62 protein-coding genes, 1 tRNA gene and 1 other annotated feature (1 of these 64 cut by a window edge) are annotated in these 56,611 nt (G+C 43.9%); of the genes, 34 read left to right on the top strand and 29 right to left on the bottom strand.

The window, feature by feature from the left end; genetic code table 11:
• A protein-coding gene (gene asnB, locus CHH53_RS12285) for an asparagine synthase (glutamine-hydrolyzing) (protein WP_095216427.1) crosses the window boundary here: on the top strand, positions 1 to 1,003 show its 3' portion. Its footprint begins 845 nt before the window's first position; 1,003 of the gene's 1,848 nt are visible here — the last part of the coding sequence; its start codon lies beyond the left edge, outside the window; it ends in the stop codon at positions 1,001 to 1,003.
• 150 nt (positions 1,004 to 1,153) lie between these two features.
• Entirely contained in the window at positions 1,154 to 2,002 is an 849-nt protein-coding gene (locus CHH53_RS12280) for a YitT family protein (protein WP_095216426.1), read from the top strand.
• Between the two features lie 32 nt (positions 2,003 to 2,034).
• On the opposite strand, the gene CHH53_RS12275 is transcribed toward CHH53_RS12280, so the two are convergent.
• From CHH53_RS12275 to CHH53_RS12270, 4 genes are all read right to left on the bottom strand, one after another.
• Positions 2,035 to 2,298: a NifU N-terminal domain-containing protein gene (locus tag CHH53_RS12275; RefSeq protein WP_093726897.1), complete on the bottom strand. Its 264-nt coding sequence runs from the start codon at positions 2,296 to 2,298 to the stop codon at positions 2,035 to 2,037.
• A gap of 226 nt (positions 2,299 to 2,524) precedes the next feature.
• Entirely contained in the window at positions 2,525 to 2,692 is a 168-nt protein-coding gene (locus CHH53_RS17170) for a DUF3813 family protein (protein ID WP_143594500.1), read from the bottom strand.
• 1 nt (position 2,693) lies between these two features.
• Positions 2,694 to 2,837: a hypothetical protein gene (locus tag CHH53_RS17505; RefSeq protein ID WP_198946047.1), complete on the bottom strand. Its 144-nt coding sequence runs from the start codon at positions 2,835 to 2,837 to the stop codon at positions 2,694 to 2,696.
• Between the two features lie 106 nt (positions 2,838 to 2,943).
• Entirely contained in the window at positions 2,944 to 3,771 is an 828-nt protein-coding gene (locus CHH53_RS12270; RefSeq protein ID WP_095216425.1) for a Cof-type HAD-IIB family hydrolase, read from the bottom strand.
• A 155-nt stretch (positions 3,772 to 3,926) separates the two neighbouring features.
• Between CHH53_RS12270 and CHH53_RS12265 the strand changes: the two genes are divergently transcribed.
• From CHH53_RS12265 to CHH53_RS12255, 3 genes are all read left to right on the top strand, one after another.
• Positions 3,927 to 4,691 (top strand): prolyl oligopeptidase family serine peptidase, encoded by a 765-nt coding sequence (locus tag CHH53_RS12265; RefSeq protein ID WP_095216424.1) that lies wholly within the window; start codon positions 3,927 to 3,929, stop codon positions 4,689 to 4,691.
• A gap of 81 nt (positions 4,692 to 4,772) precedes the next feature.
• Positions 4,773 to 5,084: a metal-sulfur cluster assembly factor gene (locus CHH53_RS12260; RefSeq protein ID WP_095216423.1), complete on the top strand. Its 312-nt coding sequence runs from the start codon at positions 4,773 to 4,775 to the stop codon at positions 5,082 to 5,084.
• Between the two features lie 91 nt (positions 5,085 to 5,175).
• Positions 5,176 to 5,493, top strand: coding sequence for a hypothetical protein (locus CHH53_RS12255; protein ID WP_233135089.1), 318 nt, complete (start codon positions 5,176 to 5,178; stop codon positions 5,491 to 5,493).
• A 29-nt stretch (positions 5,494 to 5,522) separates the two neighbouring features.
• Here the strand turns inward: CHH53_RS12255 and CHH53_RS12250 are convergent, their stop codons facing one another.
• Positions 5,523 to 5,702: a DUF2929 family protein gene (locus CHH53_RS12250; RefSeq protein WP_143594499.1), complete on the bottom strand. Its 180-nt coding sequence runs from the start codon at positions 5,700 to 5,702 to the stop codon at positions 5,523 to 5,525.
• A gap of 108 nt (positions 5,703 to 5,810) precedes the next feature.
• Between CHH53_RS12250 and CHH53_RS12245 the strand changes: the two genes are divergently transcribed.
• Positions 5,811 to 6,404: a hypothetical protein gene (locus tag CHH53_RS12245; protein ID WP_095216421.1), complete on the top strand. Its 594-nt coding sequence runs from the start codon at positions 5,811 to 5,813 to the stop codon at positions 6,402 to 6,404.
• A gap of 17 nt (positions 6,405 to 6,421) precedes the next feature.
• Here CHH53_RS12245 and CHH53_RS12240 read toward each other — a convergent pair whose 3' ends face one another.
• A complete protein-coding gene (locus tag CHH53_RS12240) occupies positions 6,422 to 6,631 on the bottom strand; it encodes a hypothetical protein (RefSeq protein ID WP_095216420.1) in 210 nt (69 codons plus the stop codon).
• A gap of 228 nt (positions 6,632 to 6,859) precedes the next feature.
• Here CHH53_RS12240 and fabF point away from each other — a divergent pair, with 228 nt between their 5' ends.
• Positions 6,860 to 8,098: a beta-ketoacyl-ACP synthase II gene (fabF, locus tag CHH53_RS12235; protein WP_095216419.1), complete on the top strand. Its 1,239-nt coding sequence runs from the start codon at positions 6,860 to 6,862 to the stop codon at positions 8,096 to 8,098.
• 197 nt (positions 8,099 to 8,295) lie between these two features.
• Complete coding sequence (locus CHH53_RS12230) at positions 8,296 to 9,048, top strand: YjbA family protein (protein ID WP_095216418.1); 753 nt, start codon at positions 8,296 to 8,298, stop codon at positions 9,046 to 9,048.
• A gap of 34 nt (positions 9,049 to 9,082) precedes the next feature.
• Here CHH53_RS12230 and trpS read toward each other — a convergent pair whose 3' ends face one another.
• The gene (gene trpS, locus CHH53_RS12225; RefSeq protein ID WP_095216417.1) at positions 9,083 to 10,069 is read right to left on the bottom strand and encodes a tryptophan--tRNA ligase; all 987 of its coding nucleotides are present in this window, start codon (positions 10,067 to 10,069) and stop codon (positions 9,083 to 9,085) included.
• Between the two features lie 53 nt (positions 10,070 to 10,122).
• Positions 10,123 to 10,327, bottom strand: a binding site (T-box leader).
• Between the two features lie 50 nt (positions 10,328 to 10,377).
• The gene (locus tag CHH53_RS12220; RefSeq protein WP_095216416.1) at positions 10,378 to 10,737 is read right to left on the bottom strand and encodes a DUF3899 domain-containing protein; all 360 of its coding nucleotides are present in this window, start codon (positions 10,735 to 10,737) and stop codon (positions 10,378 to 10,380) included.
• Positions 10,738 to 11,060: 323 nt separating this feature from the next.
• On the opposite strand from CHH53_RS12220, the gene CHH53_RS12215 reads away from it, so the two are divergent.
• From CHH53_RS12215 to pepF, 11 genes are all read left to right on the top strand, one after another.
• On the top strand, positions 11,061 to 12,764 hold the full coding sequence (locus CHH53_RS12215) for a peptide ABC transporter substrate-binding protein (protein WP_095216415.1): 1,704 nt from the start codon (positions 11,061 to 11,063) through the stop codon (positions 12,762 to 12,764).
• A 136-nt stretch (positions 12,765 to 12,900) separates the two neighbouring features.
• Positions 12,901 to 13,833: an oligopeptide ABC transporter permease gene (gene opp3b / locus CHH53_RS12210; RefSeq protein WP_095216414.1), complete on the top strand. Its 933-nt coding sequence runs from the start codon at positions 12,901 to 12,903 to the stop codon at positions 13,831 to 13,833.
• A gap of 4 nt (positions 13,834 to 13,837) precedes the next feature.
• The gene (gene opp3C / locus CHH53_RS12205; RefSeq protein WP_095216413.1) at positions 13,838 to 15,001 is read left to right on the top strand and encodes an oligopeptide ABC transporter permease; all 1,164 of its coding nucleotides are present in this window, start codon (positions 13,838 to 13,840) and stop codon (positions 14,999 to 15,001) included.
• 18 nt (positions 15,002 to 15,019) lie between these two features.
• Entirely contained in the window at positions 15,020 to 16,072 is a 1,053-nt protein-coding gene (locus CHH53_RS12200) for an ABC transporter ATP-binding protein (RefSeq protein ID WP_095216412.1), read from the top strand.
• Positions 16,072 to 17,016 (top strand): ABC transporter ATP-binding protein, encoded by a 945-nt coding sequence (locus CHH53_RS12195; protein WP_095216411.1) that lies wholly within the window; start codon positions 16,072 to 16,074, stop codon positions 17,014 to 17,016. The genes CHH53_RS12200 and CHH53_RS12195 overlap by 1 nt, the downstream gene beginning before the upstream one ends.
• A 181-nt stretch (positions 17,017 to 17,197) precedes the next feature.
• On the top strand, positions 17,198 to 18,397 hold the full coding sequence (locus CHH53_RS12190; RefSeq protein ID WP_233135083.1) for a putative glycoside hydrolase: 1,200 nt from the start codon (positions 17,198 to 17,200) through the stop codon (positions 18,395 to 18,397).
• Between the two features lie 95 nt (positions 18,398 to 18,492).
• Positions 18,493 to 19,083: a GNAT family N-acetyltransferase gene (locus tag CHH53_RS12185; RefSeq protein WP_095216410.1), complete on the top strand. Its 591-nt coding sequence runs from the start codon at positions 18,493 to 18,495 to the stop codon at positions 19,081 to 19,083.
• Positions 19,084 to 19,309: 226 nt separating this feature from the next.
• Complete coding sequence (spxA, locus tag CHH53_RS12180; RefSeq protein WP_093726917.1) at positions 19,310 to 19,705, top strand: transcriptional regulator SpxA; 396 nt, start codon at positions 19,310 to 19,312, stop codon at positions 19,703 to 19,705.
• Between the two features lie 277 nt (positions 19,706 to 19,982).
• Positions 19,983 to 20,654: an adaptor protein MecA gene (gene mecA / locus CHH53_RS12175; protein WP_095216409.1), complete on the top strand. Its 672-nt coding sequence runs from the start codon at positions 19,983 to 19,985 to the stop codon at positions 20,652 to 20,654.
• Positions 20,655 to 20,762: 108 nt separating this feature from the next.
• Positions 20,763 to 21,878, top strand: a complete 1,116-nt coding sequence (locus tag CHH53_RS12170) for a competence protein CoiA (protein ID WP_158221555.1) — start codon at positions 20,763 to 20,765, stop codon at positions 21,876 to 21,878.
• Positions 21,879 to 22,010: 132 nt separating this feature from the next.
• Positions 22,011 to 23,828: an oligoendopeptidase F gene (gene pepF / locus CHH53_RS12165; RefSeq protein WP_095216407.1), complete on the top strand. Its 1,818-nt coding sequence runs from the start codon at positions 22,011 to 22,013 to the stop codon at positions 23,826 to 23,828.
• An 810-nt stretch (positions 23,829 to 24,638) separates the two neighbouring features.
• Here pepF and CHH53_RS12155 read toward each other — a convergent pair.
• From CHH53_RS12155 to CHH53_RS12145, 3 genes are all read right to left on the bottom strand, one after another.
• Entirely contained in the window at positions 24,639 to 25,517 is an 879-nt protein-coding gene (locus CHH53_RS12155) for a ClpXP adapter SpxH family protein (protein ID WP_095216405.1), read from the bottom strand.
• Entirely contained in the window at positions 25,514 to 25,915 is a 402-nt protein-coding gene (locus CHH53_RS12150; protein ID WP_198946046.1) for a globin domain-containing protein, read from the bottom strand. Before CHH53_RS12150 ends, CHH53_RS12155 begins: the two co-directional genes overlap by 4 nt.
• Before the next feature lie 99 nt (positions 25,916 to 26,014).
• On the bottom strand, positions 26,015 to 26,593 hold the full coding sequence (locus CHH53_RS12145) for a CYTH domain-containing protein (protein ID WP_095216403.1): 579 nt from the start codon (positions 26,591 to 26,593) through the stop codon (positions 26,015 to 26,017).
• A gap of 131 nt (positions 26,594 to 26,724) precedes the next feature.
• On the opposite strand from CHH53_RS12145, the gene yjbM reads away from it, so the two are divergent.
• Genes yjbM through CHH53_RS12130 form a run of 3 tightly spaced genes read left to right on the top strand, consistent with a single transcriptional unit; the run spans position 26,725 to position 29,035 of the window.
• Entirely contained in the window at positions 26,725 to 27,354 is a 630-nt protein-coding gene (gene yjbM / locus CHH53_RS12140) for a GTP diphosphokinase (RefSeq protein ID WP_095216402.1), read from the top strand.
• Positions 27,355 to 27,368: 14 nt separating this feature from the next.
• Positions 27,369 to 28,166 (top strand): NAD kinase, encoded by a 798-nt coding sequence (locus CHH53_RS12135; protein WP_095216401.1) that lies wholly within the window; start codon positions 27,369 to 27,371, stop codon positions 28,164 to 28,166.
• A gap of 5 nt (positions 28,167 to 28,171) precedes the next feature.
• Positions 28,172 to 29,035, top strand: a complete 864-nt coding sequence (locus tag CHH53_RS12130; RefSeq protein ID WP_095216400.1) for an RluA family pseudouridine synthase — start codon at positions 28,172 to 28,174, stop codon at positions 29,033 to 29,035.
• On the opposite strand, the gene prpE is transcribed toward CHH53_RS12130, so the two are convergent.
• Both prpE and CHH53_RS12120 read right to left on the bottom strand, forming a co-directional pair.
• Positions 29,024 to 29,761, bottom strand: a complete 738-nt coding sequence (gene prpE, locus CHH53_RS12125) for a bis(5'-nucleosyl)-tetraphosphatase PrpE (RefSeq protein WP_095216399.1) — start codon at positions 29,759 to 29,761, stop codon at positions 29,024 to 29,026. The genes CHH53_RS12130 and prpE overlap by 12 nt on opposite strands.
• A gap of 60 nt (positions 29,762 to 29,821) precedes the next feature.
• Positions 29,822 to 31,000: an FtsW/RodA/SpoVE family cell cycle protein gene (locus tag CHH53_RS12120; RefSeq protein WP_095216398.1), complete on the bottom strand. Its 1,179-nt coding sequence runs from the start codon at positions 30,998 to 31,000 to the stop codon at positions 29,822 to 29,824.
• A 230-nt stretch (positions 31,001 to 31,230) separates the two neighbouring features.
• Here CHH53_RS12120 and mgtE point away from each other — a divergent pair, with 230 nt between their 5' ends.
• The 3 genes from mgtE to CHH53_RS12105 all read left to right on the top strand — a co-directional run bounded on the left by mgtE (position 31,231) and on the right by CHH53_RS12105 (position 34,980).
• Positions 31,231 to 32,598, top strand: coding sequence for a magnesium transporter (gene mgtE / locus CHH53_RS12115; protein WP_095216397.1), 1,368 nt, complete (start codon positions 31,231 to 31,233; stop codon positions 32,596 to 32,598).
• 18 nt (positions 32,599 to 32,616) lie between these two features.
• The gene (locus tag CHH53_RS12110) at positions 32,617 to 34,452 is read left to right on the top strand and encodes a monovalent cation:proton antiporter family protein (RefSeq protein ID WP_095216396.1); all 1,836 of its coding nucleotides are present in this window, start codon (positions 32,617 to 32,619) and stop codon (positions 34,450 to 34,452) included.
• Between the two features lie 99 nt (positions 34,453 to 34,551).
• Positions 34,552 to 34,980 carry a CotO family spore coat protein gene (locus CHH53_RS12105; RefSeq protein ID WP_095216395.1) on the top strand — a complete coding sequence of 143 codons (429 nt, stop codon included), beginning with the start codon at positions 34,552 to 34,554 and terminating at the stop codon, positions 34,978 to 34,980.
• A 43-nt stretch (positions 34,981 to 35,023) separates the two neighbouring features.
• Here the strand turns inward: CHH53_RS12105 and CHH53_RS12100 are convergent, their stop codons facing one another.
• Positions 35,024 to 35,521 (bottom strand): CotY/CotZ family spore coat protein, encoded by a 498-nt coding sequence (locus CHH53_RS12100; RefSeq protein WP_095216394.1) that lies wholly within the window; start codon positions 35,519 to 35,521, stop codon positions 35,024 to 35,026.
• Between the two features lie 215 nt (positions 35,522 to 35,736).
• On the opposite strand from CHH53_RS12100, the gene CHH53_RS12095 reads away from it, so the two are divergent.
• Together CHH53_RS12095 and CHH53_RS12090 are read left to right on the top strand one after the other, a co-directional pair.
• A complete protein-coding gene (locus tag CHH53_RS12095; RefSeq protein ID WP_095216393.1) occupies positions 35,737 to 35,982 on the top strand; it encodes a hypothetical protein in 246 nt (81 codons plus the stop codon).
• Positions 35,983 to 36,072: 90 nt separating this feature from the next.
• Positions 36,073 to 36,351, top strand: a complete 279-nt coding sequence (locus tag CHH53_RS12090) for a hypothetical protein (RefSeq protein WP_095216392.1) — start codon at positions 36,073 to 36,075, stop codon at positions 36,349 to 36,351.
• 1 nt (position 36,352) lies between these two features.
• Here CHH53_RS12090 and CHH53_RS12085 read toward each other — a convergent pair whose 3' ends face one another.
• The 8 genes from CHH53_RS12085 to CHH53_RS12050 form a co-directional block, all read right to left on the bottom strand.
• The gene (locus tag CHH53_RS12085; RefSeq protein WP_233135080.1) at positions 36,353 to 37,033 is read right to left on the bottom strand and encodes a DUF421 domain-containing protein; all 681 of its coding nucleotides are present in this window, start codon (positions 37,031 to 37,033) and stop codon (positions 36,353 to 36,355) included.
• Positions 37,034 to 37,113: 80 nt separating this feature from the next.
• Positions 37,114 to 37,536 carry a GNAT family N-acetyltransferase gene (locus tag CHH53_RS12080; protein WP_095216391.1) on the bottom strand — a complete coding sequence of 141 codons (423 nt, stop codon included), beginning with the start codon at positions 37,534 to 37,536 and terminating at the stop codon, positions 37,114 to 37,116.
• A 3-nt stretch (positions 37,537 to 37,539) separates the two neighbouring features.
• Positions 37,540 to 38,052, bottom strand: coding sequence for a 2'-5' RNA ligase family protein (locus CHH53_RS12075; RefSeq protein ID WP_095216390.1), 513 nt, complete (start codon positions 38,050 to 38,052; stop codon positions 37,540 to 37,542).
• A gap of 96 nt (positions 38,053 to 38,148) precedes the next feature.
• Complete coding sequence (locus tag CHH53_RS12070) at positions 38,149 to 38,874, bottom strand: alpha/beta hydrolase (RefSeq protein ID WP_095216389.1); 726 nt, start codon at positions 38,872 to 38,874, stop codon at positions 38,149 to 38,151.
• Positions 38,875 to 38,971: 97 nt separating this feature from the next.
• Positions 38,972 to 39,832, bottom strand: a complete 861-nt coding sequence (locus CHH53_RS12065; RefSeq protein WP_095216388.1) for a metal ABC transporter permease — start codon at positions 39,830 to 39,832, stop codon at positions 38,972 to 38,974.
• Entirely contained in the window at positions 39,829 to 40,737 is a 909-nt protein-coding gene (locus CHH53_RS12060) for a metal ABC transporter permease (protein ID WP_233135078.1), read from the bottom strand. The genes CHH53_RS12065 and CHH53_RS12060 overlap by 4 nt, the downstream gene beginning before the upstream one ends.
• Before the next feature lie 4 nt (positions 40,738 to 40,741).
• The gene (locus CHH53_RS12055; RefSeq protein WP_095216387.1) at positions 40,742 to 41,488 is read right to left on the bottom strand and encodes a metal ABC transporter ATP-binding protein; all 747 of its coding nucleotides are present in this window, start codon (positions 41,486 to 41,488) and stop codon (positions 40,742 to 40,744) included.
• 11 nt (positions 41,489 to 41,499) lie between these two features.
• Positions 41,500 to 42,435 carry a metal ABC transporter solute-binding protein, Zn/Mn family gene (locus CHH53_RS12050; RefSeq protein WP_233135076.1) on the bottom strand — a complete coding sequence of 312 codons (936 nt, stop codon included), beginning with the start codon at positions 42,433 to 42,435 and terminating at the stop codon, positions 41,500 to 41,502.
• Between the two features lie 190 nt (positions 42,436 to 42,625).
• On the opposite strand from CHH53_RS12050, the gene CHH53_RS12045 reads away from it, so the two are divergent.
• Together CHH53_RS12045 and CHH53_RS17500 are read left to right on the top strand one after the other, a co-directional pair.
• Positions 42,626 to 43,231 (top strand): HD domain-containing protein, encoded by a 606-nt coding sequence (locus CHH53_RS12045; RefSeq protein WP_369819888.1) that lies wholly within the window; start codon positions 42,626 to 42,628, stop codon positions 43,229 to 43,231.
• A 4-nt stretch (positions 43,232 to 43,235) separates the two neighbouring features.
• Positions 43,236 to 43,457, top strand: a complete 222-nt coding sequence (locus CHH53_RS17500; protein WP_143594498.1) for a VOC family protein — start codon at positions 43,236 to 43,238, stop codon at positions 43,455 to 43,457.
• 396 nt (positions 43,458 to 43,853) lie between these two features.
• Here the strand turns inward: CHH53_RS17500 and CHH53_RS12030 are convergent, their stop codons facing one another.
• The 3 genes from CHH53_RS12030 to CHH53_RS12020 form a co-directional block, all read right to left on the bottom strand.
• Complete coding sequence (locus tag CHH53_RS12030; RefSeq protein WP_095216383.1) at positions 43,854 to 44,096, bottom strand: hypothetical protein; 243 nt, start codon at positions 44,094 to 44,096, stop codon at positions 43,854 to 43,856.
• Positions 44,097 to 44,208: 112 nt separating this feature from the next.
• Positions 44,209 to 45,642: an MDR family MFS transporter gene (locus CHH53_RS12025; RefSeq protein WP_095216382.1), complete on the bottom strand. Its 1,434-nt coding sequence runs from the start codon at positions 45,640 to 45,642 to the stop codon at positions 44,209 to 44,211.
• A gap of 12 nt (positions 45,643 to 45,654) precedes the next feature.
• Positions 45,655 to 46,509 (bottom strand): TetR/AcrR family transcriptional regulator, encoded by an 855-nt coding sequence (locus CHH53_RS12020; protein WP_095216381.1) that lies wholly within the window; start codon positions 46,507 to 46,509, stop codon positions 45,655 to 45,657.
• Positions 46,510 to 46,693: 184 nt separating this feature from the next.
• Here CHH53_RS12020 and CHH53_RS12015 point away from each other — a divergent pair.
• The 3 genes from CHH53_RS12015 (at position 46,694) to herA (ending at position 50,280) form a co-directional block, all read left to right on the top strand.
• Positions 46,694 to 46,766: transfer RNA gene (locus CHH53_RS12015), tRNA-Val, on the top strand.
• 578 nt (positions 46,767 to 47,344) lie between these two features.
• Entirely contained in the window at positions 47,345 to 48,556 is a 1,212-nt protein-coding gene (locus CHH53_RS12010) for a DUF4297 family anti-phage-associated protein (protein WP_095216380.1), read from the top strand.
• Positions 48,556 to 50,280 (top strand): anti-phage-associated helicase HerA, encoded by a 1,725-nt coding sequence (gene herA, locus CHH53_RS12005; protein ID WP_095216379.1) that lies wholly within the window; start codon positions 48,556 to 48,558, stop codon positions 50,278 to 50,280. The genes CHH53_RS12010 and herA overlap by 1 nt, the downstream gene beginning before the upstream one ends.
• A 99-nt stretch (positions 50,281 to 50,379) precedes the next feature.
• Here the strand turns inward: herA and CHH53_RS17975 are convergent, their stop codons facing one another.
• Complete coding sequence (locus CHH53_RS17975; protein ID WP_483316336.1) at positions 50,380 to 50,601, bottom strand: hypothetical protein; 222 nt, start codon at positions 50,599 to 50,601, stop codon at positions 50,380 to 50,382.
• 1,291 nt (positions 50,602 to 51,892) lie between these two features.
• On the opposite strand from CHH53_RS17975, the gene CHH53_RS12000 reads away from it, so the two are divergent.
• Positions 51,893 to 52,507, top strand: coding sequence for a hypothetical protein (locus CHH53_RS12000; RefSeq protein WP_095216378.1), 615 nt, complete (start codon positions 51,893 to 51,895; stop codon positions 52,505 to 52,507).
• 296 nt (positions 52,508 to 52,803) lie between these two features.
• A complete protein-coding gene (locus tag CHH53_RS11995) occupies positions 52,804 to 53,130 on the top strand; it encodes a hypothetical protein (protein ID WP_095216377.1) in 327 nt (108 codons plus the stop codon).
• Between the two features lie 200 nt (positions 53,131 to 53,330).
• Here the strand turns inward: CHH53_RS11995 and CHH53_RS11990 are convergent, their stop codons facing one another.
• From CHH53_RS11990 to CHH53_RS11980, 3 genes are read right to left on the bottom strand one after another with little or no spacing between them, the layout of a single operon-like run.
• On the bottom strand, positions 53,331 to 53,666 hold the full coding sequence (locus CHH53_RS11990; RefSeq protein WP_095216376.1) for a hypothetical protein: 336 nt from the start codon (positions 53,664 to 53,666) through the stop codon (positions 53,331 to 53,333).
• Between the two features lie 3 nt (positions 53,667 to 53,669).
• The gene (locus CHH53_RS11985) at positions 53,670 to 55,499 is read right to left on the bottom strand and encodes a DUF6792 domain-containing protein (protein ID WP_095216375.1); all 1,830 of its coding nucleotides are present in this window, start codon (positions 55,497 to 55,499) and stop codon (positions 53,670 to 53,672) included.
• A gap of 5 nt (positions 55,500 to 55,504) precedes the next feature.
• Positions 55,505 to 56,113, bottom strand: coding sequence for a hypothetical protein (locus CHH53_RS11980; RefSeq protein ID WP_095216374.1), 609 nt, complete (start codon positions 56,111 to 56,113; stop codon positions 55,505 to 55,507).
• Positions 56,114 to 56,611: the final 498 nt, after the last annotated feature.

Here is a 56,611-nt window from a genome sequence, read left to right as displayed (position 1 = left end):
AGAGACAGGGAAAGGCCAGCTTTCGACATTCTCAATCGACTTTGATGGGAATGATACATTTTTTACGAAAAGCGATTTTCAGCCGGCGAGCGACCAGACGTTTGTCGAGAAAATGCAAAAGGCTTTTGGCACGAACCATAAGACATATGTGATGGATAATCTGCTCCTCGCCCAATCGCTCAAGGAGGCAGCAATTCTCCGCGATTTGCCGGGTATGGCGGATGTAGATGCATCCTTGTTCTGGTTCTGTGAACGTATCAAAGAAAACGTGACAGTGGCTCTGTCAGGGGAGTGTGCGGATGAAATATTCGGCGGGTACCCATGGTTTTATCGGGAGGACGATTTGAACAGGGAAGGCTTTCCTTGGATTCGTTCATCTGAAGTACGCAATGGTCTGCTGAAGAAAGAATGGCAGCAGACGCTGGACTTGCACGGCTATATGCTTGATAGGTATCAAGAAACGATCGAAGAAACACCACTGCTGCCGGGAGAGGAAGCAGAAGCGGCAAAACGGCGCCAAATGTTTTATTTGAACATGCACTGGTTCATGCCGACCCTGCTGGATCGAAAGGATCGGATGAGCATGGGTGCAAGCTTCGAGGCGCGCGTCCCGTTTAGCGATCACCGATTGGTGGAATATGTATGGAATATCCCATGGGAAGTAAAAACATACGGTAACAAGGAGAAGGGTATACTCCGCAAAGCACTCGAGGGTATCCTGCCGCATGAAGTGCTTTATCGAAAGAAAAGTCCATACCCTAAAACGCATAACCCGGTTTACACCGCAGCTGTCGTCGGATGGATGGAAGAGATCCTCCGGGACGATGATGCGCGTTTATTTGACTTGTTTGATCGGCAGGCAATCACAGCATTGGTCAAAAGCAAAGGGCAGGATGTCACTGCTCCTTGGTTCGGGCAATTGATGACAGGACCGCAGCTGCTTGCACATTTGGGCCAGATCGATTTTTGGCTGCGGCATCATGATGTGAAGATACGTGTCTGACTCTGGGAGCTTTTTCGGCTCCTTACATAGTAAAAACTATTTTCTTTCTGCCGGATTTCGGCTATAATGATTCGCAGGCTTTTGCGCAGGAATAGCTTTCGGGCGTTCTGCGCAACCTTTTGATGTATGGACTTATAAGGAGGTACATAATTGTTCTATTTTGAAGTGAAACGTATCGTGGTCGTTATATTCGGTGCTTTACTCAATGCAGTGGCACTGAACTTCTTCCTGATACCAGCAAGTGTATACGGGAGCGGTTTTACCGGGGCTGCACAGCTTTTATATGATTTCTTCGCACAAGTGCTTGGCATCACCTCGATCGGGACAGGAATATGGCTTTTCCTATTGAATGTGCCAGTTGCAATCTTGGGCTGGATGAAGGTGGGCAAAGGATTCACGATATACAGTCTATTTTCGGTGGCTTGCATGACCGTCATGCTGGAAGTGCTTCCGATTCATGCTTTATCGGATGATATCATCTTGAATGCGGTATTCGGGGGTGTCATTGCTGGTGTCGGAGTCGGCCTGACACTGAAGTGGGGAGCTTCCACCGGAGGGATGGATATTGTCGTCATGATTTTATCCCGGCTGAAGGATAGACCTGTCGGTACTTACTTCCTGCTGCTGAATGGGATCATCATCCTTCTTGCTGGTTTGCTCAATGAGCCCGCGAACGCCCTTTATACTTTGGTGACGCTGTATGTTTCCACTAGAGTGATCGATGCCATTCATACACGTTATGAGAAAGTGACGGCCATGATTGTCACCACGAAAGCGGACGAGCTGTCAAAGGCCATCTATAACAAGATGGTGCGCGGAATTACGATCATTCCCGTAAAAGGCGGATACACACAGCAAGACAAAAATATGCTCATGCTCGTCATCACCCGTTATGAGTTATACGATTTGGAACATATCATCAAGGAAGTGGATCCATCCGCTTTCATGAATGTTGTCGAAACAGCAGGGATATACGGATTCTTCCGAAAAGATAAATAAAAGCTGAGGAGCCAGTACGCTCCTCAGCTTTTTTAATAGCCTGCTTCTTCCATGACGGCGACGACTTTGGCAGAAAGCTCGTCCCAATCTGCGTTCGGCAGCTTATTGATGGTAATGAAATTTTGGAAGCCGAATACATTATCGACACCTTCGACCGTCATCAACTGGTTCATGATGTCATATTCGCTTGTTTGTCCGGGCATGACGGATACACTGCCATTGCCTTCAAAGATGATTTTATCAGTAGTGAATTTTTTTGCATTCGGATTCGGGGTATTTTCCACTCTTACACTCATGCTATTGACCTCCTAGCGTCCATACTTACCACTATCATAGCAGATGGAGGACAAATTAAAAAGCGGGAAATGACTTGCTTTGTCTTCCAGGGGAAAAAGAAGAAGGTTGCAGAGGATATCTTTGACAGCAATCGACATGCTTCCAATCTTTCAGTTGATTATTTCCTGGGCAATTGTCCTCGTTTATGAAAAGGAGCAGATCCATTTACGGATCTGCTCCTTTTTGTTACTGGTCGAGCTCCTGCTGCAAGTCCTGCAATTGCTGCTTTTCTTCTGCAGTTGCATCGTTATATGCAGATTGGATAGCCTCCTGCACTGCTGCAGAATCTTCCTGGCTTGGCTTATTTGTCAAGCCCTGCACTTTTTGCTTGGCTCTTTCGAAGAAGTTTTCCATCCTAAAACCCTCCATTATGGCTTTCTGATTGATGCTTCTTCACAGTGTCGCTGAAGCGTTCACGATAGACAAAAACATCGTCATGCTGCCTGACCGATTGTGCTCCCTGACTTGTGAACCGTTTGGATTTACTTCTCTTGCTCATTCGTTACCCCTCCGAACGTCTAAAGAAGTAAAAAGCATAACCGGCTTTACCCGATTACGCTTTTATTTTGTTCCTTGAGCCGTACAAGTATGAGTTGTAAAAACTGTTAATTCGCCGGGACCTCCAGCTTCAGATACGAATGAAGGAAGGAAGCGATGCCATCTTCCATATTTGATCCTGTCGTATAGTCGGCGATTTCTTTCAACGGAGCGATGGCATTGCCCATCGCAACGCCGGCACCAGCGTACTCGATCATTTCCAAATCATTATCTTCGTCCCCGAAAGCAATGATATTTTTTTGCGGGATTCCGTAGTAATGGGAAATCTTCTGCAGGCCGACTGCCTTGCTCAGCCCTTTTCGGATGATTTCAATGATGTGATACGGTGCGCCCCAGCGACGGTGCTCAATTATTTCCGCATGCTCCTTCTCCAGTGTCTCCCGTATGGAAGCGACTTGGTTTTCGTGCGGGTAAATGAGCAAGGAGGTCGGGTCATCCTCAAGCATTTGCGTCAAGCTGCCGACTTTGATCGGATCATCTTCTTCCTCTAAATGGAATAAATCCAATAAGTACTGGTCAAAGCGATCGATATACACATCATCCATCACTTCTGCAATGATATTTTTTACATCGAGTTTATGGCATGTATCCACGATTTTCCTGGCAGTACGTATCGGCATGGGGGAGTGGACAGCGTCCCATTTCTTATCATCGGGATGATGTATGAGGGCGCCGTTGAAATTGACCATCGGGGTAGTAAGGCCGAGTTCGTGATAATAAGCCAACGAGGCACGATGCGGTCTTCCCGTTGCGATGACGACAACATGGCCAGCTTGGATTGCTGCTTCAATGGCTCGTTTATTCTTTTCGGAGATGTGCTTGTCATCTGTCAAAAGTGTTCCATCTAAATCAAGTGCTATCAAATGTTTTTCCATCCATTATCACCTCTATATTGTTCATTATAGTGTATCCTTCTCTTCATCATCTGTAAAGAAATCGTCAAGACGAGGGAGTATCGATTTACAAAAGCAGCCCGGACATACTAAGATGAAGCAGTAGGCAATGGAAAACGTTGAAGAGGATGAAGCAAATGATCGTCATAAAAGAAGAAGTCTGGAACGAGGTGCCAGTGCTTCTTGTAGAGCAGGCGGGCGCTGAGGATAAAGCACTTCCGGTATTTACATATTTCCATGGTTTCACGAGTGCCAGGGAGCATAATTTGCCAATCGCGTATATGCTGGCAGCCAAGGGGTATCGCGTGCTGTTGCCGGAGGCGCTTCACCATGGTATCCGGGAAGATGATGTGAGCAGCAGCAAACGGCAGTTGGAATTCTTCGGCATTGTAAAAGAAAATCTGCATGATTTGCAGCAGATCCATCAGTATGCATCCGATAAAGGATTGATTCAGGATGATCGATTTGCCATCGGTGGTACAAGCATGGGAGGCATCACGACTTGCGCAGCACTCACCCAATTCGATTGGATCAAGGCTGGTATGGTGATGATGGGATCGCCGAAGATTGCAGCATTTGCCCGCGGGATGGTAGAGGCAGTCAAACAATCCGGCATGGAAATGAATGTATCGGAAGAGGAATTGGAGCAGCTTTATGCTTCCCTTGAGAAAATCGACCTTTCCCTGCACCCGGAGACCATCGGCAATCGGCCGCTGTTCTTCTGGCACGGTGACAAAGATCCGGTCGTTCCTTATGCGCATTCGCGCAGCTTTTATGAGACACTCGAAAACAAAGCGGGGAATGCCAAACAGTTCACGTATGTAACAGAAGAAGGTTCAGGCCACAAGGTCTCCAGAAAAGCTATGCTTGCCGGAACAGCCTGGCTGGAGAAGGTACTGTAGCAGTTTATTTCTATTTTGGTGAAAATATGTTTAAATAGATGCAGGTAAACAGTTTTTAACTGGCTTAAAGGAGGAACAGGAATGGATCAGGCATTGGAAGAAAATGTGCTCGGAGCACTGGAAAATGTAATCGATCCCGAGCTGGGAATTGATATCGTCAATCTGGGCCTTGTATATGGAGTGGACATAGATGAAGAAGGTACTGGAATCGTCACCATGACATTGACTGCGATGGGCTGCCCGCTGGCTGGTCACATCGAACAGGATGTGAAACGCGTCTTGGCAGATATTCCGGAAATCAAAGATACGAAAGTGAATATCGTTTGGAATCCGCCTTGGTCCAAGGACCGTATGTCCCGCTATGCTAAAATTGCACTTGGGATTCCGGATTGATAAGCAGTCCTCTTGCATTGCAAGAGGGCTTTTTTTGCACGCGCGGCATTTCCCCGGCATAGGCTGATGATGTAAAGGGGGAAGGTCAATCGTGACAAATTCACATGAACAGACTTATTCGCAAGCTCATCATATGATGGATATGTGCAAACAGCACAAATATCAATATGTTCTCATCCAGCTGATGGATGGATATCAGCTGGATGGCATCATCTTGGATGTGGATGATGAATATGTCCATCTCGCCATACCAGCAGACGAACAGTATGATTTTGTAGAGGATGACGATTATCGTAATCCTTTTGGATATCCTGGGTACGGATATGGATTTGGTTACCCTGGCGGCCGTTTCCGCCGGCTCGTTTTACCGCTCGTCGGTTTGGCGGCACTCAGCCTGATTCCGTGGTAATAGAAAAAACCTTGCCGATCGGCAAGGTTTTATTCATGCTTTTCCCCTTTGGAGAGCGCTGCAGATACAGTCCATACACCCAGACTGAAGATTATTGTCATAACGTAGACGAGTGACATATCGTATGAATCACCGGACATGCTTGTCAGAACGAATGCTACGACAGCACTTAGGGCGAACGCCCAAATAATGGTTACAATAAACCGCATTAGTATCACCTCTATCATTCACACATATACATCTATCATAGCAGGTTCCGGCTAAAAAGAAAAACAATTCTTGTGCAAATCCTCACATGAATAGGAGAGGTGTGTTTTATGCAATTTCTTGTAAGTCAATGCTACTGCTGGGAAGGATATCATCTCGTCCAGGCACTGCTGGAAGATGGTCATGAAGTATCAGGCCAGCATGAAGAATCCTTATCGGATAGAGAAGAGCATCTGAGCATGTATCTTGGCCGTCATGCCTTGTTCAGCGAAGGTATCCAAAAAAAGGATTATGATGCCCATATCAGTTTTTTCGGTTCGGGGAAAAAGGATGACTTAGCGTATCGTCATGTGGATATCAGTTATGAAGCAGATATCGATCCGAATATCGAAAATCAAATTTTGCTTCCTATATTATATGGGGAATGGATGCCCAGGGATGTGGATGCTATAAGGTGGAATGGGAAGCGGATACCGTTTGAAGATGACTATTTTTGCCGGCATGCGCTTCCTGTCAAGCCAGTGATGCAAACAATCAGCAAGATATTATCGGGAAACAGGGCCATAGAAAAATATCACTTCTATGCAAAAGAGGTGTGTCCGGAGCAGGAGGATAGAACGGTGATAGCCCTCAAACGCGATGTAATGGATGATTTAGCTGTTTTACACAGACACTATGAACAATACAGCCGTTTTTACAAGTGATCCTGCCCGGCTCTTCTTCATTTTTTGGAAATGAATTTTTTGGCGTGGTTCTTCAGGTGTTTTACATATGGAGAAAGCTGCTCATAGGTTTCCATGATAGTACCGGCAGTCTCCATTAGATTGAAATCTTTTTTCGTATCATCTTTTTTCAGCTCTTCAGGTTCCTGTCGCGCATTTCTTCTTTTACCAAAAAGAAATTCATCCAGTCGGGAATCGTCTTTCCTCATCTTTGCACACCTCCATGCGATAGAATATGCACTATCACTGTGTCTTGTCTATGTGTTTATCCTGAAAAATGAAAGGGAATATATTTTGTTTAACTTAAGAGCTTACAGAATAAGAAAAATACGTTACAATATACTTCAGATTATGCTCTTAATATGGTCATCATTTATCATTCGACCAGTCAGAACAGCTTCAGCGTGAATGATTGCTGGAGAAGGAGGAACAATTGTATGGAAAAGAAAAGAGTTGTTGTCACAGGTCTAGGCGCGGTGACACCGGTAGGGAATGACGCCGAAACAACGTGGCAGAATCTCTTGGAAGGTAAATCAGGAATCGATTATGTCACTCGGGTGAATAAGGACGACTTCCCTGCGAAAGTGGCAGCGGAAGTGAAAGACTTCAACCCAGAAGACTATATGGATAAAAAAGATGCTAAGCGTATGGATTTGTTTACGCAATATGCCGTCGCGGCCAGTAAAATGGCTGTAGAGGATGCTGAATTAACCATCACGGATGAGAATGCGAATCGTATCGGAGTCTGGATCGGCTCCGGTATCGGCGGTATGGGTACTTATGAAGAACAATTCGAAAAGCTGATGACGAAAGGTGCTCGGCGGGTCAGCCCATTCTTCGTTCCGATGATGATTCCGGATATGGCTTCCGGACAAGTATCGATCCAGCTTGGAGCAAAGGGGATAAACTCCTGCACAGTTACAGCATGTGCTTCCGGGGCTAACTCCATCGGGGATGCTTTCAAAGTCATCCAGCGCGGGGATGCCGATATCATGATCACTGGCGGAACAGAGGCACCATTGACAAAGATGGCATTTGCTGGATTCTCTGCGGCGAAGGCATTATCCTTCAATGATGATCCAAAGACTGCTAGCCGCCCGTTTGATGCTAACCGCGACGGTTTCGTAATGGGTGAAGGTGCCGGCATTCTCATTCTTGAATCATTGGAATCGGCACTGGAACGCGGTGCTACTATCTATGCGGAAATCGTCGGCTACGGTTCATCAGGCGATGCTTATCATATCACAGCACCTGCACCGGAGGGTGAAGGCGCTGTACGTGCCATGCGTCAAGCCATGGAAGATGCTGGTCTGCAGGCTGAAGACATCGACTATGTCAATGCACATGGGACAAGCACTGAATTGAACGACAAGTTCGAGACAGCTGCCCTGAAGCAGCTGCTGGGTGATCATGCTTACAAAACGGCTATATCTTCAACGAAATCAATGACAGGTCATATGCTTGGTGCTGCAGGAGCAGTCGAAGCGGTGATTTGTGTCAAATCGATTCAGGATGGCGTCATCCCTCCGACAATCAATTTGGCAGAAAAAGATCCGCTTTGCGACTTGGATTATGTACCAAACGTGAAGCGTGAGAAAACAGTCCGTGCTGCCCTGAGTAATTCACTTGGATTCGGCGGTCATAATGCGGCCCTTGTTTTCAAACAATATCAATAAGACGAAAACCTCCTATTATATAGGAGGTTTTTTTCTTGCCAAATCATCTAAATACAAGAATAAATCTTTGCTGGTTGGTCATAATGTATCCTACTACAACCCACACGGAACACGCTCTTACACCCAATGAATATAGCTGCATGCAAGCGTGACCGTCGTCGGAATAGCAGAATCGAAAAGCAAAGTGAGGGTTATCTATGTTATTTATGCATGATATTTGGGTGAACTGGTTTGAAGGCGAAGAAAATGGCTACAATGTATGCTCCTTTCATGAATGGCGGAAAGAAGATGGCATCGAACTGCTTGATCAGGTACCATTGCTCTACATAGAAGATGCGCTATTCGCATACATCGAAAATGACCTCCAGGAGCTTCCGAAGGCGATGCTGGATATGATCCACCGGAAAGCCTTCCTGCGTAAGAACCAAGAGCGGATTGCCATTGATTATGCATGCATTGTGACGAACGGAAAAGCAATCCTTGCAATCGATACGATGGGATATATCACACCAGTCAGGAAAAGCCGGCTGATCCCTCGGCAGGAAAGGCTTGTCTATCAAATGATAGAAGATGTACAGCCTGAAACATTCGAGTGGAAAGAAGAAGGGGAGGAGAAGGAATATCATATCCTATCCCTGAAGCCTGACTTGATGATTGGACTGACGAGGAAGGAACGACAGCTGAAGCAGCTTTTGATGATGGCCATGGATCAGCTTGAAACGAGCGGGAATCTGGATCAAGTCAGATATTGGCTGACAGAATGGAAGCCTGAAGAATACCATGTGAATCGTTCACTTGAATTCCGGGAAGCATGGCAGAAGCTTTATGATGGAGTTTCGGTCGGCTGGAGCAAGAAGCAAGAGGAGCTTTGCGAAAAAATGGTGAAAGGCCAGCCATTTTATGAAAAGCTCTGGGAACTCGAAAAGAATGATCAGGCAAAAACCTCATAAAAATAACCGGCAGAATGATCTGCCGGTTTCTTTTTTATTTTCCGCGTCCCAACCCCATCGCTTTTTTCGCTTTCCGCAGGGTCTTGTTGGCAACCGCTTGTGCGCGTTCTGCGCCCTTATCCAGCACTTCGTCCAAAGCATCGCTTTCCATCCATTCATAGTAGCGTTCCTGGATCGGAGTCAGCATGGCAACCACGGCATCCGCTACTGCTTGTTTGAAATCACCATAACCGCTGCCGGCGAATTCTTGCTCGCTTTCCTCGATTGTCTTATTCGTCGCTACCGAATAAATGGTGAGCAGGTTGCTGACACCAGGTTTGTTTTCTTTATCATAGCGCACGACACCCTCGGAATCGGTAACGGCACTCTTGATTTTTTTCTCGATCTGCTTCGGCTCATCCAGGATGAAAATAGAAGCCTTCAGATTTGCATCGGATTTGCTCATCTTCTTCGTCGGTTCCTGCAAGGACATGATCCGTGCACCGACCTTCGTGATTTGGATATCCGGAACGGTAAAGATATCATTGAAACGATTGTTGAAGCGTTCCGCTACATTGCGCGTCAGCTCCAGGTGCTGCTTCTGATCATCGCCTACTGGGACGATATCGGTATTGTATAGCAGAATATCAGCCGCCATCAGCGGTGGATACGTCAGCAATGCTGCAGATACACCCTCCTTACCGGCGGATTTATCTTTGAACTGCGTCATTCGTTCCAATTCACCAATGTAACTGATGGATTGAATCATCCAGCCGAGCTGGGTATGCGCCGGTACCTCGGACTGAATGAACAGAACCGATTTCTCAGGATCGATTCCTGCAGCCAGATAAAGGGCTGCAAGTGAGCGGATTTGCTGCTTCAGCTTCAATCTGTCCTGCGGTACGGTGATGGCATGCTCATCCACGATACAGAAGTAGCATTGATTGTCTTCCTGCAGGGCAGGAAATTGGCTCAAAGCGCCAATGTAATTGCCAAGTGTCAAACTGCCGCTTGGCTGAATACCAGAAAAAATAGTTTTCATCTTACTTTTCCTCCCAAGGCACAAAAAAAATCCATTCGTTTGCCTGCTTTTGCTGCAGGGACGAATAGACCGCGGTGCCACCCTAATTATCCTTCCACTACGAAGGATCACTTGATGCAGTTAACGCCTGCAAAAACGGCGGGGGAAACCCGCAGCTCCAAAAACCCAATTTCCGCTACTCGTGGTGCTTGTTTTCACCAGCCACAAGCTCTCTTTGACCAGAGGAGTACCGTACTACATTTTCTTCGTCGCTTTTTATTCCTGTTAATTATTCATTATATGCATGTTTCGACTGGTTTGCAAGTCGGTCAAAACAGATAAAAGATTGCCAGAAGGATGAGCATCAGTCCAATCAGGACAGCAGCCTGGAATAGCATATGGCTCAGGAATGATCGGTTCACCCACTCAGAAGGGACACCATTTTCTTCGAAGTCGAACAGGCCCTTGCTCATTACTTTGCCGAATCTCCGGAAGCTTCTCGTTATTCCATCGAGCACCCTGCCTTTGATAACGAATAATAGCATACCTACGATGAAGTAGAAGAAAGCTACATAAAAGATAGAGTTGATCAGCGATAAGAGACTTTGCTGATCTGAAAGAAAGAAAAGTACTGCTGTAATCACTAAGTTAATCAATAGTAGAATCCAGTTCCATTTACCAAACAACATACATTACCGCCTTCTAAAGATTATGAACAATTATAGCATAAGATGATGGGGAACATTTATTCCTATGACAAAGAGTTGTCCATAGGGGACATTATACTTGGAATTGTGTAAAAAACATAAAATAAAGTGTAAAATCAGCAAAATAAACTAGTTAAATAGTCCTATTTTTTGTTATGAAAATGCAATGTTTTCGGACTTTTGTAAAATTGCTATAAAATTAGGGGTGCACAAATTGTGAGAAAACTTGTATAATTCTAATTGCGAACAAGTAGTTCGTGAGAAAGTTATAAAATTTCAGAATCTTTGGGGAGGTCATGTATTACATGAGAAAGACGAACTGGCTATTACTTGCACTTGTTTTAGTACTTAGTTCATTCCTTGCTGCATGTTCCGGCGGCTCTGACAGTTCAAGCGGCAGCGGCGGAAATGGCGGCAGCGGAGAAAGCGCTGAAGGCTCTGCTAACGGCGAACAGGTATTCAACCTAACAATCGGAGACGAGATTCCATCGATGGATTCTTCTCTAGCGGATGACCAATACGGTATCCAATGGACTTCAGAGATCCAAGAGGGACTTTACCGCTTGGGTGAAGATGGAACTCCTGTAGAAGGTATTGCCACTGGCGATCCGGAAGTGAGTGAAGATGGTCTTACTTGGACATTCACCCTTCGCGACAATGCGGAATGGGAAAATGGAGACCCTGTCACAGCACACGACTTCGTTTATGCTTGGCAGCGAGCAATCAACCCTGATACCGGTTCCGAGTACGGTCCGTATATGATGGGCGGCGTTATCAAGAATGCCACTGCTATCAACCAAGGCGAAATGGATGTATCTGAACTAGGTGTTAAAGCAGTCGACGACCACACTCTGGAAGTGCAGCTTGAAAAGCCAGTTCCATACTTCGAGTCATTAACTACATTCCCTACTTTCATGCCTTTGAATCAGAAATTCGTTGAAGAACAAGGCGAAAATTATGCGCTTGAAGCGGATAACCTGCTTTCCAACGGTCCATTCAAGATGACAGAATGGAACCATGGCAGCTCTATGAAGTTCGAAAAGAATGATACTTATTGGGATGCTGATGCGGTTCAGCTAGAAGAGATTAATCTCCAAGTTGTAAAAGATACAGCTACGGGAGTTAACCTTTATGACACTGGTGAGGTTGACCGTACAAGCTTGACTGCTGAGTTTGTAGACCAGCGTATCAATGATGAAGACTACCTTGCCGTACCTGATATGGCTTCTTGGTATCTAAAACTTAATCAGAACCGTAAAGGCGAGGAAACACCTCTCGCAAACATCAATGCACGTAAAGCGATTGCACAGGCTATTGATAAAGAAGGTCTGGTAAACGTAGTTCTTAATAATGGATCCACTGTATCCAATGGCTTGATGCCGAAAGATTTCGTTAAAGGTCCAGATGGTACTGATTTCCGTGAAGCAAATGGAGACTTCCTGACTTATGATGTGGAAGCTGCTAAAGAAGCTTGGGCTACTGCAAAAGAAGAGTTGGGCCAAGATGAGATTACGCTGGAAATCCTTACTGGCGATACAGATCTTTCCACACAAATGGTTGACTACTTGAAAGAGCAATTAGAAACAAATCTAGAAGGTTTGACTATCAATATTATGCAAGTTCCGTTCCAGCAAAGATTGGATTTGGATACAGCCGGTGATTTTGATATCCAAGTATCCGGTTGGGGTCCTGACTATATCGACCCTAACACGTTCATGAACTTGTTCGTGACAGATGGCGAGAATAACCGTATGGCATATTCAAGCGAAGAGTACGATTCTTTAGTTGAAAAAGCAGCAAATGAAGATGCTACGGACCCTGAAGCTCGCTGGCAAGATTTCCTTGATGCAGAAAAAGTATTGCTTGACGATGCAGCAATTGCACCACTGTATCAAGCTGGTTACTCTTACTTAGTTAGTCCAAAAATGAAAGGCGTATTCTCAAACCCTGCTGGAAACGATTTCGAGTACAAATGGGCTTATGCTGATAATGCTGCCGTTCAAGAATAAGTTTATATAATATTAAACTTATACGAGAAGAATCAAGGGAAAGAGAGTATATCCAAATGGTATATACTCTCTTTTCCATTGGTGGTTATTATCTAATAATGTTGAATTTTGCGACAATAAACAGGAGGTGCACGTTATGGCACGGTATATAGGGCAGCGTATCATCTATATGATCATCACGCTATTCCTTATTGCAACTATCTCATTTATGCTAATGAAGCTTCTGCCCGGTTCGCCTTTAGCGAACGCAAACAAATTGACTGAGGAACAACAAGAAGTTATCTATGAAAAATATGGATTGAACGATCCGATACCAGTTCAGTATGTAAAATATTTAGGCGGTTTGGTTCAAGGGGATCTTGGTATCTCTTTCAAATATGACAACCGTTCAGTTACAAGTATCTTGTTTGGTGAAGGCAGAGCAGAAACATCTGCCCAGCTTGGAGCGCAGGCTCTTATTATTGGTACTGTCGTAGGTATTCTGCTGGGACTATTGTCCGCTATTTACCATAATGGAATTACAGACTATGTTTCAACCATAGTTGCAGTACTTGGTACTTCGATTCCATCTTTCGTTTTCGCGGGCATACTTCAGTTCTTTTTAGCTGTAAAATGGGGGATCCTCCCGGTTGCGACGTGGAATGGATTTGAATATACCATCTTACCAACCATTGCCTTGGCAATTTTCCCTATGGCAACCTGTGCCAGGTTTATGCGAACAGAAATGATTGAGGTTTTAAATGAAGATTATATTACTACCGCAAGAGCGAAGGGGCTTTCCGGAGCAGCTATTATTTTCAAGCATGGTATCAGGAACGCGCTTATTCCGTTGATAACAATTCTTGGACCATTAGCTGTTGGTCTGTTAACAGGTACACTCGTTATCGAGCAAATCTTTGCAATTCCTGGAATTGGTCAGCAATTTGTAACATCAGTAAATACAAATGATTTTCCTATTATCATGGGTACAACTTTGTTCTTCGCTGTAGTATTCATTGTTATGATTTTAATCATCGATATACTATATGGATTGATTGATCCTAGAATAAGGCTTGCTGGAAAGGACTGAGACCATGGAAAATCAAAAACGACAAATCGATAAAAACCTCTTCCGTCCGGCAGACCGTACGCAAGAGCAAAGTGACATTATTGCTCGTAAAAGTAGTACACTTTTGCAAGATGCGATGAGAAGCTTAAGAAAAAATGTGTTCTTCATGATTTCTTTTTTCATCTTGCTTGTAATCGTATTAATGAGTATATTTGCTCCTGTTTTAAGTGATTACACCTATAAAGAACAAGATTTGAACCGTTCTTTGATGGCTCCAAGAATCCCGGGCCTTGAAAATATTTCATTTTTGGGCTTTGATGGAAAAGAAACAAAAAAGTTTTATGGTAATAATGTTCAGACTGCTGAAATGAAGGCAAATACACAGTTTAAGACTCAATCGGAAGAACAAAAGGAGTTCATTACCTTCGAAGTTATCAATGAAGGCGATGGTAGTCCGAATTCCGCTGAAGTTAAAGCAACATATGATAAATATGCAGCAAAAGGATTGGAAGATGAATATTTCTATTTCGGTACGGATAGGTTAGGTAGGGATATCTGGACACGTGTCTGGGATGGTACAAGGGTTTCCTTGCTGATTGCTGTAGCCGCAGCCTTAATTGATCTGGTTATCGGTGTAGCATATGGCGGTATAGCTGCGTACTATGGTGGAAGAGTAGATAACTACATGATGCGATTCTTGGAAGTTATCATTGGGATTCCTAACTTAGTAGTGGTTATTTTAATGATTTTAGTACTTGATCCGGGCATCTGGGCGATTATAATAGCATTGACTATAACTGGATGGACGAGTATGGCTAGAATTGTGCGAGGAGAAGTATTAAAGCTCAAAGGCCATGAGTTTGTATTAGCTTCTCGTACTTTGGGTGCTCCAAACAGAAAAATCATCGGAAGGCATTTAATACCAAACGTTATGGGTCTCATCATTGTTAACACAATGTTCTCCATTCCGTCTGCAATTTTCTTTGAAGCATTCCTAAGCTTTATCGGTCTTGGATTGCCTTCGCCGGCAGCATCGCTCGGTACGTTAATCAATGATGGTTTCAAAACATTGCAAACTACACCTTCTATGCTAGTATTTCCGGCAGTGCTAATCTCCATCATAATGATTGTATTCAATATCCTTGGTGATGGACTACGTGATGCATTCGATCCTAAGATGAGGAAATAAATAAAGGAGGCGACTACCTTGAAAAAAGATAATATTCTTGAGGTTGATAATCTCAAAGTTTCATTTAAAACCCATAGCGGTGAAGTACAAGCAGTAAGGGGCGTTTCCTTTGATCTGAAAAAAGGGGAGACACTTGCGATCGTAGGGGAGTCAGGCTCCGGGAAATCCGTTACGACAAAAGCATTGATGGGGCTGCTTCCGAAACCGCACGGCTTTGTTAAAGAAGGTTCCATCTTGTTTGAGGATAAAGATATTACGAAATTGAAAGATAAAAGTATGCAGGCAATCCGCGGTAAAGAGCTTGCGATGATCTTCCAGGATCCAATGACTTCTCTTAATCCAACGATGAAAGTCGGTAAACAAATCATGGAAGGCTTGCTTAAGCATCAAAAACTGGGCAAGGAAGAGGCAAAGAAAAAAGCAATTGAGCTGATGAACTTGGTGCAGATTCCGAATCCGGAAGCTCGTATGAAGCAATACCCGCATCAGTTCTCAGGCGGTATGCGGCAGCGTGTCGTGATTGCGATGGCGCTTGCTTGTAATCCTCGTATCTTGATTGCCGACGAACCGACTACCGCCCTGGATGTTACGATTCAGGCTCAGATTTTGGAGCTGATGAAAGACATTCAAAAGAAAGTGGAAACTTCCATTATCTTCATTACCCATGACCTTGGTGTTGTGGCCAACGTGGCAGACCGGGTGGCGGTAATGTATGCTGGTAAGATCGTGGAAATCGGAACAGTCGATGAAGTATTCTATAATCCGAAACATCCGTATACATGGGGGCTGCTCGGTTCCATGCCGACACTGGAAAGTGACGAGGAGGAATTGTTTGCTATTCCCGGTACACCACCTGATTTGATTGCACCGCCAAAAGGGGATGCGTTTGCGGCGCGTAATAAATTCGCGCTTGAGATCGACTTCGTCGAGGAGCCGCCGATGTTCAAAGTATCTGATACGCATTATGCTGCTACATGGCTGCTGCATGAAGATGCACCGAAGATCGACCCTCCTGAGTCAGTGAAGAAGCGGATCGAGTCTATGGACCATTCTGAGGAGGCGACGCGATAATGAGTCAGGAAAAATTAGTTGAAATCAAGAATCTGAAGCAGCATTTCAAACTTGGACGAAATAACGTCGTCAAAGCAGTGGATGGATTGACGTTTGATATTTATAAAGGGGAAACATTCGGACTTGTCGGCGAGTCAGGCTGCGGCAAATCCACAACTGGCCGCTCCATCATCCGTCTGTACAACTCCACAGATGGCGAAGTTCTTTTCAAAGGTGAAAACGTGCAAGGGAAGAAGAATAAAGCGGAATTGAAGAAATTCAACCGCCAAATGCAGATGATCTTCCAGGATCCGTATTCTTCCCTGAACCCACGTATGACCGTCATGGATATCATTGCTGAAGGAATCGATATCCACGGCTTGGCGAAGAATGCAGAAGAACGGAGAGCGAAAGTATATGAACTGCTGGAAACAGTCGGCTTGAACAAAGAGCATGCCAACCGCTACCCGCATGAATTCTCCGGCGGTCAGCGTCAGCGTCTCGGAATCGCTCGGGCCCTTGCTGTAGATCCCGAATTCATCATTGCCGATGAACCGATTTCCGCACTGGATGTATCCATCCAGGCACAGGTAGTCAACTTGATGAAGCAGCTTCAGAAGGAAAAAGGACTTACTTACCTGTTCATTGCTCATGACCTTTCCATGGTAAAATACATCAGTGACCGGATTGGCGTTATGTATTTCGGTAAGCTGGTCGAATTGGCCGATGCCGATGAACTGTACAAAAATCCAGTGCATCCGTATACGCGTTCCCTTCTCTCTGCCATACCGCTTCCGGATCCGATATATGAGCGCAACCGCAAACGTATCGTCTATGATCCAAGCCAGCATGATACGAGCGAAGAGCCGGAATTCCGTGAAATCAGCCCGAAACATTGGGTGCTCTGCACATCAAAGGAATTCGAAGCGTATAAGAAAGAACAGCAAAATCCAATTACGAAGTGATTCAGAACCGCAAGCTTATGGCTTGCGGTTCTTTTCGGTTTGCTGGTGTCAGGATCAGGTTAAATAAAGAAGAAGAAGGGGGAATGATCTGACAATAAATTGGTTATTTCGTCTTTAACCGGTTTCATCTGCCAAATATCTCCCTTATAATGAAGCTAATACCAAATAGGAGATTGATAGAATGGGAAAATTCAAGAAGACGATGCTGACTGCCGCTTTTTCTGCTGCTGCTTTGCTGCCGACGTCCGCACTCGCTGCAAATGAAGGGGAACAGCTGGAAGGAAAGCAGCTGACCGCACGAGCCTCCACAGTCCAGACATATGAGGTGCCGCAAGTCATGAAACGATTTACATATTCATCGGATCTGTCCTTCGATTACCCTGACGCAGTCAGAGGAATTTACGTAACCGGACCCAGTGCAGGAGGGGCAAAGTTCGATAGCTTGGTGAAGCTGGTGGACGATACGGATCTCAACACCATGGTCATCGATATAAAGGACGATCATGGAAACATTACATATACACCGGATGAAAAATCGCCATATTATGATATAGCCAAAAACTATATCGATGATCCGCAAAAGATGCTGAAGGAATTGGAAAAGCATAAAATTTATCCGATTGCACGAATCGTTGTATTCAAAGATACATTATTAGCCGAGAAAAAACCGGAACTTTCCTTTACCAATCAGGACGGCAGTGTCTGGAAAAATGGGCGGGGAGAAGCTTTCGTAAGCCCGTTCCAGCATGAAGTATGGGAATACAATGTAGAATTGGCGAAGGAAGCAGCCATGATGGGGTTCCAGGAGATCCAGTTTGACTATGTGCGCTTCCCGGAAGGCTTTGAAACGAAAGATGATGAACTCCAATACGATCTCGGGGATTATAAAGATGAGAATACGGATGACGTACAAAAGCGGGTGAACGCGGTGACGGATTTTGTTGCATATGCCAAAGGGGAATTGGCAAATTATGATGTCCAGACATCGGTCGATATCTTTGGTTATGCAGCCACACTTGAGGAAGCGCCCGGTATCGGACAGAATTTCTCCAAGATTTCTTCAAACGTCGACGTGATTTCCTCGATGATCTATCCGAGTCACTGGACCTCTTATTTTGGCTTGGACGTCCCGAATGACCATCCGTATGAGCTCACAGCGGAATACGCAAAGGTAGAAAATGAAGTACTTGGCAAGCTGGAGAATAAACCGAAATCCAGGCCATGGATCCAGGATTTCGAAGCACCATGGGTATCTTCCAAACAGTACGGCAAGCAGGAAGTGGAAGAGCAGATCCAAGCTCTAAATGAGAATGGTATCGACGAATTTCTCATTTGGAATGCAGCGAACAGCTATACGGAAGATGTGGATTATACACCTTGATACAAAGCAGCAGCCTCCCGGTAGGGGCTGTTTTGTTTATTGCGGGTCTCTGCGGGTATAACTAAGCTATGACGAATTATAAAAGGAGCTGCTTTATGAATTGGTATGAGAAGCTTAGCAAGTACTTTCCGGTAGAGGAGATGAAGTCGAGGGAGCATATGGAATTGCTGCTGAAGGAAAAAGCCGATGTATATTTCAAGGATGAGAGTGAGGACCATGTCCTGATGTATGCCGAATTCGACCATTTCCTGTTTATCGATTATCTATATGTTGCTGCCAAGACCCGCGGACAAGGAATCGGCGGTAAGCTGATCGAAAAGCTGAAGAAAAAGGGAAAGCCGATTCTCCTGGAAGTCGAACCCCTCCAGTATGAGGATTCCGATTCCAAGAAGCGGCTTCGCTTTTATGAAAGACTGGGGTTTCAGCATGCTCAGACGATTGGATACAATCGCCGTTCCTTGGCGACAGATAAGGAAAATCCAATGGAAATCCTTTATTGGGCGCCAAATCAAGAAACAGAAGAAGAGATATTCGATGCTATGCGGGATATGTACGAACAGATTCACACATACAAAGACAAGCAGCTATATGGGGAAGCTTATCAGCCTTCGGATGAAGCATTGACATTCTCAAAGGATGCTGCAAAGGATAGCATTTTTGATGCATTGAAAGAAAAACAGAAATAATTTATCAAAATGGGTTTTAAACCTTGAGGGAAGGGTAAACAGGAACCATAATAACGATACAAACGTATATTTGTGTAAAAACTGTGGTATATTTCAGGAAGTCTTTCAATAACTTGACCGCTGTAGTATACTTGTACATAGAGAGATTAAATTAAAATTATTTTAAATAAAATCTTTCCATGGGCAATGAAATAGAAACATATTCTGTATTGAGGAGTGAAGTTAAATGGTAACACTTTATACCTCACCAAGTTGTACATCTTGCCGCAAAGCTAAAGCTTGGTTAGAAGAGCACGATATTCCGTTCACAGAGAGGAACATCTTCTCCGAGACATTATCACTTGAAGAAATCAAGGAAATCCTGCGTATGACAGAAGATGGTACCGACGAGATCATCTCTACACGCTCAAAGGTTTTCCAAAGCCTAAATATGAACTTAGATCAATTACCATTGAAGAAGTTATATAGCTTGATTCAAGAAAACCCTGGCTTGCTGCGACGTCCGATCATCCTTGATGAGAAACGTTTGCAGGTCGGTTATAATGAAGACGAAATTCGCCGCTTCTTGCCAAGAACTGTGCGTACATTCCAACTGCGTGAAGCACAGCGCATGGTCAACTGACCTTTCACAGATAAAGGACGCGGATCCACTCGGATCCGCGTCTTTTTCTTTGTGCCATTCGGATGACAAATTATCTGAAATGCGCTACAATGGACAGAATCCCAAGGGTCATTCGCCTTTTTTCGGCAAATGTAAGCCTTTCTGTTTTCCATGCGGGAGGATTTATCATAAAATAGAAACATACACAGAAAAAGTTAGATTGAGGGTAAGGGAATACGGGAAGTGTAAAGGCAAGAGGGCGTTTTCACCTGCCACTTTACTGGAGGGAGAGAAAACCATGGAAATAGAAAGAATTAATGAAAATACAATCAAATTTTATATATCTTATCTGGATATTGAAGATCGCGGCTTTGATAAAGAGGATATTTGGTATAACCGCGAAAGAAGTGAGCAATTGTTCTGGCAGATGATGGATGAAGTCAATTATAAAGAAGACTTCAGTGTCGATGGTCCGCTTTGGATTCAAGTGCAGGCTATGGATAAAGGGTTGGAAATCGTCGTCACAAAGGCCCAGCTTTCAAAGGATGGCGAAAGCCTGGAGCTGAATGTGGACGATAAAGCCATTCAATCATCGGTGGAAGAGAAAGTCGATTCTGTTCTTGAAGAGAAATTCGGCTCCCATCAAGAGGATGGGGAAGAAGAGGATGCAGGAGAGCTATCCTTCATCATTCAATTCAGGGATTTCGAAGATGTGATCCAGCTCAGCCATTACTTCGAGGATACATACGGCATCGAGAACAAATTATTCCACTACAAAGATAAATATATGCTTTATGTGGAATTTGATGACACAGTACTTGGAGATGATGAGCAGGAGGACGTCTTGAGTCAAATCCTGGAGTTTGGATATGATTCCCAAACTACAATTTACCGATTGGAAGAGTATGGCAAGGTGATCTTCGCCAATGACGCACTTACAAACGTGAAGAAATACTTCCCTCGTAGATAGACATTCACTTACGGAATGTCTATTTTTTTGCCCAAAAATGCGTTTTTATAACTGTTTTTCCGTATTGCCTGTTTGATGGGATATACTGTCCTCAAGGAGGTGAAGCATATGCTGCAGGCGGAATTGGAGGATGGGCGGCTGGTGCTGCTGGCTGCATATCGGACAGAGCGGATCCATGAATTAAGGAAGTGCCGCTTCTTCTGTCCTGCCTGTAAAAAGGCCGTCATCATTCGTGCAGGCAGGAAAGTGATTCCTCATTTTGCCCATGAGCAGATTCAAGATTGCGAATTAACCAGAACCGGGGAAAGCCTATATCATATGCGCGGCAAGCTGCAGCTTTTCCGCTGGTTGAAGAGGCAAGGCTATACTGTGAAAGTGGAGGAACGTATCGGGAAGTCGGAAAGACGGCCTGATTTGCTGCTTCATACTCCCGGAGGAAGGCTTTTGGCAATCGAATATCAATGTGCATCCCTATCGGATGAAGAGTTGTACAGACGGAATGAAGCATATGGATGTAATGGAATCCTGCCGATATGGATACTCGGCGGTAATCGGATGAAGCGTACATCCACGTATATGCTCGATCTTTCGAAAAGAGATCAGCGCTTCCTCATGCAATACAAGCGGGATATGCCTTTACAGCTTTTGTACTATTGTTCGGATAGTGAAGCTTTTTGCAATGTCCAGCATATCCTTTTGACGGGAAAGAAACGGACTGTCGGTCAGTTTTATTTTCGTCCTCTGCAGCAAATCCATTTCCCTCAGCTTTTTCAAGCCCTTCCGAAAAACGTCCGCCAAATTGATCAAGCATGGACCGACTTTCAAGCGAAAATGGCAGCAAGGCCGCTGACGTACGCTTCTGCCCATCTGAAGCGATGGGTCCTGCAATTATATGAACGTGGTGTATCGCTTCAATCCATGCCTTTGCATCTATTACATCCCGTCGAATCCCAATACCATATGTCCGTGCCACCGTATGTATGGCAGACCGACCTATGGCTGAAGCAATTGGATCCCTTGCCTATCATGAAAAGCGTCACGCTTGAGCAGCTGAAATATGTCAGCAGAAGGTGGGAAGCCCTGAATAAGCCGTTTGCGATTTTTGCAGATCTGCATCCGGTTGAATCCTATATGGACCGTCTGTGCCAGCATGGATGGTTCGAACGATTGGGAACGGATGCTTACGTAAAGAAAAGGCATTCTCCATTTTCAGGAATGACATAATCGTTTTCTTCGCATGAATCTGCCGCTTTTATATATAATATAAGAGAGAAAATGCTTATAATTGAAGGATTTTCCCTACAACTATACGAAATAGTCTTTGGAACAGAAAAAGGCAAGCAGCAATGGAGGAGGATGTTCGTGTCAAAATCAGCTAAGTCTTTACCGAAAAGAAGCGAGGTACCAGTAGAAAGAACCTGGAACCTGGAGGATATATTCGCGACTGACGAACTATGGGAGGAAGAGCGCAAGGCGCTGGCCGAGGATGGAGACAAAATCTCGGCGTTCCAGGGCAAGCTTGGTGAGTCTGCAGAAACCTTGTACGAAATGTTCAAGCTGCAGGATGAGCTATCCGAACGCATCGGCAAGCTTTATACATATGCGCATATGCGCTATGACCAGGATACGACGAATGGGCATTATCAAGCATTGCAATCAAAAGCGGAACTATTGATCACACAGATTTCCAGTAAGATGAGCTATATCGTTCCGGAATTGCTTGCAATCGAGGAGGATCGCATACAGGAATTCCTGGCAGGAAATGATGATCTCAAGTTGTACGAGCATACGTTGAATGAAATCAGCCGTCAGCGGGCTCATGTGCTGTCTGAAAAGGAAGAGACCTTGCTCGCACAGGCATCCGAAGTGACCGATAATGGCTCCGCCACATTCGGAATGCTCAATAACGCGGATTTGACCTTCCCGAGCATCAAGAATGAAGAAGGAGAAGAAGTGGATGTTACGCATGGGCGCTACGTGACATTCCTGGAATCTCAGGATCAGCGCGTCCGCAGGGATGCATTCAAGTCCATGTATGATACCTTCAGTCAGTTCCGGAATACATTCGCTTCCACCCTATCCGGTACGGTGAAGAAGAATAACTTCTATGCAAAAGTAAGAAACTACGAGTCAGCTCGGCAGTCGGCGCTGGATAATAATAATATCCCGGAGCAGGTATACGATAACCTTGTGGAAGCGGTGAATGAGCGTCTGCCATTATTGCATCGCTATGTGGCACTGCGCAAGAAAGTCCTCGGGCTTGATGATTTGCATATGTACGATCTCTATACACCTCTTGTCAAGGACGTGGATATGAAAGTATCCTATGAAGAGGCGAAGGAGCTTGTGCTTAAAGGACTGGAGCCTTTGGGAGAAGATTATCAGTCCATCCTGAAGGAAGGCTTTGAAAACCGCTGGGTCGACGTGGAAGAGAATAAAGGCAAACGCAGCGGTGCGTACAGCTCCGGAGCATATGGCACGAATCCATATATCCTGATGAACTGGCAGGATAATGTGAACAACCTTTTCACATTGGCACATGAATTCGGTCATTCGGTGCATAGTTATTACACGCGGAACAATCAGCCTTATCGCTACGGCAATTACTCCATATTCGTTGCCGAGGTTGCATCCACTTGCAATGAGGCTTTGCTGAATGAATACATGATCAATAATGCGGACGATGAGCAAGAGAAGCTGTATTTGCTGAATCACTTCCTGGAAGGATTCCGCGGTACTGTCTTCCGTCAGACGATGTTTGCGGAATTCGAGCATATGATCCATAAGCACCAGCAGGATGGGGAAGTGCTCACTGCAGAGAAGCTGACATCCATGTATTATGATCTGAATAAGAAATACTTCGGCGATGGTTTGACAATCGACGAAGAAATCGGTATGGAATGGGCGCGTATCCCTCATTTCTATTACAATTATTATGTATATCAATATGCAACTGGCTATGCAGCTGCAACTGCCTTATCCGCTAAGATCCTGGAGGAGGGGCAGCCTGCAGTCGAGAAATATATCGGATTCCTGAAAGCTGGAAGCAGTGATTACCCAATCGAAGTATTGAAATCTGCAGGAGTGGATATGACGGATAAACAGACGATCCTGTCTGCACTCGATGTATTCGAAGCCAAATTGGATGAAATGGAGAAACTTTTGCAGAAATAAGAGGAACCGACGCTATCGCGTCGGTTTTTTTATGCCTTTGTATGTTCTTTTTCGGGTAAAGAAATAGCAAGCGGCAAGCAGCGATAAAAATAATACAGGCAAAGTGATGAGCATGGATACGAGATGAAGCAGGCCGAGAATATTGAAACATAAAGCAAAAATGACACAGGCGATCAATAGGATGCCGATTCCTCTCATGATAACAACACCTCCGACTACCAACACTTTATGCAGCCATATGAAAGACTAGACTAAACGAGCTTGTGACTTTTTTGTGAAAATATGCACATAATAGTTGCTATTCCATCGTATATTTGGTACATTATATTTGTGAGAAACATCACAAACAAGTCCCCTTTGTTTGGATTATTGTTCTCCCATCCCCTCAGTAGAAGTTATACATGCAAAAAGGTCTGCCATTAGGCAGGCCTTTTTGTATTGGCTCCTGTATCAGGGACTGGAATTGTGACGCTGCTGTTTCATTGGAGGGGGGAGGGATGCTGATGTTGGACAAGCCTTGTCTGCGTACATACCATGGATGGCCATTCAGGTACCCGTGGGATGCTTTTCTCCCGCCATTATAAGGAGGCAGCTTCCGGTCATCCACTGCCTCACAGGCGCTCTAAAGTGTGTTCTGGGAGGTGGTTTTCAGCTTGAATTGATGGAATACCATGAAACGATGCCGGAAGTGCCAGTTGACCGGAAACTTTAAGTCGAAGCTTTCCGATGCATGCTGATCTTCGACCATTTCCAGCCATCGAAAAACAGCCGCACGAGTGTACGGCTGTCAGGAATGAGTGCAGCAAAACGTTATTCAGCTTTTGAAGTAATATTATATTTCCAGAAAGTATCATGTTGGATGGGGATTCGTTCGACCATTTGTTTCAATTGCAGCTTTTTCATTTCCTTTTCTGTCTGGGCATTCGTCCAGTCATAGATCAATGAAATCTCCCTGCTGCCGACAAATTTATAGCTGGAGAGGAATTCCTCCACAGGGGGCTTCTCTGCCGGCTGCGGGTCTCTTTGCAGCATCTGGTGCAGGACGGTGACATACACGTCGTAACTATACAAACCGGAAATCTTGATACCGGAATCTTCCTCGGATTCATTGAAGAATACGATGGAGGGGGATTCTTCGATTTCCAATTCCTTCGCCAGCTTCACATCGCATTGGAATGCTTTCTTCGCTGATGGGGAGTACATATCCTCGCGAAACTCCTCCAAATCAAGTTCAGCGATTTTAGCGCATTCGATCAGGATCTCATCCGCTGTGATATCTTGCTTGTTCAGGAACAATGCTTCCTGGATCGTCCGCAGGAAGCGGGTGCCGGCTTTTCTTCCCTGCAGCTCTGCTGCTTTTATTGCAAGTGAAGTCCGCCACGGGAAGGAAACGGCATTATTCCATAAAATATTATCGGGCTGCAGGACAGCCTTCGGGTACGTGCATTCATTCCGTTCGCGTACAAGCGGCTGATAATCGCCGGTCAATATGGTACGCAAAGTGAAGTATTGTCCATATTCCATTGTTAGTTTCTTGAGAAAAGGCTCGAGTGACCAGCAATCTTCGCAAAGCGGATCGATAAAAACGTAAATCTCCACGGGTTTCTTTGAGGAAGGAAACAGCCCGCAAAATCCGCCACAGTCATCCTCAAGCCTTTGCTGTTTTGAATTGGAAGATTCCCAGCTCATATCGATTCTCCTTTCTCTTCGTCTGGTGTGTTCATCATATGATGTGCGGTAAGCGCAAGTCGTTCAAAGATTATGCTTTTATAAGGTTCCTCTATGTCAGTTTCCGCGAGGGCAGCTGCCATGCAGGAAAGCCATGCATCCTTACGCGTAGGTGTGATTTTGAAAGGGAGGTGCCGATATCTTAGCTTCGGATGACCATGCTCTTCTGTATAGAGCGGCGGCCCGCCTAAGAATTGTGTCAGGAACTGCTGTTGTTTGCGGCGGGTCTCCGTCAAATCTTCCGGGAAAATCGGCTTTAAATCCGGATCCACTGCCACTCGTCGGTAGAAGGCATCCACCAGGCGTTCCAATGCTGCCTGTCCGCCAATACCATCATATAATGTTTCAGCTTGATTCATGATTCTTCCTTTCTAATGCAAAGAGCAATCAACATAACATCTGCCCTATATGGGGTTGACTGTAATTCATTTTAGCAGGCTGCCATTGGATTGGGCAACTTATCTGTTTTGGAGGCTGTCATAGAAGCGCTGGATCTTGTTCGGCGTCTTTCGCTTCCCTATGCCGTGAGCGTCAAGAAGAGTTTGGAACACATTCTCCCCATGCTTATAGCTGCTGGCTTCCAGCTCCAATTCGTAATCGACGGTGTCACCATAGATGCTTTTATCAAGGACAATCGTGGTATCATTATATGATTTCTCCCGCCGGATAGTCTCCAGGGAGCCGCCATAATTCAATTCAGCAGCGGATATGTCCATTTCCTTGAGCTGCTTGCTGATATCAGGGCCAAGCGTGATTTGCCCTTGCAGCCATGCTTTGGCTTGCTCCTCCGTCAAATCATCATGCGTTTCCAGCAGCCCATCTCCTTGCGGCTGTTTCAGCGTGGATTGAAATCTCCCGTTTTTTTCCCTTATCCGCAAGGCGGATCCTTGTTGTTTCAACTGAAAGTCCTTTGTTTCGAAATAATGGTTGACCTGCTGGATGACAGGTGCGCTTTCCATTTCCAATGCATGATATAGTTTCTTGAATTCCGCTTCCGTGAGCAGATTCTTGAATTCGATTTCGATTTCTTGCGGCATACTGATACCCCCTGCGCGAACATCTGTGTTTTCGATTGTAATGCCAAGCTGCTTTTATGATACACTGAAAGCAGATAGAATGCATCTGGAACAACTAGACGCTGCTGGTAAGAAAAGGGGCTATGTAGAGCATGAATTGGGAAGTATTTTTAGCACCATATGTACAGGTAGTAGAAGAACTGAAAGTGAAGCTGAAGGGGATGCGTGCTCAATTCGAAAATGAATCACGTCATTCTCCCATTGAGTTCATCACCGGACGGGTGAAACCGATACGAAGTATTCTCCAAAAAGCAGCGAATAAGCAGGTCACAGTCGATGCACTGCATCAGGAAATACAGGATATTGCAGGGCTGCGGATCGTGACACAGTTCGTTGATGACATCTACACGGTTGTGGGCATGCTAAAAGCACGCAATGATTTCAAAATCGTCAATGAAATCGACTATATCGTGGAAACGAAGGAAAGCGGATACCGTTCCTATCATATGATCATCGAATATCCGGTTGAAACGATCCATGGAGAAAAGAAAGTACTTGCCGAAATTCAAATCCGTACACTTGCAATGAACTTCTGGGCTACAAATGAGCATTCCCTCAATTATAAATACGATGGCCAGATACCATCTGAATTGAAGACAAGATTGAAAAGAGCCGCTGAAGCTGCATTCCGGCTGGATGAGGAAATGTCCAAAATCCGGGATGAAGTGCAGGAAGCACAGCGGATTTATCATGATCAGCAGCAAATCAAAAAGCATAAATAGGGGTGTTAGCAGGGATGAAATATACGGTTCTGTCACGGGGAGATGAGAAGTCGGACCGCATCAAAGAAACGATTGTCGAACATTTGGCTCATTTCAATTTCGAGTACGATGAGAAGGAGCCTGATCTTGCGATATCCGTCGGTGGAGACGGCACTTTCCTTGAGAATTTCCATACATATGTCCATCGGCTGGACAGCACGGCATTCATCGGGATCCATACCGGTCATTTGGGGTTCTATGCCGATTGGGTACCGGAAGAATTGGAAAAGCTGCTGCTGCAGATTGCCAACAAACCATACCACATCGTGGAATATCCGCTGCTCGACATTTCCATCACCCACAAGGATGGGAGAGTGGACGAGCATCTGGCATTGAATGAATGTTCCGTCAAGACACCAGATGGTTCGGTTGTCCTTGATGTATCGATCAAAGGCGAGCATTTTGAAACATTCCGGGGAGATGGACTCGTCATTTCGACGCCTTCCGGAAGTACAGCCTATAATAAAGCGCTTAATGGAGCCATCATCCATCCTTCCTTGGCATCGATCCAAGTGACGGAGCTTGCTTCCATCAATAACCGTGTGTTCCGGACGATCGGTTCCCCGCTTATTTTGCCGAGCCATCATCCTTGTACGCTCCGGCCGACATTGGATAAAAGTTTCCTGATTGCCATCGATCATATGACCGAAAATCATTCGGATATCGAATCGATCACCTGCTCGGTCGCGAAGCAGCGTGTCCGTTTTGCCCGCTTCCGGCCATTTCCATTCTGGAAACGGGTGCATGACTCATTCATTGCAGATAAGAGGTAGACAATATGAAATTAAGCTGGACCTTGGCTGAGGAGATCGTCATCAAGGATTTCCTGAAGTCCCAAGGAGTTTCAAGAAGATTATTCAAAACATTGAAGGAGGAGCCCAAGCTGGTGACGCTCAACCAGCAGACGGCGCCTCTTTGGCATGTCGGCAAGGCAGGTGATAGCTTGGAAGTGGAGCTGCCAGAGGAAAAAGCAGGTTCCTATATGGAGGCAGAGCCGCTGGATTTGCCGATCGTCTATGAAGATGAGCATGTACTCGTATTGGATAAGTTGCCTGGTGTTGCGGTGATTCCATCGATGAACCAGCCGTCAGGTACGATTGCCAATGGCTTGCTGTGGCACTATAAGGAACAAGGTCTGCCGTATACAGTTCATATCCTGACAAGATTGGATCGTGATACATCGGGACTGATGCTGGTGGCCAAGCATCGTTATGCCCATACGCTCTTGGCTGCTGATCAGAAGCAAGGGGAAATCCAGCGGTCCTATGCTGCGCTGGTGGAAGGCACCATGACAGAATCTTCAGGAACGATAAATCGGCCGATCGGCAGGAAGGAAGGCTCGATCATCGAGCGGGAAGTAAGAGCGGATGGACAAACGGCAGTCACATACTTCCGTCGCCAGGCTTCCTTCAACCGCCATACACTGGTGGAAGTAAAGCTTGCCACAGGGAGGACACATCAAATCCGCGTCCATATGGCAAACATTGGTCATCCATTGGCTGGGGATACACTATACGGCGGAAAGACAAACGTCATCAACCGGCAGGCTTTGCATTCCCAGCAGCTGCGTTTTGTCCATCCATTTACGAAACGTCTGCTGACTTTCCATTCCCCGATTCCGGAGGATTTCCTAATCGAATGAGCGGAATTTCTCTTCGACGAATGGCTGCTGCGAGGGAACGCTGTGCAGACTGCGTTCCGGGAAGCGGCAGGCAGTCAGCTTGTTCCCGAATACACAGCCTGTATCGATATTGATCGTATGATGGATGATGCGGGCATCCAAAACAGGAGTATGGCCATAGATGACCCAGTCATCCCCATGATAATGCTTGGCCCAATCCAATCTTACCGGACGGCCCAGCTCGTCCATCTCCCCAGTCGTGTCCCCATAAAGGACAAAGCTTTTCACTTTTTTCCCTTCTTTGCCGATCAAGGACTCTTTGATTCCGGCATGCGCGGCAATAGCACCAAGTTCTGGAATCCGCTTGTAAAGCGGAGCTTTTTTATAGAGCTGCATAAACATATTGGACAGCTTTCGCCGTTTGTTCGGCGGACTGTTCTGCAGTTCTGCCACCGTAGTTTCCAAGCCGTGCTTTACTTGGACATTATTCCCGACCAAATATCGGTAAAGCTTATCACAATGATTGCCTGGGACATAATAGCCGATTCCTTCTTCAACAAGCCGATACACGAGTTCAATCACGCCCAATGAATCGGGACCGCGATCAGTCAAGTCACCAATGAAAAATGGCTGCCGATTTTCAGGGTGAACAGGCAGTCCATCCTCCAGCTCATAACCTAATTCATCAAAAAGCTCGTGCAGCTCAAGGTTGCAGCCATGAACATCCCCGATAAAATCGATCTTCATATCTATCACTCCTATACAAAAAGGGAAAGCTTAACGTAGCTTTCCCTTTTTTCATATGGCTTATTTCTGTGTTTCGAACATGTATGTCCGGGTCCTGGAATGAATGTTGAGCACGATGCCGATTGCAATCATATAAGCAAGTGTCGAGCTTCCTCCGTAACTGAGGAATGGGAGCGGAAGCCCTGTAATCGGAACCAGTCCCACCGACATCCCGATATTCTGGAATATTTGGTAGGTGAACATCCCGATGAACCCTGCTGAAAGATAGCTTCCAAACGGTTCATTGCTTTCCAATCCTACTTGGATCATCCGATAGATGAGGATGAAGAATAGGAAAAGGACAAGCGCCGATCCGATGAATCCAAACTGCTCAGCGATAGCGGAGAAGATATAATCCGTATGACGCTCCGGAATGGATACTTGGAAATTGGAAGCGCCTTTGCCGAATAGTATCCCCGATCCGATCGCCATCAGTCCCAAGCGGTACTGGTAGCTGGAATCCGGGTACTTTTCTGGGTAAAGCCAGCCTAGGAAGCGGCTTTCAACGTGCTTGAAGATCGTCTCCTGCAAGAAAGAACCAACTTGGTTCGGGAAGATGTACGACAGGATGACAAGAAATGCAACGGCACCCAATACGATCCCGAGTATGGTCAAAAGGAGCCGCCAGCTTATTCCAGAGACCAGGATGGTTGCACCAAGGATGGCACTCAATACCAAGAAACCGCCAAGGTCAGGCTGTGACGCAACCAACAGCATCGGAGGCAGTGCGACGGCAAGCAGTTTCCCAAGCAGGAACAAGTCCGATTTATTCGTGCGGATCGTATTTTTCTCATTATGGGACATGATCACATGCGCCAAAGCAATGACGACAAATACCTTTACGAATTCAGATGGCTGCATCGAGCCGATACCAGGCAGGATGAACCAGCTTGTCGCACCATTCGCTTCATTGATGATGGCCGATGGGAATCGGAAGAAAAGCATAAGGAGCATAACCATACCGATTCCATAAAAAATCCATACAAGCTGACGGAGCCGGTCGTAGTCAAGCAGCATCATGACAGCAATGACAACCCCTCCCACAATGTACCACATAATCTGCCGCGGCATATATTGGGTCTGGGCTGCAATCCCTGATAGAGTCGGCTGCAGCTCATATAAAGTGAATGAAGAGACGATACCAAGCAGTATCAATACTAATATAATTGTTAGATCTAACCGAAATTTGTTAGAATTCATACACAAAACCTTTCTTTCGTTCCTTCCGCATCTCTAGCTGCTTTAAAAAGCGATTAGATTTTGCAAATGAGTGGAATATAATCTTGTTACAGTTTACAACAAAATGACCGATAAATTAAGTGTACTCTATTAAAGTTTCTTAAACCTTTAATAAAATAGGATATTTTCCGTTGACAAACTGCTGCACGTTACTTACTATTGAAATTTCTTGCAAGCAAGGAGGCAGGCGTATGGATCATTTGGAAAACCAAGAAATCTTACTATACCAAAATAAAATCAGGGAGGCACTAGCCAATCAGCAGATCGATCAATTTCGTGCAGAATACCTAGAGCTGCACCCGTATGATCAGGCTGCCGTGTTCGAGGAACAGCCTGAAGAAATCCGTAAACAGATTTATTCCTATCTGTCACCTGATGAAACAGCGGAAATCATGGAAAATGTCGATCAGGAGAATGCGGATATTTATTTCACAGAGATGTACTCGAGGTATGCGGCGCAAGTATTGGCGGAGATGTCAGCCGACGATGCGGTGGATATCCTGAAAGAAATGGACAAAAATAAGGTTGCAAGCTTCATCACCATCATGGAAAAGGATGCAGCAGATGAAATAAAGCATCTGCTCCATTATGAAGATAAGACAGCTGGAAGTATCATGACGACGGAATTCGTCAGTGTCAGTGCGGCTGATACAGTGCGGGAAGCAATGCTGCATCTCCGGGCTGAAGCGCCGGATGCCGAAACGATTTATTATACGTATGTAGTCGATCAAGATAAAAAATTGGTAGGCGTCATTTCCTTGCGTAATCTGATCATAGCCGAGAAGGACTGGCTCATTTCCGAAGTGATGAGTGACAGGATCGTCAGTGTCTCTGTCGGGGATGATCAGGAGCACGTCGCGCAAATGGTGCGCGATTATGACTTCCTGGCGCTGCCGGTCGTTGACTTTCAAAACCATATCCTGGGCATCATTACCGTCGATGATATCCTGGATGTCATGGAAGAAGAAGCAGACGAGGATTACAGTCGTTTAGCCGGTGTCAGTGATACGGAAAGAGGGGAGGACAGTGCCTTCGTTTCTGCCCGTAAACGGCTGCCGTGGCTCATTGCACTTCTATTCCTTGGTATGATAACGGCAAGCATGATAAGTCAGTTTGAAGATACACTCAGCAAAGTTGCGATTCTTGCCAGTTTCATCCCAGTCATCGGGGGGATGGGCGGCAATACGGGTACACAAGCGCTAGCTGTTGCAGTACGAGGCATGGCAACGGGAGATGTGGCAAAACGAGGGAAAATGCGCATGGTGATCAGAGAGGGTCTGACAGGCATCATTAACGGTGTCATCTGCGGCATTATCATTACATTGGTGGTAATCATATGGCAAAAAAGTTTTTACCTGGGGCTGCTTATCGGGTTATCTATCCTCTCGACCTTAATAGTAGCAACTTTAGCTGGGGCTGTTATTCCGCTCATCATGCATAAGCTGAAGATCGACCCGGCCGTCGCTTCGGGTCCTTTTATCACGACGATAAATGATATCATATCAATCTTGATTTATTTCGGGCTGGCAACAGCCTTCATGGGATTTTTACCACAATAGAAAAAAGGAGGGTCCGGCATGGAGCATGAATCCATCATATCCTTAGTCGTTGTCATTTTGGCAGCATTCCTTACACCAATTCTCATGAACCGTCTGAAGCTCCGTGCGCTCCCTGTAGTCGTAGCGGAAATAATAGTCGGTCTTATCATCGGTCAAAGCGGTTTTGACCTAGTCAATCAAAGCACGTGGCTGGACACATTGTCCACCCTCGGTTTCATCTTCTTGATGTTCTTGAGCGGACTCGAAATCGATTTTTCTATTTTTGCTGGGAAGGATAGACGGAAAAAGGATAAACAGCCATCTCAATCGCCGTTCGTCATATCGGTTATTGTATTCCTTGGTATCCTCGTCTTATCGATTGGGTTGTCATATGTATTCGTCCTGGCTGGCTTTATCGATAATGTCTTTCTCATGACGCTGATCATCTCCACCATTTCATTGGGGGTCGTTGTACCGACATTGAAGGAAGCGCAGATGATGAAGTCGACATTCGGACAGACCATCCTTATGATAGCCGTCATCGCTGATTTGGCTACGATGATCCTATTGGCGGTGTTTGCTTCCATCTATGGTGATGAAGGAGGCAATATGTGGCTGCTGCTCATCCTATTCGGGGTTGGTGTCCTTTTGTATTTTATCGGAAAGATTTTCCAGAAGCGTTCCTTCATCGAGACAATGTCCAAGGGAACCGTCCAGATAGGGACACGAGCGGTTTTCACGCTCATCATTGTACTTGTGGCCGTATCCGAGTCTGTCGGTGCGGAGAATATCCTGGGAGCATTCTTGGCCGGGACACTTGTTTCGCTGCTGTCCCCGAACCAGGAGCTGGTCCATCAGCTGGACAGCTTCGGCTATGGTTTCCTTATTCCTATATTCTTCGTCATGGTAGGGGTCGAAATGGATTTGCGTTCATTGCTGACAGATCCGCAAATATTGACCCTTATCCCATTGCTTCTGATTGCACTGCTTATGTCAAAGCTCATTCCCATTCTCTACTTGCGAAGGTGGTATGACTGGCGTTCCGTGATCAGTGCAGGGACCATCCTGACATCCACGCTTTCATTGGTCATTGCAGCAGCTGCCATCGGGAAACGGATCGGTATCATCGATGCCAAAATGGAAGGGGCACTGATTCTTGTAGCTGTGATCAGCTGTATCATTACGCCTTGGTTCTTTAAGCGGTTCTATGTGCGTTATGCGGATACGGATAAAAAGTACGATGTTGGCTTCATCGGTGCCAACCAGCTGACGATGCCATCCGTCCGGAACTTGGATGGGCACCACTACAGGACGCATCTGTATCACACGAAACAGGATAAAATCGATGAAAGTCTGGCGCATCCGGAATTCGATATCCAGGAGCTGGAGAACTATGAACCTGCACAGCTGGAAAGACTGGGTGTATTCAATGTGGATATCCTTGTCGTATCCACCGGCGATGAAGCCCAAAACAAGGACATCGCACTCTATGCGAAGGAATCAGGTGTCGATCGTGTCATCGCACGTATCGAACACCCTGTTCTAAGCGATGAATTAAAGGATAAGGGCGTGGAAGTGTTCTCTGTCCTTCTGTCGACCAATTTGCTGCTGAAAGCCCTTATCGAAGCGCCGAGTTTAATGAATATCCTGACGAATCAGGATAATGCCCTCTATCAAGTATCGATGCAGAATGCTGCTTATGAGGGTGTATCGCTCCGCCGCTTTCCCTTCCATGGGGATTTGATCATCGTCCGGATTTTCCGCGGCAAAGATTCCATTGTCCCGCATGGGGATACAGTATTGCGGATGGATGACCTTCTGATCGTGACCGGATCAGGGGAATATATAGAAGATTTGCGTGAGCTGCTTGAATGAAGACTGTCTGCGGACAGTCTTTTTTCTTTGCTGATTCTGGGCACACCAATCGGTCCGGTGCATATACTGAGTAAGAAACTATGCAGAGGAGGACATCGCATGTCCAAAGGAAAGGTACGGCGTCAGCAGCCGCTGCTGTTCATTGCCCAGCCGAAGCTTGATCTGCCGCAAGCAGAAATGCAGCAGGCTTATCGTACGACAAAGGATGACAAGAAAGTGACAACAGGCGATGCTGAATCAGTGACGGCTGTAGAATCTGCTGAAGAAAAGCCAGCAGAAGAAACAGTCAGGAAAACGAAAAAAGGGGACTTCAAGGATCTCTCTATTTCCGAAAAGACTAGATACCTGTTAAATCTGCCATCTCAAATTCCCCGAATGAAATGTGAGATAGTAACAGAGGAAAATAGCTTCATAGGAACTATATCGGGAATAGAAGAAGATGTGATACAGTTCAAATCAATCAGGCGTCCATTCAAAAGAGAGATTAAGTTATCCAGTGTCAAGGACATAAAGCTGCTTGGGTTCTAATAAAAAAAGTTCAATCTTGTTTTCCAAGATTGAACTTCTTTTTTTAAATGGTCGGAACTCCTGGTGTTCCGGAATTTCCATTGAAAGCAGAGATTGCAGGAAGCGTTGTGATATGGCAGAAGCAGTGTAAATCGACAGTGAAGCAAAGACCAGTCGCAGTTAAGTTTGCCACTGCTTGATCATCGATGCTATCAGGTGTCAAGTCTAAGTCCGCTGGATCGCGCAGCAATTCAAGGACAGCACAATCGTCTTCGTATACAGTCTTTACGCGGAAATAGAAGCTCGCTGCAACCGGACCAAGTGTTCCAGGTGTAGCCCCAGGTACAACTCCTACTCCCCGGAAAGGTGAACCGTCCTTGTTATAGAGAATGAAAGGTACTGTATCGAAACCAGTGGATCCTCCCCAGTTGCCAAGAAGATCATTGATGGATTGTTCCGCGCTTGTGGCACAGCATTCCGTGTAGATATCCTTTTGCGCATTGGCGATTTCTTTAAGGATGTCCTTGACGCAGCCTGTGCCTTTTTCACATCCACAGCTCATGATGTTTAACCCCTCTCGAATTGATAAAGTGATGACGTATCGTCTTTAATAAGATATGAGATGCCCTATGTTGTGTGTGGGCGATTTACACCTTTATGGAATAAGTCGTGGGTGAATATGGAAGAAAAAAATGCAATATAGGCAAAAGCTGCACACCATAAAGTCCATGGAACATAAACTATTTCAGAATTGAGTTTAGGAAAAGGAGTGATAGCATGTCTGAAGAAAAAAAGGTTATCCATGTCAAGAATCTTATCATCAAAGCCGATAAAGTGATATTGGATACGGACGATAAAGAAAAAGAAAAGCATGGCCGTGATCATGATTTCGATCCGATCTTCGGCCATCGCCGCAAGAGAGATGATCACCGCGATAACGGACATGATGAAGATAAAGACAAAAAACATGATGATGATAAAGATGACGATGAGGACAGGAGACGCCGGAATTTCTGGTTCTGATCAAAGCAGCTTCGGCTGCTTTTTTTATATGGTTAGACAAGGAAGAAGAAGGGAATAGAAGAATACATAAAAAGGAAAGGAAGGGATGTCATGAGCTGGACACTGCCAGTATCTGCAAATCAATACATGGATTATCAAAACAGGCTCAATGGGGTAAGGAAGAGCAGCAGATATACGATTGAGCGGGCGAATCCGGTTGTGCAGGATGGAAAGCCCGAAACGTTTGAGCGATACGTCCAAGATCGGCTTGCCCATCAAGCCTCGCTACAGCTCCGGGAGAGAAAGCAAGCAGACAAAAAGACGCCCTTTGATAGACAGACATATAGTCTGCTGACTGGAAAAGGACGTCATATCGATATGCTTTGTTGATTCAATGATAAGCTCTGGTAAATAAACCATTCGTGTGTGTCCATTCTGCATACGCCACATCTGCCGCTGTATCAAACCCTTGCTTCTTGATTTCATCCCTCAGCCACTCCAGTGATTTCCCGCAATTGATGACATTGTCCTCGATGATCTCCCCATCAAGGATGAAGGATACAGGAAGTGGATTGGGCTGTTCCTTCAGCTTCAGATCATCCCGTGTCGGTGTCTGATAGGCGCTCTTTTTCAATACACTCAAACTGCCATCTGCTTCGATGATGGCATAATCGACCTCGGCAAGGGAAAAGACATTATTGGCCCGAAGCTGATGCATCAATTGATTGAAGTCCATTTTATTCACTTTCATATCCTCATATTGAATTTCGCCTTGCGAAATGATGACGGATGGCTTACCTTCCAAGAATCCGCGCGTTCGTTTGAATTTCTGTGTCAATTTTTCAACGATCAGCATGAGTATCCCCCATGTGATGATGGCCACTGCAATATGAGGGATACCAGCCTCGGGATCGAACAAAGCATTCCCGAACAGCTCCCCTGCTGCAATTGCGGCAATGAAGTCAAAAGGCGTGATTTGGTTCATTTGTGTCTTTCCAAGCATTTTCGTCAATAAGAAAAGACCAACGAATCCAAATATCACTTCTACAATTATCTCTCCATAAACTCCCACGTACCGTCACATCCCTTCTAAGAGAAAGCATGCCCAAAGGTGGAAGAGCTATACGAAAAAAGACTCCCAAAAGGGGAGCCTCACAGCTGTTTCGTCATTGTCTTATGCGGGATGCCGGCATCCATGAATTCATCGGAAACGACTGTATAGCCCAGCCGTTCATAAAAAGGGATCGCCTGGGTCTGTGCATTCAGTTTCGCCTTCTGCATGCCGCGTCTTTTGGCCTCGTCCTCCATGGCGCGCATCAGTTCATTGCCGTAATGCTTGCCCCGGAATTCCTTCAGGATACAAATGCGTTCCATTTTAGCGTAGCCGTTGACGAAGCGCATTCTGCCGGCCGCTCCAGGAATATCATCTTCATACCCGACAAAGTGGATGCTCTCGTTCTCCAGCTCATCGATTTCAAGATCCGCCGGCACTTTTTGTTCTTCCACGAAAACCAATGTTCTCACTTGGAAGGCATCCTGCTGCTGGCGGCTGTTTTCTGCAACGATTATGTCCATTCTTCATTCCTCGCCTAATGTAAAAGTTTCTTTCACGATCCATTTGTCGTCCGCTTGCTGCTCGAGCAAATGGAATTGTTCGGCTTGCTCTTCATATTGGAATTGCTTCAGCTTCAGCGTTCCATACAAATCCCCATATTCCCCGCTTGAAAGATTCTGTGCAATCGTGATATGGGGGACGAATGCATATTCTTTCTCACCCTCGAAGAAGCCGTGGTAGAGCTTCTCGTGCAAGGTTTTAAGCTGCTCAGAAGGAGTCACTTTGAAATAAAGTGTATTATGAGCAGGTGCAAACGTGCTGACTTTTTCTATTTTATAGGAGAAGGGAGCTGTTTCGCGTGCAATCCGTTTGAGCTCGCTCACTGCATCGATGAGATCTTCTTCATTCAATGTGAATGGCTGCCTCACCTTCATATGCGGTTTGATGAGTGCATACGCGGAATCGTATCTTTTGCGGTACGAATTGGCTTCTTGCTGAACTTGCTCAGATGGGAAAATTGCAATAGTGTAGTTCATCTAAAGTACCTCCAATTAAGAATGAATAGCATGCGTATCGTTTGCTTCTGTCCCTTATTATACCAGAGATAGTGCCTGCTGTATGCGGCCAACCGTTCAGCCGAAAACGTCTGTCAGCACCTGTTTCATATCGCGCTGCCAATACTTCCATGTATGCTCTGCGTCCTGCAGCTCGCGGTAGGTATAATCGATATCCTTGGAGCGGAAGTATTCCTGTAAGCTTCGATTCGGTTCCACAAAGTCCATTTCTTTATGGAAGGAAGTGGGGACAGAGGTCTCATTCGTTCCGACCGTATGGTAAATGGACAGGCTATCCAGCTGCTTGGCCTCGCGCACTTCCCGCATGACAGCTTCATCCACCAATGGAGACTGCATCACGACGCCTCCGAAAGTATGCGGGAAACGAAGGGCGGCAACCAGCGAGAGCGTGCCAGCAAGGGAATCGCCCATCAGTGTCCTGGTCGCTCCCATATGTAAAGTGGGCAGGTCATCCTCCAGCACTGGCAGCACCTCATGCAATAGAAACTGCAAAAATGCTTCGTGTTTCTTTCCGTCTGGATGATATTTATCGATTCGGTCGTTCCGATCGCGGTAATGGATACCAGCAAAAACCGTATTTTTAATCTGTCCGTCACTGTGCAGCTGATCGCTTAACGTCGCTATCCGTCCCATTTGGAAATAGTCGTTTCCATCCTGCATGATGCATAGCTGGTATTTATACATGGGGGAGAAGGACTCCGGCTTATACCAGCGTATCTCCAGGCTTTCGTCCAAATAGATGCTGTCGATCATGGTGCTTTCCATCTTGCCATTTCGTTTCATCTGCTAAACCTCGCTTTATGAAAGGGTTGTGATGCCATTTTACCATGAATGGGAAGGGGAGGAATGAAAAAAGCAAATGGCGTAAGCCATTTGCTTATCAGGCTGTGATGAAGAATCGACGCAATAAACCATACCGCGGTGAAAACATCCATGTCAGCAAAAACAGGATCCCGCCGGCTGTACTCATGGATCCGGAAATCGAAGCATCGAGCCATAGTGCGCCATAATAACCGATCACGGCACTAAGGATGCCGAAAATGCAGCTGTACAGGAGCATGGCTGATAATCGATCCGTGAGTAAATACGCACAAGCGCCAGGTACGACGAGCATACTGACGACAAGGATGGCACCGACAGCGTCAAACGAACCAACGGCCGTGATGGAAACAAGCCCCATCAGCAGGTAATGGATCAAAGTAACCGGCAAGCCGAGTGTCAGAGCGAGTGCTGCATCGAAGGAAGTGAGCTTCCATTCCTTATAGAAAAGCAGGATGATGAGCAAAGCAAACACACTTATACCCAAAAGCATCGCTGTTGCCTTTGGTATCTCGAAGCCGAATAGGATTTGGGTATCCCATGGAATGAAGGCAATCTCACCCATCAGCGCATGCTCGACATCCAAATGGACATCCTTTGCAAATAATGAAATCAGGATGACTCCGATGGAAAAGAAGGTGGTAAACACGATGCCGATACTGGCATCTTCCTGGACACCGGCATGATGAAGTGATTGGATGGCGAAGGTCGTAACAAAACCGATGATCGTTGCACCGATCAGCATGTAAATCCCGTTAAGACTGTTGGCGATCAGGAAGGCGAGCACGATTCCAAGCAGTACGCTGTGACTGATGGCATCGGCAAGCATTGCCATGCGCCGGACAATCAGGAAACAGCCGACCATGCCGCAGCTGATGCCGACAAGGCAGGCAGTAAGCAAAATCCAGCCTTCGTAGGTCATATCCCTTCCTCCTTTAGGTGTTCCGTCCGAACCCGGTGCGCCGTCAGTTTTTGGACAAGGCCGTGCTTACGGCCGAAAGTGAAAGATACTATAAAACAAAGGGCCGCCGTGACAACGATAAGGGGACCTGTTGCCAGGCCGGTGCTGACTGTACTGATAAGGACGCCGGCAATGCCGGAGCAGGCTCCGATTCCGCCAGCGATGATCACCATCGAGCCAAGTCGATCCGTCCAATACCGGGCACTGATCGAGGGAATGATGAGCAAAGCAGCCATGAGGATGACACCGACTGCCTGGATACCGATCACGACTGTCATGACCAGCAGGGTGGAGAAGAGCGTTTCGAGCAAACCAACGGACAAGCCGCTATTCTTGGCAAAGCCGGGATCGAAAATCAGAAGCTTCCATTCTTTGAATAGAAGGAATGCAATGAGGACCAAAATGCCGGCCGCACCACCCATCGTATAGACATCAGTTCTTGTCATGGCTGCTGCCTGACCGAAAACGAAGTTATCCAGACCGCTCTTATTTCCTTGCGCCTGACGGGTGATCCGGGTAAGCAGTACGATGCCCATACCGAAGAAAACGCTCAGCACCATACAAATGGCAGTATCTTTCTTTATCCGTGTCGTCATCGTGATCAGCTGAATCAAATAGGTTGCCAAAAGGCCAGCAGCTGCAGCGCCTATCAAAAGGACCAGCAGCTGCTTTTCGCCTATGAAAAGGTAGGCGGTACAGATCCCGGGCAGCGCAGCATGCGCCACAGCATCTCCAATCAAGCTTTGCTTCTTTAGCAGGGCAAAGCTTCCCAGGACGCCGCTGGCTATCCCAAGCAGCATCGTGCTCAGGACCACCCATTGTGTATTCGGCTGGTGCAGCAGTGCATGCCACATTTCCTGCAGCATGTGATCACCCTCCGATCCGTTCGTCCGGCGCAGGGAAGAATGCCAGTGCGCCGCCATATGTTTTTTGCAGCAACTCTTTGGTGAATACTTCTTCGGTCGGGCCATCCGCGATTACGGTCCTATTTAACAGAAGTGTGTGATCGAAGTATTCAGGAACGGTTTGAAGATCATGATGGACGACAATGACAGTCTTACCTTTTTGCTTCAATTCCTGCAGCAAATCGATTATCGCTTTTTCAGTCTTGGCGTCCACCCCGACGAATGGTTCATCCATGAAGTAAACATCGGCATCCTGAACAAGTGCCCGAGCCAGGAATACACGCTGCTGCTGCCCGCCGGAAAGCTGCCGGATCTGTCTATCGGCATATTCCTCCATTCCTAGTTTTTGCAGCGCTTCCCTTGCCAGACTGATATCATGTTTGGAAGGCCGCTTGAACCAGCCGATATGACCGTAACGGCCCATCAAGGTGACATCCAGGGCATTCGTGGGGAAGTCCCAGTCCACCGATCCTCGCTGCGGTACATAGCCTACATTGCGATTTTTTGGATGGTAAGGCTTTCCTAGTATCGAAATCTCCCCTGAAGACCGCTTGATCATCCCAAGGACAGCTTTGATCAAAGTCGATTTACCAGCACCATTCGGACCGACAATGGCCGTCAGGGTTTCCTTGGGGATGGACATGCCGACTTGTTCCAAAACAGTCTTTCGGTCATAAGCAACGTTTAAATCCTTTATTTTCAAAGCTTCCATCTGTCCTCCTCCTATCTCAAAGCTTCTGCAATGGTGTCGACATTATGGCGGTACATGCCGATGTAGGTGCCTTCCTCTGTCCCTTTTTCACCCATGGCATCAGAATAGAGTTCGCCGCCGATTTTTACGTCATGACCAGCTTCTTTGGTCCCATCGATCACGGCGTTGATCGATTTCTCGGACACACTCGACTCCACGAATACTGCCCCGATTTTTCGCTCCGTCAGTGTATCGATCAATCGTTGGATATCAGCTAAACCGAATTCGGAGTCGGTGGATAATCCTTGCAGCCCCATCACTTCCATATCATAAGCCTCGCCGAAATAATGAAAGGCGTCATGAGCTGTGACGAGCACCCGCCGCTCCGCTGGAATGGATGCCATTTTTGCTTCAGCATAGCTTTTCAGCTCATCCAGCTTGTCGAAATAGGCAGCTTCATTCGCCTGGTAATCCTCCCTGTTATCCGGATCTTCTTTTATGAATATATCCGTGATATTACCGATGGCAACTTTCCAGATATCGATATCGAACCAAATATGCGGATCTGGAAGGCTGGCATCCTCGGCATCCGATAATTGCATTGCGTCATCAACAGCTTCCCCGATTGCTATTGCAGGTATCTCTTTTGGCATATTTTCGAATACCTCGAGCATTTGCCCTTCCAGGTGCAGGCCATTGTAAAGGATCACATCGGCGTCCTGGAGTTTTTTGATATCGCTCTGTGTCGCTTTGTATAAATGGGGATCGATTCCCGGCCCCATCAGACTAACGACTTCCACATGCTCGCCGCCGATTTGTTCGGCAGCATCAGCGATTTGAGCGATAGTCGTGGTCACGTGTAATTTCCCTTTCTCAGGACCGGAACCAGAAGCAGAATCGGAAGCACCACAGCCAGCAAGTAAAAAGACAGCCAGTAACAAAGGTACGAAAGAGAATAGCTTTTTCACATAAGACACTCCTTTGACGAATTGGATTATTAGCCACATGCATGTGTTTTTCCTTAAGGCAAAATTAAAGTATGCAAATGGGAAAGTCAAGTGCATGAAAGAAAAAAATAATCATGACAGAAAATAAGTTTCCTTAAGGCAAAATACGACTTATTTCACATGGGAATTATGGTAAGATGATGGAAAGGGGATGATGCCAGTGGAACAGATAAAAGGAATCATGCAAGTATTGAAGCTTGCCGAGAAGCTTAAATTTGAAATGAGGCATAGCTGGCTTTCAAACGGCAGGCAGGAGAGTGTCGCGGAACATACGTGGCGCGTCGGCTTGATGGCTGTACTGTTGGAACCTTACATAGAAGAAAAGTTAGACATGGCAAAATTACTGAAGATGATCATGATTCACGACCTTGTGGAAGCAGAAGCAAAGGACATACCCGCTTTTGATACGCTTTATGATGCAAAAAGGAAAGAACAGAAGCGTTTGGCGGAGGAAAAGGCAATGGATGATATCAGGGCGATGCTTGCAGAAGAACCGGGGAAGGAGCTGCAGCTGCTTTGGCAGGAATTCGAAGCGAAAGGAACATTCGAAGCCAAAGTGGCCAATGCCCTGGATAAGCTGGAGGCTCAGCTGCAGCATAATGAAGCATCGCTGGATACATGGCTCGATATAGAGAAGGAGATGATTTATTTGTTAAAATCGCATACCGATTTTCATCCGGTGCTGGAGGAACTGCGGCAAGTGATCGTGGCAGAGGCAGAAGATAAGCTAAGGGAGACTCCTGAAACTGCAGGGTAACAACGTGATCAAGGGCATAAGCTACATTACTTTCATTGTCAGGGATCTCAATCGGACTGCAGACCTTTTCCAAAAGGTTTTGGATGCAGAAGAAGTTTACGGCAGCGGTATCAAAAGCCACCCCCTATATACTGGGAAATTATTCCATGAAGGCGGACAATGGATTGCTGTCATGCAGCCAAGGGGAATTGTCAATCGGACATATCATCATGCTGCATTAAAGTAGATGCAGATAGAATGGGAAAGGCGGGTCTGGAAATAAGACCGACACGGACTCGGGCTTTTGAAGGGAAGGGGAAGTCCATCTACTTTTACACAAACTTTTCGAACTGCATACCGGGACACGGCAAGAACGATTGGAATCGTATAACAAAGGGGAAAGCTAATGCAATCCAAAACAAATCGACCGGCAGCTGCCGGTCGATCTCGGAGAATATCAAGGATGGATGATCTCCATTTCATCCTTTTCAGGAGTTAAGCAGGTTTCAGTAGGTCGAATCATACCGTGACCGAGTTGAATTCCGGCATATTCAAACGAATTGTCTTCTTTTACAATTACTAAGAGCTCCATATCATCCCGCAGCGATATCCCCACTGGGTCGTGAAACTTTTTGCCCAATGTTTACTTCATATCTGCTTCCTCCGTGTAAGGATGGAAGAGATGAGCTCTTTTCCAGTCATATGTAATAAGATCTCCTAAAAATACGGTATTTGTGTGTTCGTCCTTCACTTTTTCATTCAAGCTGACTTCCAAAGTCCTATCATGCTTGACATGGAAGTAAGGCAGGGCGACATAAACCATCCCTGCAAAAACAAGCATCATCCCGAGAATAATGATTGATTTCCTTTTCTTGATGATGGGCATCGACCTCCCTTTTTTACAGGATATTACTATTATAACAAAAAATATCTGGTTTGATTGGCAAAAAAACAGAACACGCGGATAGCATGCTCTGTCCATGAACCTATACTATTTTTTAGTTTTCCATACCCGGCTTATTGGCTGTGACTCTGTTGCTGCCGTCATCATTTTTCCTTCTTAAGAAAAACGCCATGATCAAACCAATTGCCGACAGAAGGACTGCTGCAAGGAAGGCAGCATCCATGCCAGTAATTTGGGCATCGGCAGGATTTGTGAAGTCGCCGTATTTTATCGTATTCGTCATGATGGTGATCAGAATAGCCGTACCGATCGAGCCGCCAACCTGTCGGAATGTATTGTTCATCGCCGTCGCATGCGGAATCAAATGGTTTGGCAAAGCATTGATCCCGGCTGTCGTGAGCGGCATCATGACAAGCGCTGTACCAGCCATGCGAAGCGTATAGATGATCACGATGAAGGAAAGCGACGTATCCAGTTCGAGGAAAGCAAATGGAATAGTCGTCACTGTCATCAGGAAGAAACCGATAATTGCCAGCAGCTTCGCGCCGATCTTATCAAAGATCGCCCCCACGAACGGAGAGAGGATACCCATCATGATCGCCCCTGGAAGCAGCATCAATCCGGAATGGAATGCACTGACATCACGCAGGTTTTGCGTATATAACGGCAGGATCGTTTCTGTCCCGATCATCAGCCCGAATACGAGCATACCCATGATCGTCGTAATCGTGAAGGTGAAGTTCTTGAACACGCGGAACTCCAGCAATGGTTTTTCCATCTGCAGCTGTCTGATGATGAACAGGATCAAGGACAGCGCCCCTATGCCGAGTGTGCCCATGACCTCCCAATTGACCCAGCCGCTCGTACCAGCGGAGCTGAATCCATACAGAATACCGCCGAACCCGATGGATGAGTATACGACAGAGAGCACATCGATCTTGGATTCCTTCAATGTCGTTACATTTTTCAATACGAAAATGGCCAAAACCAAATCGATGACAGCAATTGGCAGGACGATATAGAACAGGTAATGCCAAGAGAAGCTATCGACGATCCAGCCGCTGAGCGTAGGACCGATTGCCGGAGCAAATGCGATGACGAGCCCGAACATCCCCATTGCCGTCCCGCGCTTTTCCGGCGGGAAGATCGTCAGGAAGACAGTCTGCATGAGCGGCATCATGATACCGGCTCCGATTGCCTGGATGATTCGAGCCACCAGCAAAAGACTGAACGCTGGTGCCGCTGCTGCAACCAGCGTTCCGATGCTGAAGGTGGTCATCGCAAACAAGAACAATTTCCGCGTCGAATATTTCTCAATCAAGAATGCTGTAATCGGAATCAGGATCCCGTTTGTCAGCATGAATGCAGTTGTCAGCCATTGTCCCTGATCTGCTGTAATATCAAAGTCACTCATAATATGGGGCAAAGCCGTAACCAACAATGTCTGGTTCAAAATCGTCACGAAAGCACCGATGATGAAAATCGTCACCGTCGCCATCCGGTTGACCTGAGCAGTCTGTTCAGCCATTTATATTCCTCCTTACAGCAGTAACCGAATGGCTCGGATACTTTCTTTTAATCTGCTATGTTGATCTAAGTAAGTCAGCAGTGCATCAATCAAATAGGGAGCAGGCTCCTCCTTAGCCAATTCCTGCTTCAGATGAACCACAGCCTCTGTCAGCGAACCATCTTTCAGATCGTTTACTGTAAGCTCATGTATTTGCTGCAAGAATGTGTGCAGCAGTTCCTCTTTTCCAGGAGCCTCGGGCAAATCCGCATGAAAATGAAGCTGGATATGCCGCTCATTCAATAGGGGAGCGCGGCTCAGTTTATCAGCAATAATAGCGTCCATCACCAGCTTGATTTCATGCGCAACCTCCGCCGGCTTTTTCAGGATTGCGCCATCCGCCATCATTCTTAAATAAGGATTCAGCAGTCCAAGCAGATTGAGTGTCATATCCCATTTGTACGGTTCTATCTTGTTTCCATAAAGATTCAACAGCATGTCCTGATGCCATTTGATAAGAATGCCCCGGACATTGTTCATATGCTGCTGAAGATCTGATGATTCCTTGAAAGGGGGAGAGAACATCAGCATTTGGATCAAATGCTTGTTCTCCTTGAAAGACTCGATCTCCATCACGATCTTCCGCTCAAAACGAATATCCGGCGTCAAGCTCTTATCTGCCTCGATCAAAGCAGCCTTATTCCGCAGCTGCGCATGATTGTTTTCAATCAGCTCATTCAGCAGTTCCTCCTTGGAACCGAACAGTTTGTAAATGGAGGCCTTCGATATTTTACAAGCCTCCGCTATCGACTGCATCGACACCTGCTGGAACCCAAACTCCGCAAACTTCCGCTTCGCGGCCATTAAAATCTCCGTTTTTTTATCCATTACATTCCCTCACTCAAAACCCATGAGTTTTATAAAAACTTATTGGTTACTTTTGCTACTATACGCCCCTTAAAACGGAAAGTCAACACAGTTGTTTTTATGTTACCCGAAATAACTTTTCCTAATAGTGTTGACAATCTTGTATATATCTAATAGAATAATACAAGACGTTACATTACATATCGATTCCGTAGCTCAGCTGGGAGAGCACTACCTTGACAGGGTAGGGGTCGCTGGTTCAAGTCCAGTCGGAATCACTAATTGAAAAAAGGCTGGAACCCTTGGTAGATAAGGGTTCCAGCCTTTTTGTGTTTTGGGTAAAAAATAGTACAAGGGTGTTAGAAGGGGAAATGCTAACATTTTGCTAACATCTTCTATAAAAGTATGATAAGGAAGCATCAATTTAGGGATCATTATACTGAGGATAAGGAGCATACTAATGAGTATTTAGCGCTAAGATAAAGTAAAGAATCGAAGCCTTCTCTGTAAATTAATTGCAGTTTATCCCAAAAGAACTTAATTCATATGACTTTCACATCGTCTACTCTATCTATGCTCCGCTTCGCAGAAGTCGGAATTTTAACGAAAGAAATATGTAAATTTAGCTTCTACACCATATACAAATCCTTAAATATATACTAATTAATTTTGATTTCTACTTTCCGTGGAATTTTATCCTTTTTACATTTAGCTATTACTTTTTATCTAACTCTCTAATAGCCCCTAGGCAATACAATTTTATTTTAACCTTATCTTCTTGAAGATTTTGCAACTTTATGGGAAAATTTTCTTAAGCAATTAGTTGCTGAGACTATTTTCTTAGAGGATGTTTTTTATGACCAATCGTTCCGCAGTCGATACAATAAAAGGATATTTTTATCAGTTTGATTTAACGATAAAGAAAATACTAGAACTTAAAGAGGACGGCGAATCTATTATTATAGAGGGTATTGAGGATATTGATGTTAAAAGCACGGATGAAGATACCGCAATACAATGCAAGTACTATGCTAAAAGTGAATACAACCATTCTGTCATAGCAAAACCAATAAGACTAATGTTAACTCATTTTAAAGAATCTATATCTTCTTCTTTGCCGGCTATAAACTATTATCTTTATGGATATTTTAAAAGAGGCCAAGACAAACTTACATTACCTTTAGATGTACAACAGTTAAAAGAACGATTTCTAATCTATAGAAAAGATAATGAACGATATGAGTTACATAATATCCTAGATCTAACTGATCAGGAATTAGAAACCTTCTTAAAACAATTAACGATTAATATTAATGCAGATGATTATGATACCCAATTGACTGATATACATAACTCTTTTACAGCTAAGTTCAAATGTTCTTTATTTCAAGCTGAACATTACTATTATAATAATGCCTTGCAGGTTATTAAAAGATTAGCTACCAGTAATTCTATTGAAGACAGAACGATCACAAAGAAGGAGTTCTTGGATGAGATAGATAAAAGTCAATTATTATTTAATGAATGGTTCCATATCTACAAGGAAAGAAAAGAAATTAACAAGTCATACAGAGATGAATATTTTTCTACTTTGAATGTTTCGCCGTTTGAACGCTTCTTTCTGATAGAGGTTGATCCCTCTAGTTATACTAGGTCTTACCTAAAAGAGTTGCTCTTTATCATATCAAATAAATGGTCTAAATTATCCCAAAGAGAACGCAATTCTTACTGTCCATATGTATATATTCATAAATTGGATTATTCCGAATTAATTCAATTAAAAGGTGAATTAATAACCGAGCAATTTAGAGTTATAGACGGTTTTGATTTTTCAGGGGCTTCTTTTAATGTTAACTCTGTGTTGCAAACTGCTACATATCACAACAACATCAAATTAAAGATTTTGAATAGTTTAGATGATTTAATTTTATCATTAGAATCTAGCACTAAAACTCGAGAGATTTATCAATTTTATTTGGAAGAAGAATATTTCGATTATAATTCTGCTGCTGTTAAACACATTAAGATTCCCGTAGAAGAAATTAAGGACATAAAGGAGATTATCTAATGGAAGAAAAAAATATTAATGCAGAGGTAATATCAGTATTCCCCAATAAGATTAGAATTTCAGTTGACAATTTAGAGGATTTTAAGCGAGCAGATGAAACATTACGTGTAGGTTCTTACTTGAAAATAGCTGATAATGAAAACACTGTGTTAATGTCTATAATTGAGAATTTTTCAATAGAAGTGAGTGATTTAGGGGAAAGAAAGTATTTGATTGAGGCAAATCCATTAGGAATTCTTAAAGGTGAAGAATTTGTTAGAGGCGGGGATTCTATCGCCATCCCCCCAAAAAAAGTAGAACCAGCAACTAAAGAGGAAATAAAAAGGATATATGACCAATCTATTGATCAAAATAGTCGGTTTACATTCTCGTGTTTGTCAATGAATAAAGATGTAAAGGTTCCGGTAGATGGAAATAAATTTTTCAATAAGCATATTGCAGTAATTGGTTCTACTGGATCAGGTAAATCACATACTCTAGCTACTATCTTACAAAAAGCAATAGATGAAAAAAATGAAGGTTATGACCTTAATAACTCTCATATAATCTTGTTTGATATTCATTCTGAATATAAAGCGGCGTTTCCGAATGCAAATTATATAGATATTGCTAATCTAGCTTTGCCTTATTGGTTATTAAACAGTGAAGAAATAGAAGAATTATTTTTGGATACTGATGCAAATGATCATAATCAAAGAAATATTCTTAAGGAAGCTATTGTATCTAATAGAAAACACTATTCAGATAGAGATGTATTGGATAAAGAAAAAATTCACTATGACACTCCTACTTTCTTTGATCTAAAAGAAGTTCTAAACTACGTAACTAATAGAAATAATGAAAAAAAGAACAGGGATAATGATATATTATGGGTGGATTCTGAGGGAGAGGAATTTTGTTTTAATGAAGAAAATCAATATAAGTTATTTCAAGATGTACTAACAGTTTCCACTAATACCACATCGGCAGCTGGTATGAATGGAAAGCTTATTAACTTCCTTAACCGACTTGAAAACAAGGTGAATGATAAACGTTTCGACTTTTTGTTGGGCGACCGTGCGAAAAATACTACTTTTGAAGAAACATTAAAGAAATTGTTAGGTTATAATGACAAAACGAATATTACGTTATTAGATTTAAGTGGAATTCCATTTGAAGTATTAAGTATCACAGTTTCTCTTGTGTCCAGAATTATATTTGAGTATGGATATTTTTATAAGAGACTACGTACTTCAGACGATCCTCAAGAGAAGATAAATAATGATGTTCCAATACTTTTGGTATATGAGGAAGCGCACAAATATGTTCCTAAAAGTGAACTTACTATGTACCGTTCTTCTAAAAAGTCGATAGAGAGAATTGCAAAAGAAGGTAGGAAGTATGGAATTACTCTGATGTTAGCAAGTCAAAGGCCATCTGAGATTTCAGAAACAATTTTTTCTCAATGTAATAACTTCATTGCTATGCGATTAACAAATCCGAATGATCAAAATTATGTTAAGAAATTACTTCCCGATACTATGGGTAACTTAATTGATAAGATGCCTTCCCTAAGTGCTGGTCAGGCATTATTAATTGGCGAATCTGTGGTACTCCCTTCTGTGGTGCAAATTGATTTATGTGAATCTCCACCTTCTTCGAACGATATTCCGTACTTTAATTTATGGAAAGAAGAATGGAAAGATCTTGATTTCGATAGCATTAAGAAAGAATGGTACAAATAACAAAACGAATATAGCTAATTAGGAAACTTACAAAAGCAAAAGTTTCTTGATTAGCTATATTTTGAAACCATTAACTTGCAGATTCAGTATGCATATACTCTAAGTTTCACTCGAGCAATATAATACTCTTCTGTCAGTGTAACCACTTCTACCGACATTGCTTTGTTCTATGTTTAACGATTGAAGAAGTTTCTTTGTTGGAGAGGTAATATTGTAGCTAAACAAGAAGTTATCTTCTTCCGCTACACATATTCCATTTACATTTATTATGGGATTCTTTTTGCGACTTACATATATAGAACCATACTCTGTTTCTTCGATAAGTCTGTCACCAGAATAGAGTAGAAAGAAGCTTTTTCCACGTCTATATCACTATCTTGCAGACCAGAGAAGATAAATTATGTACCAACTATCTCAGGATAATTCGGTTCTTATACAATAGCGTGTAGTGTTACTACGTCTTCAAAGTCACCTTTTGGAGCCTTTTCAATTGTAATGTCACTATATTGAGAATGAATAGTAACTTCGATTTGCCGCCGATCAAAAGTTGCTAGTGCATCTTTCAACCACACATCAAATTTCCCTATTACCTTGTTTGGATTTTCTGTCTTCTCTGTATTTTCGTTTTGAGTGAGATGCTTGGATTTTAGCCCGCAGCCATAATCTTTAAAATGTCACAAACTATAATTATCTTTATGTATGAGAGGCTGCTTAGTATCACTTAATATAGACTCATCAAGTGCATTTGCAATAATCTCTCTCAATGCGTGAGCTATGGACCAATGTTCTAAGACTTTTTCGATATTTAAATCGAACTTCTTCACAATTTGCCTTCTCTCCAATTATATTTTTCCCCATCTTTGGTATTAGGATTAATTTTTCATAATAAAAGAGAAGGTATATGTGATATTCTTGTTTACTTCTATGATTTAGTTTATTTAGCGCCTGGCTAAAGCAATCAGCTGCACTGTTATTCTTATTGGGAACTAAGTGCGCGTATGTCTCTAGTGTTGTTCGAGGATTTGAGTGTCCTAGCCGACTTGATACTTCAACTACATTTATTCCTTCTGAAATCAGGATGCCGCTAAAGATAATGAGTTAATTACAGTAGGATGTAATTTTGATCTTGCACAGGAAGCGAACTAGCTCAAGATAAATTCGTAATAAGCTAGAAACATTATTGAAGAAGATTATATTGCTATTTTTCATATCTCACGTAAATATTTTAATGTAATAATACTTGAGTTCTACCAAGCACTGAGGAACATTTGATTAATCCTTCACTTTATTTTTTTGCTTCTTGAAGAAAACTAACTTAATAAAGCTAGTTGTCCCGCGACCCGTTTCTGCCCCAGATTTACAACTGTCTTGCATTAAGTTAGTAAAAGATTAGAGGTCTTAAATACTATTAATACATCAATTTAATTACTTATGGACCTGGACTAAAGAAGTGTTTTTAAAGATTGCTCATTAAATTAATGGGAATGAATGGATATTTCTTATATGATCTTCAAGGACATAAGCAATAACCCAACATTGGAGGTTAGGCTGCGTGAGAATAAATTTTGTTATTGTTCTTATCTTAACAACATTGATTATAGGAGGGTGCAGCGTGAACGGCGATAATGAGTCAGTATCTCCTTCTGAAATGGATCCAAATGAATTGCCGGAGGTTCCTGCGTTTCAAGATGAATTTACTCGTGACTTTATACAAAGCACTGAGCCTGTAAAAGAAGGATACTACCATTTCCAATCTGGATCGAACAGTTTTACAATGAATTTCCCCGAAAGAATGATAGTAGTTGATGAAAGTTATAGCTTAGGTCCTGATGATAGAAGTGAATATCTTGAGTTTTCACATCTAAAAGAAGATAAAGAAGAGATGGATATTCTCCCTGTGATAACTATGGATTATTACAACTTTATGAGCAGCGAAGAATCAAGTAAAGAAGGATTATCAGGGAAAATAGATGAAGAGCTTGAATTTAAACAGTTAGAAACAGAAGAAAATCAAAATATAGAATATGCTGATACTACTGAAGGACCCTATCCCGGAATTGCTGCTTTAGTATGGAACGACAATGATCAGCAAATACAGATATTCACGACTTTCGTATGTAATGACAATCTTAATGAAGAAGAATGCGAGGAATCGGTTGAGTCAGAAAAGAAAAAAATCCTAGATATAATAAGTTCAATTCACTTTATGAAAGACGAAAGTGAGTGATTTTATGTCTCTAGACAAAATCACTGCCACAGATGTATGGATGCGGCTAGTAAATACAGAGTATGATGAGTTACCTCCTTCTCAACTTGAAAAGAAGTTTAAGTATATTTATCTGGAGGAAACAAGGAGATATTCAAAGGTGATTTAAAAATGTTTCATTCCGCTGAGTCTAAATCAGTTAATCCAGAAAAGACAGGATATGACGGAACAGCTCTCCTTATATCTGAGGGTGGAGAGGAAGAACTCTTTATAATTAATTAAGGAACTCAGACCGATAGTTTTATGGAGGAATCTATATGGATTTATTTGAGAGGTTAATCGTGCACTCTGCGGTAATCGAAGGAGAAGACTATGGTTTAAATGACGTTTTTAAACCCATAGGCGATGGGTGGCATAAATTTGAATACATTATGGACGGGATATACCTAGCTATGTTTCAATTGGGAGCATTTGTGATTTTAGCTGCGGGATTATTGACTTTTATAATTTGTTTCCTAGCTATGTTTCCTTTTAAATCAAAGGAGGAGAAGAAGTCTTTTTGGAAGACACAGGGGTTTGTTATGTCAGGCTTTGTAATTGTTGCTGCTTTGCTATTTGGTATTCCATATGCCATCCTTGCGTAAAGGAGGAGTTGCATTTTTCCAAATAAAAAGCCCCCGAAGAGATTTGATTCATCCGTTAGTTTCTAATAAATATTTAATTATGGAAAAGGTGCTAAAGCGTCCATAAAAGAAGCGAAATCGAACTAGAAAAGTTATTTATGATCTTAAAAAACAGCAAAGTTGTTTCATAAAGAAACAGTTGCTGTTTTTGTTTAAGGTATTTATTTTATTTTTGCGCTTTCTTTGTACTTAATAACTATCTTCTGTTGTTTGTTACTTTCTACTTGCTCGCTAAAGTTACCTACGACTTGAATTATCTTCATAGCAAGGGACATATATAAACCTTGTTCTTTCTGTTTGCGAAGTGTAGCGGTAAGGCCTAGTTGTGCAGCCATTTTACCTTTTTGGCCTTCTCCTTCAACTGTACTCTTCACCAAAGCATAAAACCGTTCATCTTGACTCTGGATGTCATCAGCGAGGTTCTTCAGCATCCTAATCTTATGGGCGTGATCATCTTCCGGAATTATTTGAGTCATTTCATAGTCGGTGAATTCCATCCATTAGATCCCCCTTACCAAATCGAACATTTGAGATAGCCTCTCCTCTTCCGCAAATAAATCTTCTACCGCTTTTCTATAGTCTTCTATGAGCTTATAGCCGCTATCTACGCTCGACTTCATTTCATAAATCTGTTCATCTAGATCAGCTCTTTCTAGCGGATACACATTTTCCATTACCTTTAGTGATTCAACTTCATAAAGGGGGTATCTGTGCATCCAACCGCGACTATACGCGTACCCTTTCGGATTACTTTCAATGTTATATATCTCGTCGAGTACTTTTTTTCGTTCTTCTTTGAATGCTAATTGTATTTCTTCGTGAACTGCCTTTTCCAGTTTTGCTATTGCAGACATCTTGTCTTCAAATATTAGCGCACCTTCGCGATATAATCTTAAAGCTGCGGACATATTTACTTCAATGGGTTCCCCGCCAGCTCCGGTAGTAGTGAAAATTAAATCTGTACCGGAATAGCTTTTATTTCCACCAGATAAGGCATTGAGCAATTCATTAATACTGTGGCTGTCTTTTATCGATTCAAGACTTTCTAGTATTCCGCTGTCCATAATATTTTTAGCAGAAGCCGTAAGAGATTTTTGCAGTTCTAATGCAACTAGCAATAATGCTGCATCACCAGCAAGTGAAACTGTTAGGCCATCATCATTTAAAGTAACATTACCTTTAAGAGTTTTAAGAATTCTTGTCAGATCTTTATCTATATTCCCTAGCTCTTTAATCATAATATCCTTTTGTTCTTTTGAAATGTATCCCTCTTCGTACAGTCTTCCGAAAATCGTATCGGCATTTTGAGTGATTAAGCGTATCTTATCGGCCAAAGGAGGCAAGTTTTTATCTAATGCTCGCATCGTTTCATCAAACTGATCTTGATGAAATGCGTACCACCCTAAGATATCTGCTTTGCCTTCTATCTCTTTTAGGTACTCCATTTTTACGCCGAGCATTTGGTAAACAACTTCGTTTAAACCACCTTTATTATCAGCTGCCGCATATTTTATTGCTAAGTCTCTAAGGCTACCAATTACATCATCCGGTATATCGTCAATAAGTTCTTTAATTCCGTTAACTTCCGGATTCGTATCTATCATTTCGACATCCCCAAAAGTAACGAACCCTGCTTTCTCTGTAACTGCGTATAATGGATCATCTGTGGAAATAAGTTGATGGATCTCAACAGGCGAGTCTGAATAGAACTCCTTGGTAAATTCAGCTAGTTCATTTAAAGGAATATCATAAACCTGATCTCGCGTAGCAACATTAAATTCTTTTCTTACTTCTCGAAAAAACGCAGGGTCATAGTCTAATAATTCATAAGGGGGCATTTGCAATCCGTTAACTCCGTATATCTCATCGAAAGTATTATCGACAATACCTGTAACCGTACTGTTGTGGTTGCCAAGAGAATGACCTAGCGATACAACCTCTGTATCCTCGGAAATATTAAGCTGTTGTTTAGCATCTTCCGTAAAAACTCTTGTGGCCTCTGCTTGCTTAACAGATTGTCCTGCGAACGCAGCTTTAATGTTTTCATTCCAGTCCACACCGTTAGTTGTTCCTTGGTTGATTACGAACAGTTTTTCTTCGCTTCCTTCCGTTATTCGAAGAGCCGTTCCATCATAACCGGATTCAAGACTAGATACGTCCTTGGAATCAGATGAATGGTATATCTCTACATTACCCTCAAATAATTCTCCGGTTTCTTCTAAGTAAATTGATTTGAATTTGGTTTCTAACTCATTAGGCTCCAAGTTATCATACTCCGAGTTAACAAGCCTTAACCATATGTTAGAAGAAGTGATTTTGTCTAAAGACACCAGTATCACTCCCCTTCATTCTGTGTAAGCTTAATAGATTGGAATACTCCTAGTATCCTTTCCTTCTCAGACTCGACTAACTTACTACATTCATCGGAGTCTAAACCTTCGCTACAAGTCATATCAGCGAAGATTTGAATATTCTCATCCTTGTCATTCCAAATCAATGTAGCAAAACCAGGGAAAGGGCCGGAAGAATAATTAGCAATTTCGATTTTTTGCCCCTCGTACTCAGATGAGACACTTTCGAAATTCAATTTCTCCCTCATTTTTGCAGACATCCCTTCCTTACTAGTTTCTTCATCCCCCATAAATCCGTAATATTTCAATTGGATATTTGTAATAACATCAAGATTCTCATCGGTATGTGAGATAGTTATAAATTCACTATCATTCTTTGATGACTTGCTATAGCTTCTTTCATCTATCGTCATATCTCCAGGGAAATCCATCGTGAATTTCTCAGACTTTGCTTCGAAAGGATAAAATCCTTCACGAACAGGTTCAGTTGATTTTAGGAAATCGCGAGTAAATTCATCCTGAAATGCAGGTACATCCGGCAAATCTTTAGGTTCCATCTCGGATGGCGAAGCAGACCCTTTTCCGTTTGACATACTACATCCTCCTAGCACAAACGTTGTTAATAATAATAGTAATAGTAATTTAGTCTTCACAGAGTAATACCTCCGCTCTTATGATGCTTGCTGCATAAAATTATACAAAAACAGATACTACAATCACAGGGATATAGTGGATATTTACAAAAAACCGTTCTTTTGTCTCGGGTATAATTACCATTGAATATGAAGGTGTGAGGATAAGACGTTGTAGTAATACGTTTTATCTAAATGGCCATAAGCAACATATGACAAATTAATCTTCAAATATTGAAGCCTTCATTTGCTATATGTATTGAATCATTGTAGAAGAGGACGAGACTTATTGAGAATAACTGTGCTAGTTCTGTTTTTCTGATTTCACTAATACAGATGGATGAATAGCCATTTGCTAACGTCAATGCTAACGTAATTATTTTTTTGAGCTGATTTTAACGGAATTAATGGACTATATGGACAGAAAAACCCTTTAAAATACGCTATTTACGTATATAA

The organism is Terribacillus sp. 7520-G (assembly GCF_002271665.1).
Taxonomy (GTDB): domain Bacteria; phylum Bacillota; class Bacilli; order Bacillales; family Amphibacillaceae; genus Terribacillus.
Note: the sequence above shows the minus strand (reverse complement) of the source record. Positions and strands in the feature narration are given on the sequence as shown.

Bases quoted from the DNA above. Each gene is read 5' to 3' on its own strand.
- CHH53_RS12275 (WP_093726897.1), bottom strand. From the start codon at position 2,298: ATGAGTGTAAGAGTGGAAAATACCCCGAATCCGAATGCAAAAAAATTC.
- CHH53_RS17170 (WP_143594500.1), bottom strand. From the start codon at position 2,692: ATGGAAAACTTCTTCGAAAGAGCCAAGCAAAAAGTGCAGGGCTTGACA.
- CHH53_RS17505 (WP_198946047.1), bottom strand. From the start codon at position 2,837: ATGAGCAAGAGAAGTAAATCCAAACGGTTCACAAGTCAGGGAGCACAA.
- CHH53_RS12270 (WP_095216425.1), bottom strand. From the start codon at position 3,771: ATGGAAAAACATTTGATAGCACTTGATTTAGATGGAACACTTTTGACA.
- CHH53_RS12265 (WP_095216424.1), top strand. From the start codon at position 3,927: ATGATCGTCATAAAAGAAGAAGTCTGGAACGAGGTGCCAGTGCTTCTT.
- CHH53_RS12260 (WP_095216423.1), top strand. From the start codon at position 4,773: ATGGATCAGGCATTGGAAGAAAATGTGCTCGGAGCACTGGAAAATGTA.
- CHH53_RS12250 (WP_143594499.1), bottom strand. From the start codon at position 5,702: ATGCGGTTTATTGTAACCATTATTTGGGCGTTCGCCCTAAGTGCTGTC.
- CHH53_RS12245 (WP_095216421.1), top strand. From the start codon at position 5,811: ATGCAATTTCTTGTAAGTCAATGCTACTGCTGGGAAGGATATCATCTC.
- CHH53_RS12240 (WP_095216420.1), bottom strand. From the start codon at position 6,631: ATGAGGAAAGACGATTCCCGACTGGATGAATTTCTTTTTGGTAAAAGA.
- fabF (WP_095216419.1), top strand. From the start codon at position 6,860: ATGGAAAAGAAAAGAGTTGTTGTCACAGGTCTAGGCGCGGTGACACCG.
- CHH53_RS12230 (WP_095216418.1), top strand. From the start codon at position 8,296: ATGTTATTTATGCATGATATTTGGGTGAACTGGTTTGAAGGCGAAGAA.
- trpS (WP_095216417.1), bottom strand. From the start codon at position 10,069: ATGAAAACTATTTTTTCTGGTATTCAGCCAAGCGGCAGTTTGACACTT.
- CHH53_RS12220 (WP_095216416.1), bottom strand. From the start codon at position 10,737: ATGTTGTTTGGTAAATGGAACTGGATTCTACTATTGATTAACTTAGTG.
- CHH53_RS12215 (WP_095216415.1), top strand. From the start codon at position 11,061: ATGAGAAAGACGAACTGGCTATTACTTGCACTTGTTTTAGTACTTAGT.
- opp3b (WP_095216414.1), top strand. From the start codon at position 12,901: ATGGCACGGTATATAGGGCAGCGTATCATCTATATGATCATCACGCTA.
- opp3C (WP_095216413.1), top strand. From the start codon at position 13,838: ATGGAAAATCAAAAACGACAAATCGATAAAAACCTCTTCCGTCCGGCA.
- CHH53_RS12195 (WP_095216411.1), top strand. From the start codon at position 16,072: ATGAGTCAGGAAAAATTAGTTGAAATCAAGAATCTGAAGCAGCATTTC.
- CHH53_RS12190 (WP_233135083.1), top strand. From the start codon at position 17,198: ATGGGAAAATTCAAGAAGACGATGCTGACTGCCGCTTTTTCTGCTGCT.
- CHH53_RS12185 (WP_095216410.1), top strand. From the start codon at position 18,493: ATGAATTGGTATGAGAAGCTTAGCAAGTACTTTCCGGTAGAGGAGATG.
- spxA (WP_093726917.1), top strand. From the start codon at position 19,310: ATGGTAACACTTTATACCTCACCAAGTTGTACATCTTGCCGCAAAGCT.
- mecA (WP_095216409.1), top strand. From the start codon at position 19,983: ATGGAAATAGAAAGAATTAATGAAAATACAATCAAATTTTATATATCT.
- CHH53_RS12170 (WP_158221555.1), top strand. From the start codon at position 20,763: ATGCTGCAGGCGGAATTGGAGGATGGGCGGCTGGTGCTGCTGGCTGCA.
- pepF (WP_095216407.1), top strand. From the start codon at position 22,011: ATGTTCGTGTCAAAATCAGCTAAGTCTTTACCGAAAAGAAGCGAGGTA.
- CHH53_RS12155 (WP_095216405.1), bottom strand. From the start codon at position 25,517: ATGAGCTGGGAATCTTCCAATTCAAAACAGCAAAGGCTTGAGGATGAC.
- CHH53_RS12150 (WP_198946046.1), bottom strand. From the start codon at position 25,915: ATGAATCAAGCTGAAACATTATATGATGGTATTGGCGGACAGGCAGCA.
- CHH53_RS12145 (WP_095216403.1), bottom strand. From the start codon at position 26,593: ATGCCGCAAGAAATCGAAATCGAATTCAAGAATCTGCTCACGGAAGCG.
- yjbM (WP_095216402.1), top strand. From the start codon at position 26,725: ATGAATTGGGAAGTATTTTTAGCACCATATGTACAGGTAGTAGAAGAA.
- CHH53_RS12135 (WP_095216401.1), top strand. From the start codon at position 27,369: ATGAAATATACGGTTCTGTCACGGGGAGATGAGAAGTCGGACCGCATC.
- CHH53_RS12130 (WP_095216400.1), top strand. From the start codon at position 28,172: ATGAAATTAAGCTGGACCTTGGCTGAGGAGATCGTCATCAAGGATTTC.
- prpE (WP_095216399.1), bottom strand. From the start codon at position 29,761: ATGAAGATCGATTTTATCGGGGATGTTCATGGCTGCAACCTTGAGCTG.
- CHH53_RS12120 (WP_095216398.1), bottom strand. From the start codon at position 31,000: ATGAATTCTAACAAATTTCGGTTAGATCTAACAATTATATTAGTATTG.
- mgtE (WP_095216397.1), top strand. From the start codon at position 31,231: ATGGATCATTTGGAAAACCAAGAAATCTTACTATACCAAAATAAAATC.
- CHH53_RS12110 (WP_095216396.1), top strand. From the start codon at position 32,617: ATGGAGCATGAATCCATCATATCCTTAGTCGTTGTCATTTTGGCAGCA.
- CHH53_RS12105 (WP_095216395.1), top strand. From the start codon at position 34,552: ATGTCCAAAGGAAAGGTACGGCGTCAGCAGCCGCTGCTGTTCATTGCC.
- CHH53_RS12100 (WP_095216394.1), bottom strand. From the start codon at position 35,521: ATGAGCTGTGGATGTGAAAAAGGCACAGGCTGCGTCAAGGACATCCTT.
- CHH53_RS12095 (WP_095216393.1), top strand. From the start codon at position 35,737: ATGTCTGAAGAAAAAAAGGTTATCCATGTCAAGAATCTTATCATCAAA.
- CHH53_RS12090 (WP_095216392.1), top strand. From the start codon at position 36,073: ATGAGCTGGACACTGCCAGTATCTGCAAATCAATACATGGATTATCAA.
- CHH53_RS12080 (WP_095216391.1), bottom strand. From the start codon at position 37,536: ATGGACATAATCGTTGCAGAAAACAGCCGCCAGCAGCAGGATGCCTTC.
- CHH53_RS12075 (WP_095216390.1), bottom strand. From the start codon at position 38,052: ATGAACTACACTATTGCAATTTTCCCATCTGAGCAAGTTCAGCAAGAA.
- CHH53_RS12070 (WP_095216389.1), bottom strand. From the start codon at position 38,874: ATGAAACGAAATGGCAAGATGGAAAGCACCATGATCGACAGCATCTAT.
- CHH53_RS12065 (WP_095216388.1), bottom strand. From the start codon at position 39,832: ATGACCTACGAAGGCTGGATTTTGCTTACTGCCTGCCTTGTCGGCATC.
- CHH53_RS12060 (WP_233135078.1), bottom strand. From the start codon at position 40,737: ATGCTGCAGGAAATGTGGCATGCACTGCTGCACCAGCCGAATACACAA.
- CHH53_RS12055 (WP_095216387.1), bottom strand. From the start codon at position 41,488: ATGGAAGCTTTGAAAATAAAGGATTTAAACGTTGCTTATGACCGAAAG.
- CHH53_RS12045 (WP_369819888.1), top strand. From the start codon at position 42,626: ATGATGCCAGTGGAACAGATAAAAGGAATCATGCAAGTATTGAAGCTT.
- CHH53_RS12030 (WP_095216383.1), bottom strand. From the start codon at position 44,096: ATGCCCATCATCAAGAAAAGGAAATCAATCATTATTCTCGGGATGATG.
- CHH53_RS12025 (WP_095216382.1), bottom strand. From the start codon at position 45,642: ATGGCTGAACAGACTGCTCAGGTCAACCGGATGGCGACGGTGACGATT.
- CHH53_RS12020 (WP_095216381.1), bottom strand. From the start codon at position 46,509: ATGGATAAAAAAACGGAGATTTTAATGGCCGCGAAGCGGAAGTTTGCG.
- CHH53_RS12010 (WP_095216380.1), top strand. From the start codon at position 47,345: ATGACCAATCGTTCCGCAGTCGATACAATAAAAGGATATTTTTATCAG.
- herA (WP_095216379.1), top strand. From the start codon at position 48,556: ATGGAAGAAAAAAATATTAATGCAGAGGTAATATCAGTATTCCCCAAT.
- CHH53_RS11995 (WP_095216377.1), top strand. From the start codon at position 52,804: ATGGATTTATTTGAGAGGTTAATCGTGCACTCTGCGGTAATCGAAGGA.
- CHH53_RS11990 (WP_095216376.1), bottom strand. From the start codon at position 53,666: ATGGAATTCACCGACTATGAAATGACTCAAATAATTCCGGAAGATGAT.
- CHH53_RS11980 (WP_095216374.1), bottom strand. From the start codon at position 56,113: ATGTCAAACGGAAAAGGGTCTGCTTCGCCATCCGAGATGGAACCTAAA.